Genomic DNA, 57,085 nt, shown 5'->3' with positions numbered 1-57,085 from the left:
GGCCTCACACACAGGCAAAGCCTATAAGCGCCTTGAGGATGCCCGGGCCAATACCCTGGACCTGTCGCCCAGCCCTGCGGAGGTCGCCTTGGAACTGGCCACTGGAGAGATGCTAAAACCCGTCAAGGTTCGGCCCGCCGAAGGAGCAGATGGCGAAGCAGGCTGGTATGATCTGTACGAAGGGCAGCTTCGGTATTGGGCCTGGCGTATCGCCCATGACGATGGCAAACCCATTACGGCTTTGATCCGATAGACTGTCTTCCCCGTTTGAAAAGCGACTGTCGATGATGTCCAACGCCCAACCGAAACGCGCCTTGATCACCGGTTTGACCGGCATGGTCGGATCCCATCTGGCCGATTACCTGCTTGCCCATACGGATTGGGAGGTCCATGGCCTGTGCCGTTGGCGTAGTCCACTGGACAACATTGGGCATCTTCTGGACCGGATGAATCGGGGGGACAGGGTCTTCCAGCACTTCGCCGACTTGCGGGATTTCCAGTCCATGCTCCATGCCGTCACGGCGGTTCGGCCGGACTATGTCTTCCATCTGGCCGCCCAAAGCTATCCCAAGACCTCCTTCACCTCGCCGGACGATACCTTGGATACCAACATCAATGGGACCTCCCGTTTGCTGGAGTCCTTGCGGATGGTGCCGGACCTGGATCCGGTCATCCATGTCTGCGCCTCGTCGGAAGTCTTCGGGCGGGTACCCCGGGAAAAGCTTCCCATCAATGAGGAATGCAGCTTCCACCCCGCCTCGCCCTATGCGATTTCCAAGGTGGGCACGGATCTGGTTGGCCGCTACCATGCCGAGGCCTATGGGCAAAAAGTGATGACCACCCGCATGTTTACCCATACCGGTCCCCGGCGGGGGGATGTCTTTGCCGAAAGCTCCTTCGCCAAGCAAATCGCCCTGATCGAAGCGGGAGCCATTGATCCCGTCATTAAGGTTGGCAATCTCGAGTCCTTGCGGACTTGGGCAGACGTGCGGGACGCTGTGCGAGCTTATTACATGCTGGTTACGGTCAATCCCCAACCGGGGGCCTATTACAACATTGGCGGCACCTTCCACTGCACCATTCGCGAGATGCTTGATCACCTGATATCCCGGTCCTCCGCCCGGGACCGGATTCGGGTGGAGGTGGACCCTGATCGGTTGCGGCCCATTGATGCGGATTTACAGGTTCCCGATACCACCAAGTTTACGACCCATACCAACTGGCGGCCGGAGATCTCCTTTGAAACGACCATGGGCGATCTGCTCGAATATTGGCGGGGGCGTGTGGGGCAAAGCGGCCAAGGGCTCGTGCGGTAGAAGGGGGAGAGTATGACCCAAGGCGCTTATCCTCGCTCGGTCCATAAGGGGGCTTCGGCGGAGGCCTTGAAGGGGATCGATGTGGTGATCCTGGCCGGGGGCTTGGGAACCCGAATCCAGCCGGTCTTGGGATCCCTTCCAAAGGTGCTCGCGCCCATCGCAGAGGGGACCTTCCTCGACATCCTGCTGGTCTGGTTGGGCAGCTTCGGCGCCCGGCGCGTCATCCCCTGCCTTGGGCATGGGGCCGATCAAGTGCTTGCTCATCTCGCCAGGCATGCTCCGGCGGGGATGGAGATCTGTCCCTCGGTGGAGCCGACCCCTCTCGGAACCGGAGGGGCTATTCGCCATGCCATGCCCCAGTTGGTTTCAGATCCGGTCCTGGTGATGAACGGAGATACGTTCCTTGATGCCGACCTTGGTGCCTTCGTCAATGGTCACCGAAGCCGGAAAGCGGCGTTGTCCCTTCTCTGTGCATCGGTTCCGTCCTTGGCGCGGTTTGGTGCGGTGGACTGCGACGACCAAGGCAATGTTCTTTCCTTCATGGAAAAGGACCCCGGCAGAACGGGGCCAGGGGTGATCAGCGCGGGGATCTATCTGTTCTCCCGCCTCGAGTTGGAAGCGTTGTCCCGGGTTGGAGGCCCCTCCTTGGAAGAGGATTTCTTGCGATTTCGTCCCCCGGGGCATATCCATGGAGAAATCTGTTCGGGACGCTTCATTGATATCGGTACACCTGATAGCCTGCGGGTCGCCAGTCGGATCATTTTGGGATCGGAGGGGGAGTGGACGGGAACTGAGGAGGCGAGCCAGGGGACGCCTTCCTGACTTTCTGAGGGTCGTCTGGGGGCCGGGTTTTTAGAGCATCAAGCGGAAAAGGGAGCACCGGTTTTCCGGTCCACTCGATGCTTAACCTGTTGAATCTAGATAAAATTACCAGCCTTAAATCGATTTCGATTTAGGGCGGTTTGATCTAAATGGCCGGAGTGGGGGTGCCGCCCCGTTTTGGTTAAGCGAAGCAGGCCCGTTAGGATCGCTGGATTGGCGGGCTGTCCACGGACTGCGGGCTGTTCAAGGAATGGAATCATTGGGGACGAGGGAAGAAGGGCCGGTCAAAACGCATTCCCAGTCGCTGATTCGCGGACTGATCGTCAAACTTGTCCTGGGCGCCATTGTGATCATTGGCGCCATCACCGGCCTGGGGTATGGGGTGGTCTATGATCGGGCGGAACGGGATGCCTTGGGGCGGCTGTCCGATTATGTGGTCGAAAGGGGGCGTTTCGAAAGCGCGGTATTCCAGCGGACAGAAGCGGCCATGCGTGTGTTTGCGCGCCATTTTCTGGAAAATTACCAGGACGAAACGGTTCTGCCGGATGCCAATTTCAAGGACTATTTCTTCCAAAGCGCAGACAAGGCCGTTCGGCTGAAGCCCGCCTATTTCAATGGGACCGTTGCTCCCGACGGGTTGCGAATCTCAGGAGTGTCCGCCTTTATTGGAAAAAATGTCCGCTACTTTCCCCAAGAATTCCGCCGCCGTGTCTTGTTGGCGGTGAAACTGGTGGGTCGTTATGGCCCGGCATGGGAAGATCTGAACCTGCATGCCAGCTTTCCAGAGAACGCGATTGTCGTTTACTGGCCGGAGGCGCCTTGGGGACTCGATGCCCCGGCTTCCCTGCGGATGAACGAGAACTCTGCGATCCGGGCCACTCTTCAATCGGAAAATCCTGAGCGGAAGCCCGTCTGGACAGCGTTGTATTACGATGGAACCGCCAAACGGTGGTCGATCACCTATCAATTACCCGTCGACTTGAACGGTCGCCATCTGATCAATCCCAGTGCTGACGTGCCCTTGACCGACCTGATGCGCCGGATTGTCGAAGACCACCTTCCCGGAACGAACAACTTCATCTTTTCCAAAACCGGGAATGTGGTGGCCAATCCCAGAACCATGGCCGAGGACATTTTCAAAAAGGGCGAGATTTCCGTCGATGAGGTGGAGGATCCGGTGCTCCAGAGAATTTACGCCGACATGGTCCAAGGGATGAAGAGCCCGCCTCAGTCCTTGGATGATGGAAGCGGTCGGAAGGTTTGGCTGGTGGATGCTCCCGAGCTGGATTCCTATTTGGCATTCACCGAACTGGCCGGTCCGGACTGGGTTTATGTGGTAACCTATCCCAAGGCCCTGCTGCGCCCCATCGCCCACCAAGCGGCGGGGGTTCTGGTGGCATTGGGGGCGGGAATCTTTGTCTTTGTGACCCTGGTGATTGTCCTTATTCTGAACCGTGACATTGCCCGACCAGTCAAGCTGTTAGAGGCTGCTGCAGAACAGGTGGGCGAGGGGGCTTATGACACCGTCGCCGAAGCCGACTATCCCCTTCCGGAATCCGTACCCAACGAAATTGGTTTGTTTGCCCGGGAATTCCGGTCCATGACCCGTCGGGTTCGAGACACCAACCGCAACCTGGAACGGATCGTTGCAGAACGGACCGCGGATTTGGAGGAGGCCAATCGCAAGCTCACCGAACTGAGTCTGGTGGATGGTTTGACCAAGGCACGGAACCGCCGGTCCTTCGACCTGGACCTTCAGGAGGCGTTCGAAGTTCACGAACGAGATGGGGAAGCTTTCGCCCTGGCTCTGTTTGACGTGGACCATTTCAAGAAATACAACGACACCCAAGGGCACCAAAAAGGCGACGAAGTCTTGAAGTCTATTGTCGCCATTCTGAAGAGGGCCTCCCGGGCGGGAGATCGGGTCTACCGCTACGGCGGCGAAGAGTTAGCCGTGATCTTCTCCAATACGGATCTTCCCGAAGCCCAGAGTGTTGCGAAGCGCCTGGTCGAGGCTATTGCTGCCGAGGGTATTCCCCATCCGGCCAGTTCCATCGGTCATGTGTCCGTTAGCGGAGGGCTCTCGGTGGCCGAGGGGGGGATCAGTTCGCCAAAGGACCTGATCCAACGGGCCGACGAGAAGCTGTATGAGGCCAAGCATTCCGGCCGGAATCGGTTGGTGGGATAGCGGAGTGTCGCTAGAGTGCTCCGAGTTTGCCTCACCGCACCTTGGAAGCAAAAGAGGCGGAAGGAGACAGCCCCTTCCGCCCGTTATTTTTATCCATTCGAACTTGGGCAGGCGCTCAGCCGCCAACCCACCAGTAGACCCAGACGAACAGAAAGATCCAAACCACGTCCACGAAGTGCCAGTACCATTCTGCGGCTTCGAACCCCGTGTGGCGTTCGGCTCCAAAGTTGCCCTTCATGGCGCGGAACAGCATCACCGCCAGGAAGCAGGCGCCGACAAAGACGTGGAAGCCGTGGAACCCGGTGGCGAGATAAAAAACGGACGGGAAGATGCCGTCGCTTAAGCCAAAGGTGGCCTCGCCATATTCGATCGCTTGAAGGGTCAGGAAGGTGAAGCCGAGCGCAACGGTGACAAACAGGCCGAAGATCAATTGTCCCTGGCGTCCGGCCATCATCCCCTTCTTCGCCCACATCAGCACGACGCCCGAGGTGATGAGGATCAACGTATTGATCGCGGGCAGCCCCCAGGCGTGCAAGGGTTCGATGCCCTCTGGTGGCCAGACGCCTTTGATGACCGGGTTGACCAGGAGGGCACTATCGAAAAAAGCCCAGAAGAAGGCGACAAAGAACATGACCTCGGAGGCGATGAACATCGCCATGCCCATGCGGAGGCCCTTGCGCACCATACTGGTGTGTGCCCGGTCATGAACGGATTCATGGATGACGTCTCGCCACCAGCCGAACATGGTGGTCAGGACGAGGAAGACCCCCAAGAGCATCAGCCAAGTGGCATCGTCATGCATGTAATGCACCGCGCCCACTGTTAGGGTGAAAGCAGCCAGTGCGCCCGTGGCAGGCCAGGGACTTGGGTCGATGATGTGAAATGGGTGTTTTCGCGCCGCGACGCCGCTCATGGTCCTACCCTCCCGTTCGTGAACTGTGTTCGTCTTGGCCCGCTGTCCCGGCCCTGGCCGCCTGCTTCTCCGGCTTGGGCAGTCCGGCCTCTTGCTCGGCTTCGCTGTCCTCGAAGAAGGTGTAACTCAGGGTCAGGGTGGTGACCTCGTTGGTGGTATCGTCCTCGGCAATGGCCGGGTCCACGTAGAAGGTCACGGGCATATCTATGGTCTCGCCCGGTTCCAGGCGCTGCTCTGTGAAGCAGAAGCACTGGATCTTGGAGAAATATTGGGCCGCCTTCGTGGGCGTGACGTTGAAGGTGGCGGTGCCAATGATCGGCCGATCGCCCTTGTTGGTGGTTCGGAAGGAGGCCAGGGCCTGCTCCCCCAGGGTCACATCGACGGATTTTTGGTTGGGCTTAAAGCGCCAGGGCAGCCCCTTGTCGATATCCGCGTTGAAGCGCACGGTCATGATCCGTCCGGCGGCGGGGCCCTCGTTGGCCGCGCCGGGGGCGGCGACATCCACGCCCGGGATGCCGCCATAGCCGGTGACCTGACAGAACAACCGGTAGAGGGGGACCGAGGCGAAGGCCGCGCCGACCATGACGACAATCATGGCCCCACACATCAGGCCGACGCGGGCATTACGACGGGCCAAGTCATCGGTTCGGGACATTGCACGTCTCCCAGGGGCTTCTTCCCAGGGACCATTTCCCTGGGATCGGGATGGGGCAGCGGTGGGCGGTTCGGCTTATTCCGCAGGCTGAGCCTTGGGGCCCGGGCCATGGTGATGGGGATCCGGCCCGATTACCGGGGGATCGTCGAAGCAGTGGACGGGTGGGGGGGAACTGACGGTCCATTCCAGGGTGGTGGCGCCCGGTCCCCAATAATTTGCCGCCACGCGTTTTCCCGACCGCAGGGTCACCCAGCAGACATACAGGAAGAACAAGGTGCCGAAGCCAGCGATGAAGGCACCAATCGAGGCGACCATGTTCCATCCGGCGAAGGCGTCCGGGTAGTCGGGGATCCGCCGGGGCATACCCGCCAATCCCAGGAAATGCATGGGGAAGAAGGCCAGGTTGACGCCGACGAAGGTGATCCAGAAATGGATTTTTCCCAGGGTCTCCGGGTACTGGCGACCGCTCATCTTGCCGATCCAGTAGTAAAACCCGCAGAAGATGGCGAAAACCGCGCCGAGGGACAGGACATAGTGGAAATGGGCAATGACGTAATAGGTGTCGTGGAGCACCACGTCGACGCCCGTATTGGCCAGAACCACACCCGTGACCCCGCCCACGGTAAAAAGGAAGATGAAGCCGATGGCCCAGAGCATGGGAGTCTTGAACTCAATGGACCCGCCCCACATGGTGGCGATCCAGGAAAAGACCTTGATGCCCGTGGGCACGCCAATGGCCATGGTCGCGGCCAGGAAGTAGGCCCGGGTGTCCACATCCATGCCCACGGTATACATGTGGTGTGCCCAGACGGCGAAGCCGATCAGGCCGATGGAGACCATGGCATAGGCCATGCCCAGGTATCCGAAGACCGGCTTGCGGGAAAAGGTCGCCACCACATGGCTGATGATCCCGAAGGCCGGTAGGATCATGATATAAACCTCGGGGTGACCAAAGAACCAGAACAGGTGCTGGAACAGGATGGGGTCACCACCGCCTGACGGGTCAAAGAAGGTTGTGCCGAAGTTCCGGTCGCAGAGCAACATGGTGATGGCACCGGCCAGCACAGGCACGGCCAGCAGCAACAGGAAGGCGGTTACGGTCATGGCCCAGACGAACAGCGGCATGCGATGGATCGTCATGCCCGGGGCGCGCATGTTGAAAACCGTGGTCAGGAAATTGATGGCACCGAGCAGGGAGGAGATGCCCGCCAGGTGCAGGGCGAAGATGGCATAATCCACGGCCTTGCCCGCATGGGCCGTACTTCCAGAGAGAGGGGGGTAGATCGTCCAGCCCGTTCCGGCGCCGCCATCGACGAAGCCTGCCAGCAGGACCAGGGTGAAGGCGGGGGGGAGCAGCCAGAAACTGATGTTGTTCATGCGCGGGAAGGCCATGTCCGGCGCACCGATCATCAGGGGCAGGAACCAGTTGCCGAATCCACCGATCAGGGCAGGCATGACGGTGAAGAAGATCATGATAATGCCGTGGGCGGTGACGAAGACGTTGTATTGCTGGTTGTCTCCCCCAAGGACTTGGAGACCCGGTTCGGCCAGTTCCAGTCGGATAATCATGCTCATGGCGCCGCCAATGAGTCCGGCGATGACGGCGAACACCAAGTACATGGTGCCGATGTCTTTGTGGTTGGTCGAAAAGACCCAACGGCGCCACCCCTTGAGGGCATGGTCGTCGTGGTGGGCATGGTCCTGGAGTGTCGCGGTGGACATGGTCCCGTCTCCCCTTTGATCCTAAATTCACCCTGTCGCGTTTCTTCTGGCGGCGATCTCTTCGCCCGCCTCCTATGCAGGCGATTGATCAGCGCGCAGCGAGGCGTTGCCCCTCGGTTTTGTTCTCATCTAAGCCCGGCGCCGGTTGGATGGGCTTATCTGCCAGGGTGATGGTCGGTGCATCCGGATTGCCGAGGTCCTCTGCGGTTGCGGTGACCCAGCCGTCGAAATCTTTCCGGGATACGGCCTTGATCTCGATGGGCATGAAGCCGTGGTTGACCCCGCAGAGTTCGGAACATTGGCCGTAGTAGAGTCCCTCTTCCTCAATGCGCACCCAGGTCTCGTTCAGGCGACCCGGGACCGCGTCGGTCTTCAGACCCAGCGCGGGCATGGCCCAGCTATGGATCACGTCGTCCGCAGTGATCAGCACACGAATATTGGTCTTGGTTGGGAGGACCACCTGGGAATCCGTCGTGAGAAGGCGGGGCTGCCCTTCCTCCAGGTCGTCTTTGTCGACCAGGAAAGCGTCAAAGGCGATCTCCTTCTGATCCGGATAATCATAGGACCAGTACCATTGATGTCCGGTGACCTTCAGGGTCATCTCCGCTTCCTGTACCCGGTCCATGAAATAGAGCAGCCGGAACGAGGGAACGGCGATGGCGGCCAGGATCAGGACCGGCACCAGGGTCCAGACCACTTCGATCTTGGTGTTATGGGTGACGGTAGAGGGCGTGGGGTTGGCCTTGGCATTAAAGCGGACAACCACATAGATCAACAGTCCCAGAACCAGAAGCACTACGGCGATCATGATGGCCGTAATGAAGCCATGGAGATCCTGTATTTGTTCGGCCACCGGAGATTGAGGTGGCTGCATGCCGATCTGCCAAGGCTCGGGTTGCGCTCCAAAAGCCTGGGCAGCGCCGAGGGTCAGGCAGCCGAGCCCCAAGGGCAGGGCTCGGGGAAGGATCCGAGACAGCACCGTTTCCGGCTTACCTCCGGGGCGTTGTTTCCACCCCGGATATCCATTCGAGAATTCCGTTTCCATGCACCCCCTCCCGATCTTTTGTGTCGTTCGTCGCTAGCGGGGAGCCGCAACCGCAGTATCCCGCGCATGCTTCGGCCATATGGCAAAGGGTCTCAAATCCTACAATGTTGGTCCAGTTATTTTTCTTTTTAGAATAAAGGGCTTAGTCGAATTGAGGTTTAGAAAGTCACTTAAATTGATGGGGTATTCTGCAACTGTTTGAATCCAAAAAAGAAACTTATGGTTTTGCAGCGCGGTAATTTTTTCAATCGATGTTGGACTCTGTCGCGAAGGCTTTTGCCTGGAGCCGGGTCACGGCGAGGAACGCTTTGACCGCAGCGCGACGGCGTTGATCCCGCAGGCAAACGACGCATTCGGTGAAGGGGGCATTTACCCCGTCCAGGGGCAGGGCCACGACCCGGGGATCACGGGAAACTTCGGCGCTGGAGACCAGTCCGACGCCGAGTCCCTGAGCCACGGCTTCATGGACGCCTTCGCGGGTGGCAACTTCGACCCAGTCCCCGGGCACGACTCCGGCGTCTTCGAGGACGCGTTCCGCCACGCGTCGGGTTTCCGACCCCGGTTCCCGCAGGACCAGAACCTGATCGGCGAAGGCGGTCATGGCGATGCCGGTGGCTTGCGCTTGGGCCCAGGGGTGTCCTGCGGGACAAAGGGCGACCATGGGGTCGGTGCGCAGCGGCAGGTAATGCAGGGCAGGATCCACTTGGGGATTGCACAGGACGGCGATGTCGATCCGATAGGCCAGAAGCTCTCGGGTCAGGCTGTCGGTGTTGTCGATGGATAGCGAGACAGAGACCCCAGGGTGCCGACGCCGGAAGGCCGCGACCAAAGGCAGGGCATGGTGGGGCGCATCGCCTCCCAGGCGGACGACGCCACCGGTCAGATTGCGCGATTCGTCAAGGATCTCCCTGGCTTCTTCCTCCACCGCGACAAGGCGTTGGGTGGTTGCAAACAAGCGGTGTCCCGTTTCGGTCAGGGTGACGGTTCGGCCCCGGCGGTGGAACAGTTGGACCTCGTAGGTTTGTTCCAGGTCGCGCACCTGACCGGAGATGGTGGGCTGGGTGACGTTCAGGCTTTCTGCGGCTTTTGTGAAGCCACCGGTTGTGGCCACCGCGTGGAAAGCTCGCAATTGGGTGGATAACATGCGGTTTCCCTATGGCAAGGATCTATCAAGTCAATTTGCGCGATAGAGCCGTTATCCGCCAGCCTGTCCTTGAGGTATGCCGATTGCGTGTGCCGTTCCTGGGCGTCCTGCTTTTGTTCGTATTTTTCCGTCCCTTGGATCTCAAGTCAGAGGAAAGAAGTCAGGTATATCTGTCCTGACTTTCAGACTCTGATGGCGCCCTTCCTGCAGTTTTTAAAAATAAAAAGGAGGCAATTCGGGAAACTGGTCTGGCGGCTGGGCAGGTGCCGGATAGCGCAAAGGCTGTCTCTCGCGATGCTGGGACCCTAAGATCCATCATTGCGACCTTTTTGGAAAATGTGCGCGGGTTGTAATCCCCGCGCAGGACCCCTCACTCATCCTCGTCTTCGAAGCCGCCGACCCGTTCGATGGCGCGGGTCAGCAGGTCGCGGACCTCGGTGGCCACATGGGTTAAGCCCAGATTGTCAATGGCCATCATGGAGGCGACAGGATCCACGGCGGAAATCTGGATGTCTCCATCGGTTCGCTGGCGAACCACCACGTTGCAGGGGAGCATGACTCCGACAAGTGGTTCCTCGTGGATGGCCCTTAGGGCGAACCCTGGATTGCAGGCTCCGAGGATCACATAGGGTGGCAGATCCGCGTCCAGCTTCGCCTTCACGGTTGTGGAGACATCGATGGTAGTCATGACGCCGAAACCATTGTCGGCCAGGGCCTCCGTTACGGCTGCTACGGCTTCGTCGAAACCGCCCGGTCCCCTGTAGATGGTGGACATGTGATAGGTCATGCGTGGATCCCCCCTATTGGCATGGTCTGAAGCCTTGACCATACAGCCTTGGCTTTTTGGTGCAATATTGGCTTTGCAGGGGGGCAGGATGTGGGCGTTTTGCTTGTTTTGGGGCCCGTTTCCGATGGGCGCTCAGGCGAGGTAATACCCAGGTGCGGTGAGTTTGCCTCACCGCACCTTGGAAGCGGCCAAGTGGCCGCCGCGCCTTATGGCGCGTAAAAGCCCGCCTGGCGTTTGAACGCAAGAAAAGCGGCCTGGGTTTCAACCCGCGCCGCTTGGTATTAGGGGCAAATAGTCGATGGGATGGGGAATCCAGCGATCTCCGGACCGGCCCCGCTTGATTTCGGAATACTCTAAGCGAAGAGGCGTTGTCCCCGGTCGGCGAGGTCGTGAAAACGGGCCGTCACGTGGTCGGCCAGGGCTTCGGCGGCGTCTCCGGCACCGCTCCGGATGGTCAGATAGATGTTGAACCGCCCCAGAGGCGGAAGGCCTTCTGCGGCTCCCAGGCGGATCAGAGGGGGCTCGACGGCGCTGGCGGGCAAGGGGGCGATGGCCAGGTCTGCCTCCACCGCTGCGGCCTGTCCCCGGCACATTTCGCTGGCATAGGCGACACGATGGGGGATGCCCACAGCGTCCAGCGCGGTGAGAGCCATGGACCGCCAAGCGCATCCAGGATCGGCCAAGGCCAAAGGCAGGGGGCGCTGGTGGATGGCCCGGCCCCCTTTCAAGCCGACCCAAACGAGGTCCTCCACATGGACCGGGGAGAGTGTGGAGGTTTTCATGGCCTCCATGCTGAAAACAATCACGTCCAACTCCCCTTCGGACTGGCGGCGGTAGAGTTCCCGACCGGTGTCGAGGCGGACGTCAACGCGCACATGGGGATGGGTGGCGGCGAACCGCCGCAGGATCGGCGGCAGGGCGAGAACCCCGGAGTCGTTCGGCGCCCCCAGGCGAACGACTCCCTCCAGATCAGGCTGGCGGAAGCGGGTCAGGGCTTCATCATTCACGGCCAGCAGGCGGCGGGCATAGCTGAGCAGGACCTCCCCATCTCCGGTGAGGCGAACCGAACGCGTCTCCCTGTCGAACAGGCACCGACCAAGCAGGGCTTCGAGCTTCTTGACCTGAAGACTGACCGCGGAGGGGGTGCGGTGGACCCGCTCCGCAGCGCGGGAAAAATTCCCCTCTTCACAAATGGCGACGAAGGTCTGGATCAAATCCATCTCCAGAAGGGAAGGGAGAGAGGAAAGGACGGCCATCGCGGTGGCTCCTTTGTATTTTAGAGGAAAGCTCAACAATGACACTATAGGTTCTCGTTAGACTCATCAATAGTGATGGGGCAGGGTGGGGCTTACACACCGATAAAGGAGGCCGTGAATGAGCGACGATCGGACAGGAAATCCCAAGCACCACCCGCATTCCAGGCTAAGAGGTCTGGAGGGGTTGGATGCCCATTTGTTGCGGGACTTGTGGGGGGTCACCCCGGACCAATTGGCTGTGGCGCGAGGATTGCCTACGCATTGCGATGGTGTCGGGGCATTGTTGCGCATGGGGCATCAGAAGCGGGCGCGCGTCAAATCCGACACTGGAAGGGACGTGGATGCGGCCAGAGTCCCGAACTCGCCCGCCTGACCAAGGTCTTGCCCGGTACACGATAAGGTCTGGCCTTTTTTGGGCGATTGCCCAAGCCCATTTGGGGGCAAATGCCCCCAAACCCCCCTTTTTTTTATGGCCTGGGATTTGGGGCGGGGCAAAGCTCCGTGATGGGAAAACATCCGGTGTCGTGTAGGGTGAAGGTCATGGACATGTTGAAGGGAATCACTGGAGATAATGGTGTTACTCGGGGGTAGGGGTGTCCTGGGGATTTCCCTTCCTGACCATGAAAAAACCCGCTTCGCAACGCGAAGCGGGTTTTGAAACTTGGTGGAGGGGATCGGACACAGTCCGAACCTGACACAAGCGGCCTACCGGCCGCCGGGCGAAGCCCGCCCCATCGGAGGCGGTCGCGAAGCGACCTGCCGCGAGATATGGAAAATGGTGGAGCCGAGGGGAATCGAACCCCTGACCTCGTCATTGCGAACGACGCGCTCTCCCAACTGAGCTACGGCCCCGGTAGGGCGCGGATATAGGCTGCGGCGGGGGGGACTGTCAAGGCGAAAGAACGCGGAGTTCCGGATTTTGATCGGCCGGTTGTCCGACCCGCGCCGTTCTTGCGTCAAACTCCTCCAGACCTTAAGTTCAAGGTGCGTTTCAACAATCGATCACACAGCCGGAAAGCCCCCCATGGATGTCATTTTGATTCCGCTGGTCCAGATTATCCTGATGGCCATCAATATCTATGTGTGGATGCTCATTGCCTCCGCCGTATTGAGTTGGCTGGTTGCCTTTAATGTGATCAATACCAGCAATAAGTTCGTTTATACGGTGGGCGACTTCCTCTATCGCGTTACCGAACCGGCCTTGCGGCCTATTCGTCGAATTCTGCCGGACCTGGGTGGAATCGACATATCTCCCATCGTCTTGATTTTGCTTCTTTATTTCATTCAAAACGTGCTCGCACAATTTATTATGCGTGGCGGATTCTAAAGGCTGTCCGGACCGTGGACCCCCTCACGGACAGGACCGACGGTCTGTGGCTGACCCTGCGGTTGACTCCCAAGGCCAGCCGCGATGCCCTGGTGGGGATAACGGCTGATGCAGATGGAAGCGCGGTGCTCAAGGCGTCGGTCACGGCGGTGCCGGAAAACGGCAAGGCCAATGCGGCCCTCGTCAAACTTCTCGCCAAAAGCTGGAAGTTGCCCAAGGGCACCTTGAGCGTTATCCAGGGGCAGACGGACCGACGCAAGGTTTTGCGGGTGGAGGGCGATCCCGGCGACCTACGGGCGCGGCTGGATCCGCTGATCGCCGCCCTTCCCCGGGTGTGACCCTTCCAAGTGCCAGAGCCCAGGCTTTTGATTGCCGGGGTCTCGCGGGGCCGATGGCTCGACCTGGTTTCGCCACGGTTGCTGTGGCGCTTCTTCTGGCGATTGCCGGAGGACTGTTCCTTCTCGCCCAACTGATGCCCGGCGCGCCCACCCAACTCAGGGACACCAAGGAAACCCACCGTCGCTTGGCACAGGTGGGCCGGGCTTTGGTTGCCCATGGCGCCCTGCAGGGGCGCCTGCCTTGCCCTGCCGAAGACAGCTCTGGTGTCGAAGGGAAGTGCGGCGGGGGTGAGGGGGAGGCCATCGGATTCGTGCCCTATGACGCGCTTGGCCTGCCCGCTGTCCAAGCCCGGGATGCTTGGGGGCGTATGGTGACCTATGCTGTGACGGTTTCCCTGACGGAGGCGGATGGCTGGGTGGTCGGTGCTTCTGGGGCGCTGATCCTGGAGGCGGGGGCCAAGGCGGGGACTCCCCAGGCTCCGTCCCGGCGGGAGGAGGGGCTGGCCTGGATCCTGGTCAGCCATGGGGCCAATGGGGCCGGAGCAACCTTGCCCTCTGGGGAAACCCTGGCCAATCCCGCTGGTGCTGGGGAAATCGAGAACCTGGGGCGGGCGCCGGACGGGGACCCTGCCGTGTTTCGAACTGCGCCCCACGTTCTGGATTCCACTATCGGTGCACTCTATGACGATCTGGTTCGAGGGGGATTGCCTCCGAAGGGGTGAAAGAGAGAAAGGACCCCATCACCCTTCGTCGCTTCGGGTCGTGTGGTCCCTTCTGTCAATACGGGTGCGGTGTCATGGAGCGGCTGCGGGTCAGGTGTTCAGCCCGTGTTTGAACTTCTCCCAGGTCCCCTTGGGGTTTCGGCTTGGCCTTGGGGTGGACTCGCCGGGGGCGGATCTCTGGGGGATGCGGCGAATATTTCGATCAGTTGATCTGAAAGGGGCATTCCCAACAGAATAGGACCTTATAGAAAAACGGCCAACCGGTCCGGGCTTTCCGATAGCAGGGCCCGGACCTCTCCCAAGGCCGCTTCCAGCCGCGTTTCCGAGGGGGCTCCCAAGCAGAGGCGCACCCCTTGGCAGGCATGGGCCTGATCCACGGCGAAGGCCTCTCCCGGGGTCACCATGACGCCCCGTTGTCGCAGGACGTGGGCGAAGTTGTCCCCGCGCCAGCCCTTGGGCAAACGCAGCCATAGGAAGGCGGCCTCTGGCGGGACGGGACTGGGTGTCAGGGGGCCGAGGACCTGGGTGGCGATGGCGCGTCGGGAGAGAACTGCGAGACGTTGGGCCTCGGTCAGGCGGGCCACCGTGCCGTCCTCAATCCATCGGGCGGCCACTGCGGCCAGGGGCGGCGGTGCCATCCAGCAGGACACCCGCAGGGCGGCCAGAACGGCCTCCCGTCGTCGGGGTGGGGGAACCACCATGCCGCAGCGCAGGCCGGGTAGACCGATTTTGGACAGGCTGGTCACATGGACCACTTGCTCTGGGGCCAGGGATTTCAGGGAGGGGAGGGGAAACGCGGGAAGGGGAGCATAGACCGCGTCCTCAATGATGGTCAGAGCCCGGGATTCCGCCAAGGCAATCACGGCCTGCCGCCGCTCGGCACTGAGGGTGGCTCCCGTGGGGTTGTGCAGGTCGGGGACGGTCAGAAGAATCTTGGCACCGGGTTCTCGCTTGAGGACTTCGGCCAGGGCATCGGGGATCAGACCGTTTTCATCCATCGGCACGCCCACCAGACGGAGACCCAATAACGCGGCCATGCCCTTGAAGGCCGGGGAGGTCAGTGCCTCGGTCAGCACGACGTCTCCGGGGCGGCCCAGCGCCATCAGGGCCGCGAGGACTCCATTCAGCGCACCCGTGGACAGCAGGACCGACCCGGTCTCGGCGGGGACGCCGTGATCCTGTAGCCATCTGGCCGCTTGGCTGCGGTGTTCGCGCGCGGCTGTGTCCGGTTGGTAGGCGAAAATGCCCGTTCCGGCCTCCACCAAGGCGCGCGCGGCGGCCGCAACTTCGGCGGGGCCCGCGACGGGGGCGGGATGGGTATTGGCCATGTCGACCGGCGCATCACCGCTGTCCTCGCCATCCGATTGCGGCGGCCAGGGCGCCAGTCCAGCCGAAGCGCTCTCCCCAAGCACAAAGGTTCCCCGGCCCACTTCGCCCCCCACCAGCCCCCTCTCCCGGGCCAGGGCATAGGCGCGGCTGACCGTGGCCAAGTTGACTTTCAGGCGCCAGGCCAGATCCCGTTGCGGTGGCAGGCGCGCCCCCGGTGGCAGCGCGCCCGATGTGATGTCTGCTTCCAAGGCTTCGGCGATGGCCCTGTGGAGGGGGCGGCGGCCCTCCTCCAGATCGGGCATCCACTGGGTCGTCTCCCGGAGGGGGGGCTCGGGTGTTTGGGGCTCCCGGAGGGAGATGAGAGTGGTCTGTGTCTGTGTGCTGGTGGCTTCCGGCATGGCCCCCCCCCCGGTGTTCGGTGAAATTGTTCTCGGAACAATGTATCGATTGCATGGAGACAATGCGAGGGTCATTTCAAGGGGGCACGTTATTCGCTCTTTCCTTCCACGCCTTTATGGAGCCCCCCTCATGCTCACCTGTCAAAGGGATCTGTTCGATCTTCCTCGGGATATGGCCTATCTCAACGCCGCTTTCATGGGGCCATTGCCTGCGTCTGTCGTGGCCGCAGGGCATGCCGGCGTTGCGGTCAAGGCCCGCCCCTGGGAGGTGAGCGTAGATGCCTTTTTTGATCCCGTTGAAAAGGCCCGATCCTTGTATGCGGGATTGACCGGTGCGGATGCCGAGGGAATCTCTGTTGTTCCTGCCGTGTCCTATGGCATGGCTGTGGCCGCAGCAAATCTACCCCTGGAGCGGGGACAACGGATTCTGGTGCTGGCGGAGCAGTTCCCCTCCAACCTCTACCCTTGGCGCAAGAAGGCCGCACGGGATGGGGGGGATTTGTTCACTGTCGCTCGCCGCGCCGATGGGGATTGGACCAAGGCGGTCTTGGAGCAATTGGATGATCGCGTGGGAATTGTCGCGCTCCCCCAGGCCCATTGGTCTGACGGTGGACTGTTGGATCTGGAACGGATCGGTGCCGTCTGCCGGTCCATGGGGGCCGCGTTGGTTATTGATGGGACCCAGTCTTTTGGCGCCCTCCCCTTTGACACGGCCAAGGTGGACCCGGATTTCGCTGTGGCCGCTACTTACAAGTGGATGTTGGGGCCCTATTCCATGGGGTTCCTCTACGTCGCTCCCCGCCATCGCAAGGGGCAGCCCCTGGAAGACGGATGGATCTGCCGAGAGGGGAGCCGGGATATGTCCCGTTTGGTGGATTATACCGATGCCATGGATGCAGGTGCGCGCCGCTTCGACGTGGGGGAGCGTTCCAACTTCGCTCTCATGCCCATGGTGATCTCTGCCATGGAGCAGATGTCCGCCTGGACCCCGATGGCCATTTCCGACTATGTGGAGAAGCTGACCGATCGGATCGTCGCCGAAACCTCGGTTTTGGGCTGCATGGCTCCCGGCAAAGGCATTCGCTCCCCCCACCTTCTGGGATTGAGCCTACCTGAAGGGGTTGCGGTGGGCCCTTTGGCGGCGCGCCTTGCCGAAGCTCGGGTGGTTTTGAGTGTGCGGGGCAGCCGTCTTCGGGTTTCGCCCCATGTTTACAATGATGATCAGGACGTCGACCGCTTGATTGAGGTTCTGTCTGACGCCTTGAAAGGGTGCTGAGGGAGGGCAGGGGTGACCGCGGCCTCTGGGCGGTGGTCACTTGGTCGCTTCAAAGGGGGGCCGCTTCAGAGGGGGCGCTTCCAAGGGGCTGTGAGGCGGACTCAGCACCCCTTGGTATTTGGGGGGTGTCGCTTTATTCAATCCCGGTTGGCCAGATAATTCCCTGGTGAAGTTTTTCATCAAATTACGCCAATACCCTATCTGGAGTGTGCCCCGGACGGGGTATTGGTTCAATTCCTGCTCAATTATACTCTTATATTAAGAAGTTACTTTATTCCGAGTAGTGCTATATGCGATGCCGTTTTATAAAGGTTTTTTCCGCCGTTATCTGTATTCATTATGTGAACTTTGGTGCATTTATTTTTAATTAATTTGTAATCGTTGAAGACGGAGTAACTATACGATAGGCCGTCTCCCTCTGTTATTGTGTAGCATTTTCCATGAGTCTTGATGAAATCGGCAACTTTCCATAATTTTAGTGCATTTAGAATTTGTTTGATGGATCTCGAAAGATAAGATCCTTGTCCAAAATTATTGGAATCGGATATAAATATAGCCTTTTTCCCCACTCTCAACATCTCAGAGACGGCTTTTCTTGGATTGTGAATGTGATGTAATGCTCCAAATTCACAGACTAAATCAAATGAGTTGTCAGAAAAATTCAATTGGGTTGCATCTCCAGGAATAAGTTCATCTTTGTCTATTCCTGAGCTGTGTCCTATTTCTCTGAGGGCTTTTACAGGCTCAATTGATAATATTTTCAGATTTGGCTTCTTCTTTTTTAAGTATAGGGCTGCCCTTCCCGTTCCTGCGCCTATGTCTAGGATGCTCTGGATTCCATAAAGCTCGATGGTGGCCTCTAGAAAGAGCAATGCAAAATGGTGGGCGTCGTTTTCTTTGATGTGCAGAGTGTTGTAGTCTGAAGCAGTTCTCTCATAATAATCTCTTTGAATTTCTGTATTTTTTTCTATCTTATCGCGCATTTTTTGACTCTCCTACATTCGATCGGTTTGTCATTTTTTACTTTTCAATCATTGTTTCTTTTTACTTGCGTTCATGTTGTTTTTGGAATATTCGTGTTCCTGTGTAAGTCTCCGTTAAGAGTTCAAGCCAAAGGGTTTTAATATATAGCTCTTATCTTGATAAGAATGTTGTTGATCGGCTCATTGAGGGGGGCTTTTCGTGTCACGGGTTTTGAGGGGCAAGTAAGCTTGTTGGGCTGCGCTATATTCTGCAAGGGGGTCTGTTCTTGAATGTGCACTTTTATAGTGTTTCGGGAGATGGTCAACGTGGATTGAAGCGCTTAGTATGCCGGGATGTGACAGGGGCGACGATGGGGCGCGACCCGTCCGGTTCGGTGATTCAAATGGGTTTGGGTGAAGCCGCAAAAAGCAGGGTAGGAGCCAGAGGATAGGTCTCTCTCAGGGGCGGACCCGAAAATCATGCCGTGAATTCAACCGGTTCCGTCATCCCCGTGAAAACGGGGATGACGAAGTAAAACACCGTATTATTTAACTTCGGAGCGGCACAGAGAAACGTGCATCCCTTAGCGCATGCGCTGGAATGACGACTGGACTGCTCCGAGATCAAGTGCGGCCGTTGTGTGATGTGCATCGCCCTCCTCCAGGGTGATTGTCCCGAAAGAGTGCGGTGGATGGCATCGCGGGGGCGTTTGTTTTCATCCTGTATCGGGCCGAGGGCGATTCAAAGGGTGTGGCTTGGGATGGTGCTGGAGCTTGGGCGCTCTATTTTGGGCGCTCTATATAGTGATGAGATTCCTTGAAGTCTTCTTTTTGTTGTGACGCGGGCGGAGTCTTTGGTAAAGTCGCCGCTCCCTTTTAATTGGTTCGAGAAAATGTTGGTACCGTTTACAGGAACGACCCGAATTCAGCGTCTTACAAGTGTTTTGGTGGCTCAGGTCAATGATCAAATGGTTCTCATGCATCCTGGTCGTGGCACCTATTACGGTCTCGATACTGTGGGAACCTCTGTATGGGAATGTCTCGACCAGGATATTCAACTTGCGGATCTCTACGCCCGGCTCGCCGAGGAATACGACGCGGATGTCGAAACAATCGAGCGGGATGTTCTTCCGCTCCTGGAACAGTTGATCGAGGAAGAGTTGATCGATGTCCGGAGGTGAACGCGTTCCGGGGGAATACACGCTTTATGGATGGCGGGTCCGCTCAGCTCTTCCCTTGCACGGGTTGGTTCCATGGACGGGTGATGATCGCTCTCCCGATGTGGAAATCGTCATCGGTTCCCTAGAGGATTCCGTTGATCCCCCCCAGTGTCACGGTCCCTTTTGGCACTTTTGGCCAAATGGGATTTGTCGACTGTCCGTCGAAGGGGTGGCGCGTTACGACGTCGTTCAAGGAAAACGGGTGGTGATTGAACCAGCGGAAGGGGCCGACGCCCATGATGTGCGGGTCTTCCTGCTGGGATCGGTGGTTGGTGTGCTGTGCCACCAGCGTGGACTGTTTGCTCTCCACGCCTCCGCGGTGCGTCTTGACGGGCGGGCAGTCATGATTTCAGGCGTCTCGGGGGCTGGCAAGTCGACCCTATCCGCAGCCTTGGGGCAACGGGGGCTTCCCATGGTGGCCGACGATGTGGTGGCGATTGATTGCCATGCGCCGGGTGGAGCCCAAGTCTTTCCAGCATTTCCAGTCCGCAAGTTGACACCGGATGCGATGGAAGAATTGGCGATTGACCCAAAGGGATTGGTGATTAATCGTCGTGGTCAGCCTAAGTACCTCGTTCCTGCTCTTGGCGGTTTTGACACGATGCCTCTCCCGCTACTTGCGGTCTATATTATCAGGCGAGTTAGAGGGCGGTTGCCGGCTGGAATCACGGGCTTGGAGCCCGCAGAGGCGGTGGCTCACCTGGACCAAAATATTTACCGTCGCGGCATTGGGCTCAAGGTCACATCACCGGGATCCCTCTTTTTTACGGCATCAGCCTTGGCGGGAACTGTTCCGGTTTACCTGCTTGGCGTCCGGGAAGAAGACGGTCTTTCCAGTCTCGGTTCCCTTGCCGAAACAGTTGAGAGCCATGCACGGACCGTGGCATCGAAATGAGTGGGTTTTACTGGATTGCATCCTATCCAAAATCTGGAAACACATGGATGCGTCTTTTCTTGCATAGCCTGTCCATTGGAGGGGGCGTCCTAGATTTCAAAAAACCTCTCGACTTCGTCTCGCATGGGGCCACGCGTCCCAAATTCGAGGCGGCGTTGGAGCTTGAAACTGGCGATCTCACCATTGACGAGATTGCCCGGGCACGTCCAAGGCACTATGAAATGGAAGCGGCCCAGGCTTCCACCCCTCTATTTCGCAAAGTGCATGATCGTTGGCAAAACACACCGGCCGGGGAACCTTTGTTCCCTCCTTCGGTGACATTGGGCGCGATCTATCTGGTTCGAGATCCCCGCGATGTGGCTGTGTCCTTCGCGGCACACAACAATTCTTCCCTGGATTGGGCGATTGCGGCGATGGCCAATTCGCGGCAGTTGATTGATCCGAATCGGCGCAGACAGACATTCCAATTACCCCAAATTTTGGGGAGTTGGGGAGGGCATGTGGAAAGCTGGCTCGACGCGCCTGGGCTCAGGCGTTTGGTTCTGCGCTATGAGGACCTTTGTACGGATGCCGAGGCGCGGTTCGCGGAGGCGACCCATTTTCTCGGCCTTGATGCCTCTCCGAGCGCCATCGCGGCGGCTACCGCAGCGGTGGGGTTTGCCGTGCTTCGCGATCAGGAAGAGACCGAGGGTTTCCTCGAGCGACCGGCTTTTTCGAAACGGTTCTTTCGTCGCGGTGTGGCGGGGGGATGGCGCGATACATTGAGCGCCGCTCAGGTTGCCCAAATCGAATCCGACCATGGTCCGGTCATGCACCGGTTGGGCTATCTGTGAGTCTTTGGGGGATCCTGGCTGGAACGAAGGGCAGGGGGCGACTGTTCTCTTGTGCCTCTGTCAAGCTTCCGATCGGGAAGGACCCCAGAATGGAACGATATAGGGAGTGTCTGTGATGAGCACGATTGCCGGATTGGTCCGTTTTACAGATCGGCCAGTGGATCGGAGCGACCTTGCGGGCGCTGCTCGGTATTTGGCCGACCCGGGTGTCGGTGAGGCAGTCTTTTGGTGCGAGGGGTCCGCAGGACTGGTGGCACGGCAACGCTTCAGCACGCCCGAAGACCGCTTTGAGCGGCAGCCTTGGGTCGGTGCCGGTGGTCGATTGGTCCTTGTCTTTGATGGGCGCCTGGATAACCGGGAGGAGATCATCGATGCGCTGGGCTTGTCGGTCGATCCAACGGATGTGCTTCCGGACGGTGCGCTTCTTTTGCGGTCATTCGAGCGGTGGGGGGAAAGTGCCCTGCCTCGCTTTCTCGGCCCCCTTTCGTTGGCCCTATGGGATGGCGCCGAGCGGCGCTTGCTGCTGGCTCGGGATCATCTCGGACGGCGCGCGCTCTATGTTCACCAGGGTCAGGGGTTTGTCGCCTTCGCCTCCACCCTTCAGGCCCTTTTGGCGATGCCCCAGGTGCCGCGGCGGTTGAACGAGGAAAGGCTGGGCGATTTCCTGGTGCTCAATTTCAAGGGAACCGAAGAGACCTTGTATGACGGTCTGTTGCGTGTTCCAGCCGCTACGGCGCTGGCTTTTGATCGCCAGGGTGTCGTCCGACGGAACCAATATTGGGCCTTCGATTTGACACGACGGATCCGGTTTCGGTCGGACGGCGAGTATGTGGAGGCGGCCCGGGAGCAATTGGATCGGGCGGTGGCGCGGCGGTTGCGGTCGGACGGACCCGTTTCTGCGACCATGAGCGGGGGACTGGATTCCTCGGCTGTCGCCACATCAGCGGCTCGACAAATGGCGCCCAACCGGTTGTTGACATTGACGGCAGTGCCGCCGCCCGGGTTTGCGCTGTCTGAAACGCCCCGCACGCAATATGTCGATGAGACACCCTACGTGCGTGCTATCGCAGCCATGCATCCCAACATGGATCTTCAGTTGATCTGGTCGGAGGGGACCCATGCGCTGGAGCGTGACCCCACCGCGTTGTTCGAAGCGGGGGGCTTGCCGATTTACGGTCCCACCAATTTTGGATGGTTCGCCCCCTTGACCGAGGCATCCCTGCAAGCCGGTTCGCGGGTTGTGCTTGGGGGGCAAGCGGGGAATGCTATGTGGAGTTGGAACGGACTGGAGCGTTTGGGCGAATTGTTTTCCCGTGGCCGTTGGATCCGCCTTTTGCGGGAACTGGACGCCGCCGGAAAGATCCATGGCGGGCGGAAACACCTTCTCCGCAGCCATGTGATTCATCCGATGATTCCCGCTTGGCTCGGTCGGATCTACCTGCAAATGAAAGCCGGACACCCGCAACGGTGGAATCGGTTCAGTGGCATCAATCCCCAATTTGCAGTTGATATTGGTCTCTATCAGCGCAATCTGCAGGCGGGTCAGGGACCCGCAATGAGGGATTTTCGTCCCCAGTCTTTGGTGCGTCTCGACCGCTTGGTTCATAACAATGGGAGTGATGGGCGTGCGGTTTTAAGGTCTCTGTTCGGTATCGAGGACCGGGATCCCCTGGCTGACCGGAATTTGGTGGAATTCTTTTTGGCGCTCCCCTCGGATCAATTCCTGCGCGATGGCGTGACGCGACGGTTGACTCGTCACGCTTTGGTCGACCGCCTTCCGAAGGAGGTAATTGAAAAGAATAGCTTTGGGCAACAGAATCCGGAGTGGTTTTCTCGGATGGCTGCAGATAAAATAAGAATGATGGATGATTTAAATAAAATTCGAAATTCGCCTCTTGCATCTCGCTGTATTGATGTGAGCCGTTTGTCGGGGATTCTTGAAAATTTTCATGAGGGGGGGTCTTGTTCGTTTTCTTCGATTCATTACTTGCTTCCAAGAGCTTTGCATGTTGGACTCTATTTGGTCTGGTTGGAAAAGAAGCTGGATTGAAGGGCTCTTCACGAAAGCGCAGGAGACGGAGGGACTGGGCTTTTGCATGGGGTATCATGGCAATCTCCTGGCTGGGCCGTGACGCCCACTTTTCGCCTGCGATCGGGCCATTGATGTCCCGTGAAATGGGCGTATTCTCGGAGGCCGTGCAGAAGGAGACCGTGAGCCATGCCGTCGAACAAGGCCACCGGTTTCAAGTCGTTGGAGACGGCGCCCCGCGTTTGAGGGGGGGGATGGAGCACTCTGGGGCGAAGGGCGCGGGGTCGGTTCTGCTAAAAAATTTCCGCCGCGCATGGAACCGACCTAGTTCTATTCCGCTCGGAGTGGTACTTTTCCCTTACTTATGAATATCTGAGACTGTTTTTGACGGTCCATATGGAGGGTCCCCATGGAAAATAAACTTGAAGAAGACGCGATCAAGACTGCCGCTGGTCGGAAACAGTGGTCCGCGCCAAAGCTGAGCAAGGTCGATATCGCAGAGGTGACTGAGAATTCGATTTCTGCGGGCACCGACGGAAAGGGTGGTGGTGAAACGGGAGCTACTGCGTCCTGAGGCCATTGAAGGGGCGGGACCGTCGGCGATCACGGCGGAACCCTGGACATCGAATGTGTGGTTCAAGCCTCCGACGGGATTTCAAGATCCTCTTCGGCGCGCGCGGCATAGGATTTTCGCGCAGATCGGATAATGTGATGATGGTCCGAGGCCCAGTTCACCAACGTCTGGATCGGATCCATCAAGGATTCACCCAGGGGCGTTAGGGCGTAGTCCACCCGGGGCGGTACCGTCGCGTGGACCGTCCGGGAGACGAACCCGTCCTCCTCCAGTCGCCTGAGGGTCTGGGCGAGCATGCGCCGGGAGACATCTGGTAGGGCGCGCTGAATTTCCATGAAGCGTCGCCCTTCCTCTGCCAAAGTCAGCAAAACCAGCGTGCTCCACTGGTCGCCGATGCGATCCAGGACGTCTCGAATGGGGCATTGGGGGGCGAAGTCGGCCTTGGTTCGGCGCATTTCTCATCTCCCATGGTTACTGTCAGGTAACGGAGGTACCGCAAAAACCCGTCTTGTGGCACGCGGCGGGGCGGCTCATCTTGATCTCACGTGGTTCCTTGAAGGAACTGAGTTTCTCGAATGTACCAAACTTCGAGATCGTGAGAAAGGACTGAAAGATGATCGTCGTCACCGCCGCTACCGGAAAGCTGGGTCAGGCCGTCGCCGCTGCAATGCTGGACAAGGGTGTGGACCCCGCGACCGTGTGTTTGACTGCCCGGGATCCGTCCAAATTGGCCGAGTGGTCGGCGAAGGGATTCGCCACCGCCCGCGCCGATTACGACGACCCGGCCTCCCTGGCCGAGGCCTTCGCGGGGGCCGACAGTCTGTTGCTCATTTCCAGCATGGGCACGAACGCGCAGCGCATTGCCCAGCACAAGGCAGCCATCGATGCCGCGAAGGCTGCTGGTCTGGGCAAGGTGGTCTACACCAGCTCCATCAACCCCAGCTCCGCCAGCGCCTTTACCTGGGCTGCCACCCATGAGGCGACCGAGGCGGACTTGAAGGCCTCTGGCTTGCCCTATGTGATCCTGCGGGATGCCATGTACCTGGCGAACATGGAGGGCGTTTTCGCCCAGGCCCTGGAAACGGGAACTCTGGCCTTCCCCGGTGCCTCGGGCAAGGTGGCCTATACCACCCATGGCGATGTGGCTGCGGCTGCTGTGGCGGCGCTCCTCAATCCGAAGGTGGTCAACCAGACCTATGAGATCACCGGTCCGGAGGCCTTGGACGGGGCTGGGCTGGCCTCCGCTCTAAGCGCCGCCACCGGAAAGCCCATCGCTTGGGCCGAAGCCCCCTATGAGGCCTTTGACGCCCTGTTCCGGGGCATGGGTCTGCCTGAATTCGTCGTCGAGGCCCTGTTGAGCATCTACAAGGCCTATGAAGCCGGGGAGTACGAAGACGTCAGTGACGCGGTTCCGACCCTTACCGGCCGCCCCGCCACTGCGGCGGTGGACGCGTTGAAGGTCCGGTTCGGATAGGCTTGGATCAAATGGTTAGAGCATCGAGTGGACCGGAAAACCGGTACCCACTTTTCCGCTCGATGCTCTAATACCAAGCGGCGCGGGTTTAAACCCACGCCGCTTTTCTTGTGTTCAAACGCCACGCGGGCTTTTACGCGCCATAAGGCGCGGTGGCCACTTGGCCGCTTCCAAGGTGCGGTGAGTCAAACTCATCGCACCTTGGTATTAGGCGTGTTTGGAAGGGAGGGCGCCCGGGATTGGCCTGGGCGCCCTTTTCATCGTCATTGACTGGTATGGTAGTATGGTGCAAAAAGAGTCCTACGATGTGATCCGCCGATGTCGGTTGTACTTGGCACGATCCGTAGGACACTCCGGCAATGGCCTCCTCCACAGCCGAATGGACAATCGATCGAGGGCTGCCTGTCGGTCCGCAGCTCTATCGGGTTTTGCGTGAGCGCATCATCCGCAATGATTTCCCTCCCGGCACGCGCCTTTCGGAGGCCGAGCTCGCCTTGGCCTTCTCCGTCAGTCGGCAGCCGGTGCGGGAGGCGTTCATCAAGCTCGCAGAAGAAAAGCTTCTCGAAATTCGCCCCCAAAGGGGGAGCTTTGTGCGGAGAATTTCCCGCGCCGCGGTCATGGACGCCCGGTTCATGCGCGAGGCGGTGGAAGCCGACGTCGCCAAACTGCTTGCCCAGTCCTCTGACAGGGCGCTGGTGGTCGAGCTGAGGCGGCAGCTCACCGAGCAGCGCGCGGTGGGGCAGGACAATCCCCTGCGATTCTGTCAATTGGATGAGCGCTTCCATCAAACCCTGATGGAGGCCTGCGGCAAGGCCCATGCTTGGCGGGTTCTCGAGACTCTGAAGGCTCAGATGGACCGTGTGCGCTTTCTCAGTTTCATGGTTTTTCCGATGGAAAAGCTGATCACACAGCATACGGCGCTCGTCGATGCCATCGAGGTTGGAGATCCTCTGGCCGCCGAGGCGGTTATTCGTGGTCACCTCCGGGAAATCCTTGAATATCTGCCAAAGATCGAACGGGAAATGCCCGAGTCCTTCGATGATGAAGACCGGTCAGAGGAGGAGGTGCCCCCCTGGAAGGGGAGACCTCTGCCGGGATGAGGGGGGCGGAAAACAGGGCTCCCTTCTGAGAACAAAAACGCCAGCCGTAAAGAGTGGCTCGAGTCACCACGGCACAGAACCAAAACTGGAGGAAACAGAGATGACATTTGCCCCTATCGCGAAGAGCATTGCCGCCGGAATGGCTGCGGTGATGATGATGACCGGATCGGCCCTGGCTGCCGATGTGACCTTGAAGCTGGGCCACCTCGCCAACGAGGAAAACATTTGGCACAAGGCCTCCCTCAAGTTCGCAGAGGAATTGAAGGCCCTGACCGATGGCCGCATCGAAGTGGAGGTCTATCCAAACGAATCCTTGGGCAAGGAGATGGACCTGATCAATGGCATGCAGCTTGGCACGGCCGATATGACAATCACGGGCGAGAGCCTGCAGAACTGGGCGCCGATGGCCTCCCTTCTGGCCGTTCCCTATGCCTACAAGTCCCTGGAACACATGGATGCCGTGGCGGGCGGGGAGATCGGTGACAAGATCAAGGCTCAGATCATCGAAAAGGCCCAGGTCCGGCCCATTGCCTATTTCGCCCGCGGACCCCGCGACCTGACGTCGAACCGTCCCATCAAGACTCTGGATGATCTTCAAGGGTTGAAGATGCGGGTGCCAAACGTTCCCCTGTTCGTCGATGTCTGGAAGGCGTTGGGGGCCAGCCCCACGCCGATGGCGTTCTCCGAGGTCTTCACCTCCCTGCAAAACGGCACGATCGATGCCCAGGAAAACCCCCTGGCTTTGATCAAGTCGGCGAACTTCAACGAAGTGCAGAAATACGTGAACAAGACCGAACATGTCCGCTCATGGATCTATCTGGTCATCTCCGAACTGACCTGGAACAAGCTGTCCGAGGCCGATCAGGCCGCCGTGATGGAGGCCGCCAAGCGGACCCAGGCCTATGAACGGGACCTGTTCCTCGCCGACGAGAAGCAACTGGTGTCGGAGCTGGAAGAAAAAGGCATGACCTTCGTTGATGTCGACAGGGCCGCGTTCGCCGCCAAGGCAAAGGACGCGGTTCTGGCCAACGTCAACGACGAAATCAAGCCGATCGTCGAGACGCTGTTCGCCAGCGAGTAAGTCTGCGCCACGATATCCAAGCCGACACAAGGACGGCGCGCCCCCTCAAGATGTGTGGGGGGCCGCCGGACGACTTGCCTCGTGTTGAAGTATGCCGTTTGGGGGGAAATCATGGTCCTGCGGACCGTTATCCGGGGTGTTCAGACCCTGTGCCAAGTTGCCATCGCCTTGTCTTTTTGCGTCATGATTGCCGCTGTGACCATCCAGGTTGTTGGCCGAAGTTTCGTCGGTGGCTCCCCGGTCTGGACCGAGGAGTTGACGCGCTTTGCCCTGCTGTTCCTCACCGCCTTTGGGGCGGGATTGGCTTTTCGCTCCGGTGACCTGGTCAATGTGGACCTGTTCAGTGAAGCCCTGCCGGGCCGCTTCCGCTGGCTGTCGAGGCTGATATCGGCCCTGGCGACGGCGGTTTTGTGCCTTGCCCTGATGAAACCCGCCTGGACCTTCACCTCCATCGGGGTCATGCAGACCTCGCCTGCGTTGGGGTGGCGCATGGACTTCATTCTGGTCAGCGTTTTTATCCTTCTGGGATCCCTGGCGTTTTTTTCCCTGGCGCGCGTGGTCGAAATGCTGACCGGCCAAGTGACCGGCACGTCCGGTCCGAATCGGGAGCAGTGAGATGGCCTTGGCTCTGTTGATTGGGGTCTTCGTGGCCGGTCTCGTCCTGGGGGTTCCCGTGGCCGTGACTTTAGGCCTGTCGTCCTTCGCCTATCTTCTGACGGCGGGGATTCCCCTCGTCGTCATACCGCAGAAGATGTATGCGGGTATCGACGTTTTCGTTTTGTTGTGTATTCCGGGCTTCATTCTTGCGGGCAATCTGATGAACGGCGGGGGGATTACCGAACGCATCATCCGCTTTGCCAATTCCGCAGTGGGCTGGGCACGGGGAGGACTCGGGCTGACGAATATCGCCGGATCCATGCTGTTCGGGGGGATCTCCGGCACGGCTGTTGCGGATTCCGCCTCCATTGGCGCGGTGATGATTCCGGGGATGACCAAGGTGGGCTATCCCGCCGGGTTTTCCGCTGCGGTAACGGCGGCCTCCTCCACGGTTGGCCCGATGATCCCGCCGAGCGTGCCGATGATCATTGTCGGGGCCCTGTCGGGTATTTCCGTGGGCCGCATGTTCCTGGCGGGCGCGGTGCCCGGAATCCTGATGGGCATCGCCATGATGATCACCTGTTACATCATTGCCGTGCGACGGGATTTTCCGCGCCAGGGGTGGCGTGGTTTCGGCGAATTGGCCAAATCCTTCCTTGGCGCGTTCTGGGCCCTGGCCATGACCGCCTTGATCATCGGAGGGCTTTTGAGCGGTTTGGCCACGCCCACGGAAACGGCCGTGGTGGCCTGCCTCTATGCCTTCGTTGTGGGGGTGTTCTTCTATCGGGAACTGCCCCTGCGACTCGTGCCCCGGATTTTGATCGATAGCGCCGTTTCCTCTGCGGCGATCCTGGTTTTGGTCGGATTTGCCAATGTGTTTGGCTGGATTCTCGTGTCGGAACGCATTCCCCAGATGATCGCGGGAGCCGTTCTGGATCTGACCGATAACAAATATCTGGTCATTCTGATCATCAATCTGCTGCTGTTTTTCGTTGGCATGTTCATGGAGACGATCGCGGCCCTGATCATCCTGTTCGTCCCGCTGTTATCCCTGGCCCAGGGCGTCGGGATTGATCCGCTGCATTTCGCCACCTTCGCGGTGCTTAATCTGATGCTTGGACTGACGACGCCGCCGGTCGGTGTCTGCCTGTTTGTTTGCGCCAATATCGCGAAACTGCCCTTGATGGAGGTGGTGCGGGCCATCCTGCCCTTCCTGCTGACCAACATCGTGGTTCTGCTGCTCGTGTCCTACATTCCGGCCATTTCCATGTGGCTGCCGTCCCTGCTTTTGGATTAGGAGGTTTTTGCCATGAAAACCCGGGTTTGTCGCTTGTATGACCAGAACGATATCCGTGTCGAGACCGAGACGGTTGCCGAACCCGCCCGCGGTGAAGTGCGAGTCGCTGTGGGGGCCGGAGGAATCTGCGGCTCGGATTTGCATTACTATCTGGATGGCGGGTTTGGTCCCATTCGCGTGCGGGAGCCCATTATTCTCGGCCATGAAGCAGCGGGAACGGTGGAAGCGGTCGGCCCCGGGGTGGAAGGGCTGTCTCCGGGCGATCGGGTGGCGATCAACCCCAGCCAGCCCTGCGGTCACTGTTCGTATTGCGCGGAAGGTCTGTTTATCCACTGCTTGAACATGCGCTTCCAGGGCTCCGCCATGCGGGTTCCCCATCAGCAGGGGTTGTTCCGAGATCTCATCGTTCTCAATTCGGACCAATGCCTGAAGGTGAGCGATCGGGTTTCACCCAGGGAGCTGGCCTGTTCCGAACCGCTCGCCGTTGGTATCCACGCGGTCAAGCGGGCGGGAGAGATCTCGGGGAAACGGGTTCTGGTCACCGGTGCGGGACCCATTGGCTCCCTTTGCGTCGCCGCTATCCGTCGGGCGGGGGCTGCGGATATCGTGGTAACGGACCTGCATGCGGCAACCTTAAATGCTGCGGCTCGGATGGGCGCAAATCGAACGATTAATATGGCCGAGGAGCCGGATGGTCTGGACGCCTATGCTGCCGACAAGGGAACCTTCGATGTGGTCTTCGAATGCTCTGCGTCGCCCGTTGCGATCAAAGGCGCCATGACGGCCCTCCGGCCCCGGGGCCGCTTCGTCCAACTGGGGGTGGCCGGTGATCTGGAGGTTCCCTTGAATGTCCTGGTCGGAAAGGAAATCACCGTGATCGGAACGCACCGGTTCCATGGGGAGTTCGCCGAGGCCGTTCGGGCGATCGAAAGCGGCATGATTGAGGTGAGGCCAGTTGTCACCCACTCCTTTCCCGTCGAGAACGCCAAGGAGGCCTTCGCCTACGCATCGGATCGGTCCCGGGCCGTCAAGGTTCAGCTCACGTTTGCGGAGGGGTGACGGGAGATGTCTAATCGTTCACTAAAATCGAACGAAATAACGAAATCGTTCCGTTAGACTTATTGATAAAAACCGCCATTCTCATGGGGACTTCATTGTTCCCATGGGGGCTGACATGTACACCGCGATTACCCAACCCTTCGCCTCGCTGGACAGGCATGCCGTCAGAGGCGTGATGCTTGTCGCGCTTTTTGCCTTTGCCGCCCAACAGATGGCCACGCTGTCTCCCATCCAGCGTCTGGGCATCAGTCCGCTGATCGTTGGCATAGTGATTGGCATCTTTTACGGCAATACCCTGCGCCACCACCTGCCCACCCAATGGGTGCCGGGGATTCTGTTTTCTTCGAAGCAGCTTCTGCGGATGGCCGTGGTGCTCTACGGTTTCCGGATCACCTTCCAGGATATTCTTCTGGTGGGGGGCGAGGGCATTACCCTCAGTGTTGTCATGCTGAGCAGCACATTTGTTCTTGGGGCGTGGTTGGGGATCAAGGTGTTCGGGTTGACGCCCCGATTGGCCCTGATGATTGCCGCCGGGTCCTCGGTCTGCGGGGCCGCAGCGGTTTTGGCGACCGAGCCGGTGGTGAGGGGACGCCCCCATGAAAGTGCCATCGCCGTGGGAACGGTGGTTATTTTCGGCACGCTGGCCATGTTCCTCTATCCCCTGGCCTACCGGTCGGGTCTGCTTGATCTCAACCTGGAGACCTATGGCTTATATGTGGGGTCCAGCCTGCACGAGGTGGCTCATGTGGTCGCTGCGGGCCGCGCCATCGCCGACGAGGCGGCCAATAACGCGGTGATCGTCAAGATGCTGCGGGTGATGATGCTGGTACCCCTGCTCACCATCCTGGGCTTGGCTCTGACCCGCTTTGGCTCCAAGGCTGTGGCTTCGGAGGAAGGGGAGGGCGTGGGAACGGCGAAGGGAAGTTTTCCCTGGTTTGCCCTGTGGTTCATCGTTTGCGCCGGGATCAATTCCCTGCACATCGTGCCCCCTGCGGCGGTGGAGGTCATCAACACCCTCGACCTGTTCATTCTGACGATGGCTATGTGTGCACTGGGCATGGAAACCAGCCTGACCAAGGCGCGCAAGGTGGGGGCCAAGCCCTTCGTGATGGCCTTGGTCCTTGCCCTTTGGCTCGCCATCGGTGGATATTGGATGACCCTTTTGGTCCATCATTTGTGGGCTTGAACGGCGCCGTTATCCTGTAAACTGAAGGAGTTCCCCTCCGTTGACGCTCGACCAATTGCGTGTTTTCGTCGCCGTCGCCGAGCTTCAACATGTCACCAAGGCGGCGGGGCGGCTGAACCTGACCCAGTCGGCGGTCAGCGCGGCGGTCAGCGCCTTGGAGAGCCGTTACGGGACGCCCCTGTTCCACCGTGTGGGCCGGGGCATCCAATTGACGGCAGAGGGAACGATCTTCCTGGACGAGGCGCGGGCTGTTTTGGACCGGGCGGAGGCGGCAGAACGGGTCCTGACCGAACTGTCCGGTCTGACCCGGGGATCCCTGAATGTGTGGGCCAGCCAGACCATCGCCGCGACTTGGCTCCCGCCTCTTCTCCACCTTTTCCACCAAACCTACCCGGGTATCCGGTTGGAGATCCGCCAGGGCAATACGGCAGACGTGATCGCCGCCGTTCTGTCGAGCGCGGCGGACTTGGGATTTGTGGAAGGCAGCGTATCCGATCCCCGATTGGTGGCGGAAAAAGTGGCCGAGGACGAGATGGTCCTGGTGACGGGGCGCCAGGGGGATCCCGATCCCGCAGATCTGTCGCGCTGGCGCTGGGTTTTGCGGGAGAAGGGCTCGGGAACCCGTGAAGTGATGGAGCGCGCCCTGGCCGAGGCCGGTCTGAGGCGGGAGAGTCTTGAGGTTATGCTGGAGTTGCCGTCCAACGAAGCGGTCTGTGCGGCGGTCGCGGCGGGCGCGGGGGCGACGGTGATTTCCCGGCTTGCGGCAGCGCCCCGGGTTGCGTTGGGAGAATTGGTGGTGGTTGGCGCGCCGCTGATCCGCCGGGATTTCCTGGCGATCCGTTCCGGAGATCGCCGCCGAGGCCGCGCGGAAGAGGCGCTGCTGGGGCTGGCGCGAGGGGAAGCCGTTTAGAGCATGTTGCGTGAAATGTGATTCACGCAACATGCTCTAGATCAAACCGCCTTAAATCGGAATCGATTTAAGGCGGGTAATTTGATCTAGATTCAACAGGTTGAGCATCGAGTGGATCGGAAAACCGGTTCCCACTTTTCCGCTCGATGCTCTAAAGAAAAAGGAAGGTCTGGAAGCCTGCTTCCAGCGGGGTTCGGGGTCGGCCCCGTCGGGCCGAAGGCCCGAAGAGCAGAGGGCGCGCTCCCACGAGAGGATACGCGCCCTTTTTTCGCGTGAGCCGCTGACTGAAATCAGGCCGAAGCCTTCTTCCTGACCGTAACGGGGATCTCCAGCCTGTCGACCATCTCCTTGGGGACGACCTGCCAGAAGTGGCCCACCAAGCGGTCCCAATCGAGAAGGATGTGTTCGGCGTACTTGGACTGGGTTTCGGACACATGCTCCTGGATCAAGGCCTTCAGATCCTCGGCATAGTGTTCGACCTCCAGGCGTTGCCAGATCACCGAGTCCGGGTTCACCCGCTGTTCGAAGGTGTCGTCGGGATCGTAGATATAGGCCATGCCGCCGGTCATGCCTGCGCCGAAGTTGGCACCGACTTCACCCAGGATCACGGCCGTTCCGTTGGTCATGTATTCGCAGCCGTTGGAGCCGCATCCCTCGATCACCACCTTGGCGCCGGAGTTGCGGACGGCGAAGCGTTCGCCCGCCTGACCGGCTGCGAACAGCTTGCCGCTGGTTGCTCCGTACAGGACCGTGTTGCCGATGATGGTGTTCTCGTTGGTCTTCAGCGGGCTGGAGACGGCGGGGCGGACAACGATGGTGCCACCGGACAGACCCTTGCCGACATAGTCATTGGAGTCGCCGAACACTTCCAGCTTCAGACCTTGGACCGCGAAGGCGCCCAGGGATTGGCCGCAGGAGCCGCGCAGACGCACGGTGATATGGCCGGGCTCCAGCCCGGTCATGCCGTATTTGGTGACGATCCGATGGGACAGCTTGGTGCCGATGGCCCGCAGGGTGTTGCGCACCGTATAGGTCAGCTGCATCTTCTCGCCATCCTCAAGCGCGGACTTGGCGTCGGCGATCATCTGGGCGTCCAGGGTCTCCGGAACTTCGTTCCGGCCTTCCATGGTGCAGATGTTCGCACCCACGCCGGTGTCCGGCTGAACCAGGATGGGGTTCAGGTCCAGGTCGTCCAGGTGTTCGGCGCCCCGGCTGACCTGATGCAACAGGTCGGTGCGACCGACCACCTCGTCCAGCGAGTGCATGCCCAGGGAGGCGAGGATTTCCTTCACCTCCTCGGCCATGAAGCTGAACAGGTTCACCACCTTTTCCGGTGTGCCGGTGAACTTGCCGCGCAGCGCATCGTCCTGGGTGCAGACCCCGACGGGGCAGGTGTTGGAATGGCACTGGCGGACCATGATGCAGCCCATGGCGACCAGACTGGTGGTGCCTACGCCGTATTCCTCAGCGCCCAGCATGGCGGCGATGACCACATCGCGACCGCACTTGATGCCGCCGTCGGTGCGCAGGGTTACCCGGTGACGCAGGCGGTTCAGGGTGAGGACCTGATGAACCTCGGCCAAACCCATTTCCCAGGGCAGACCGGCGAACTTGACCGAGGTCTGCGGGCTGGCGCCCGTGCCGCCGTTATGGCCGGAGATCAGGATGACGTCGGCGTTTGCTTTCGCGACGCCCGCAGCGATGGTGCCTATGCCCGAGCGGGACACCAGCTTCACGCAGACCTTGGCCCGGGGGTTGATCTGCTTCAGGTCGTAGATGAGCTGTGCCAGATCCTCAATGGAGTAGATGTCATGGTGCGGCGGCGGGCTGATCAGCATCACGCCCGGGGTGGAATGCCGCAGCTTGGCAATCATCTCGGTGACCTTGAAGCCGGGCAACTGCCCACCCTCGCCGGGCTTGGCACCCTGGGCCACCTTGATCTCGATTTCCCGGCATTGGTTCAGGTATTCGGCGGTGACGCCGAAACGGCCCGAAGCCACCTGCTTGATCGAGGAATTGGCGTTATCGCCATTGGCCGCAGGCTTGTACCGCTCGGGCACCTCACCGCCCTCACCGCTGTCGGATTTGGCGCCAATGCGGTTCATGGCAATGTTCAGCGTGCCATGGGCCTCCGGCGACAGGGCGCCGAGGGACATGGCTGGCGTGACGAAGCGCCGACGGATGGTGGTGATGCTTTCCACATCGTCGATGGGCAGGGCCTCGCCCGTGGGCTTGAAGTCCAGCAGGTCGCGGATGGTGATGGGTGGCAGCTTGCGCAGACCGGCGGTGTACTTCTTGAAGGTCTGGTAGCTGTCCGTCGCCACGGCTTGTTGCAGGGTGTGGATCAACTGCCCATCGAAATGGTGGGCTTCGCCGCCCTGCTTGCGCACCCGGTAGAAGCCACCAACGGGCAGCACAACCGCCGCAGAACCGAAGGCCTTGGCGTGCTGCTCGATCACCTTTTTCTGGATGCCCAGCAGTCCCAGGCCGGAGATGCGGCTGGGCATGGCCGGGAAGTATTCGGCAACCAGGGAGCGGGAGAGCCCCACGGCCTCGAAGTTGCAGCCCCCCCGGTAGCTGGAGATCACCGAGATGCCCATCTTGGACATGATCTTCAGCAGACCTTCGTTGATCGCTTTCTTGAAGCGGACCATGGCCTGTTCGAGGCTCATCCCTTCGGGGAAGAGGCCGCGACGCAAGCGGTCGGCGACGCTCTCCTGGGCCAGCCAGGGGTTCACTGTGGTGGCACCCACGCCGATCAGCACGGCGAAGTAATGGGTGTCCAAGACCTCAGCGCAGCGCACGTTCAGGGAAGTGAAGGTCCGCAGTTGTTCCCGGATCAGATGAGTGTGAACTGCGCCGGTGGCCAGGATCATGGGAATCGCGGCCCTTGTGGGGCCGATATCCCGGTCCGTCAGAATGACATGGGTGCAGCCTCCGCGAACGGCTTCCTCGGCTTCTCTCTGCACGCGTTTGATGGCGTCGCGCATGGCCGTGGGGCCGCCCTTCGGATCGAAGGTGCAATCCACCTCGGCTGCGGTTGCGCCCATGAAATCGCGCATGGCCTTGAATTCCGCCGTGGTCAGCACGGGGCTTTCAAGCTGCAGCAGGTCGCATTGGCTGGGGTCTTCGTCCAGGATATTCCCCAGGTTGCCCAGGCGGGTTTTCAGGCTCATCACCCGGGTTTCGCGCAGGGCGTCGATGGGCGGGTTGGTCACCTGGGAGAAGTTCTGGCGGAAGAAGTGGTTCAACGGACGATAGAGGGCAGACAGCACCGCCAGCGGCGCATCGTCGCCCATGGAGCCCACGGCTTCTTTGGCATCTTCCACCATGGGATGGAGGATCAGCTCCATGTCTTCCATGGTCTGGCCGCAGGCGAGTTGACGGCGCCGCAGCTCCTCGGTCTCCAGCAGGGAGGGCTCCGTGGAGTCGGAGATATGGCGTTCCAGTTCCTGGATACGGCTCACCCACTCGCCGTAGTTTTCCCGGCCCGACAGCGTGTCCTTGATGTCGCTATCGGTATAGAAACGGCCTTCCCTGAGGTCCACGGCGATCATCGCGCCGGGGCCAAGGCGGCCCTTCTGGACGATGTCGCTTTCTGCCACACGGACCATGCCCGCTTCGGAACCGACGATCAGCAGGCCGTCTGCGGTGATGGAGAAACGCATGGGCCGCAGACCGTTGCGGTCGAGACCGGCGACCACCCACCGACCATCGGTGGCGGCGATGGCTGCAGGACCGTCCCAGGGCTCCATGATGCAGTTGACGTAACTAATCAGGTCCTTGTGGTGATCCGGCATCAGCGCGTTTTGGGTCAGACTTTCCGGGATCACCATGGCCTTGACCATGGGAGCCGGACGACCGGCCCGGCAGAGCAGTTCGAAGACACTGTCCAGGGCGGCGGAATCGGAACTGCCCGGCTGAATCACCGGCTTCAGGTCCTCGATCTCGTCGGCGAACAGCGGCGCGGCCATGCGGGTTTCGTGGGCCTTCATCCAGTTCACGTTGCCCGTCAGCGTGTTGATCTCGCCGTTGTGGGCGAGCATGCGGAAGGGCTGGGCCAGACGCCAGGTCGGGAAGGTGTTCGTGGAATAGCGCTGGTGGTAAATGGCGAAACTGGAGACGAACAACTCGTCCAGCAGGTCCGGATAGAAGCTGGTCAACTGTTCGGCCAGGAACATGCCCTTATAGATGATCGACCGGCAGGAGAGCGAACAGAGGTAAAGCTCCGGCAACTGATTGAGCAGGGCCTGCTTTTCGATGCGGCGCCGGATGACAAAGAGATCCCGCTCGAATTTGTCGTCGTCCACCCCGCGGGTGTTGGCGATCATGATCTGTTCGATCTCGGGGCGGGTGGCGTTGGCCTTTTCGCCGATGATCGAGGTATCGACGGGAACCTGACGCCAGCCATAAATGGTGTAGCCGTGGTTCAGAATCTCGCTTTCCACGATGGTCCGGCAGTGTTCCTGAGCATTCAGGTCCGTTTTGGGCAGGAAGACCATACCCACGGCCAGACGGCCGGGCAGGGGCTCGTGGGCCGTGCGGCGGATGTGCTCCTTGAAGAATTCCTGGGGAATTTCCACGTGAATGCCCGCGCCGTCGCCCGTTTTGCCGTCGGCGTCCACGGCGCCCCGGTGGAACAGCACCTTCAGGGCGTCGACGCCGGCCTCGACCACGCTGCGGCGGGGTTTGCCGTCGATCGCGGCGACCAAGCCAACTCCGCAGGAGGCATGCTCATCTGCGGGGTTGTAGGCATGGGCGGCTTCCAACAGGGCGGCGTCGCGTTCCCAGCGGGCGACGAATTCGGCTCCGGTCTCGGGAGCAGAGCGGGAGGGGATCTTGTCGTGGTGCGTCATGTCGTAAACTCCTTTCGGTCGCCGGGGCTTCAGGACACTTGGGCCAGTTCGGCTGCCAGCTTGCTTGCCGGCTCGGCGGTCTGGGCGGAGGTTTCGGACTGGGACGCCTTGGCGTCCAGGTAGCGGAGGATGCCTTCGGCGGCGTCGCGGCCATCGCGGACCGCCCAAACAACCAGAGAGGCGCCCCGAACGATGTCACCGGCGGCAAAAACGCCGTCCATGTCACTCATTTTGGTCACGGGATCGACCTGGACGGTGCCCCAACGGGTGATGGGCAGCTTGGGCTCGCCGAACAGGGTGGGCAGGTCCTCGGGCTCGAAGCCCAGGGCGGCGATGACCAGATCAGCGGGTTCGGTGAACTCGGAGCCCTCGATCACCTGGGGCACCTGACGCCCCGTGGCGTCGGCAACACCCAGGCGCATGCGCACGGCCCGCACCGCCGTGGCCTTGTCGTCTCCCAGAACGGCTTCCGGCGCGCTCAGCCAGACGAAGTCCACGCCCTCTTCCATGGCGTTGGCCACTTCGCGTTGGGAGCCGGGCATATTGGCTTGGTTGCGGCGATACAGGCACTTCACGGAGGTCGCGCCCTGGCGGATGGCGGTGCGCAGGCAGTCCATGGCGGTGTCTCCACCGCCGACGACCACGACGTTTTTGCCCTTGGCGTTCAGGGTGCCGTCTTCATATTCGGGGACGGTATCGCCCAGGTCCACCTTGTTGGATGCGGTCAGGTAGTCGAGCGCCCGATGGACGCCGGGAAGGCCCGCACCGGGGACAGTCAGGCCCCGGGCCTTGTAGACGCCGGTGGCGATCAGAACCGCGTCATGCTTGGCACGCAGCTCGGCCAGGGTCGCATCGCGGCCCACCTCGAAATCGGTTTTGAGGGTCACACCGGCGTCGGCCAGCAGCTTGACCCGCCGCGCCACCACATCCTTTTCCAGCTTGAAGCCGGGGATGCCATAGACCAACAGGCCGCCGATGCGGTCGTAGCGGTCATAAAGGGTGACCTGGAAGCCCATGCCGCGCAGTTGCTCGGCGGCAGCCATACCACCGGGGCCACCGCCGATAATGCCGACGGTTTCGCTCCGCTCGGTCACGGGCTTGACGGGCTTGACCCAGCCGTTCTCCCAGGCCGTATCGGTGATGTGCTTCTCCACGCCACCGATCGATACGGAGCCATGGCGGGATTGCTCCAGCACGCAGGAGCCCTCGCAGAGGCGGTCCTGGGGGCAGATGCGACCGCAGATCTCGGGCATGTTGTTGGTCGCCGAGGAGACGGCATAGGCCTCCTCCAGGCGTCCGCTGGCGGTCAGCATCAGCCAGTCGGGGATATTGTTCTGCAGCGGGCAGTGGATCTGGCAAAAGGGAATGCCGCATTGCTCGCAACGGGAGGCTTGATCCCCGGCGCCATCCTCGGTGAAGCCGCCATAGATTTCCTGGAAATCGCCCTTGCGGTCCTCGGCGGCGCGTTTGGCGGGCATTTCCTTTTCCAGCCGCGTGAATTGCAGCATCTTGCGTGCCATGGGCGGGCTCTCCTCGTTGTCGGCGGTCTTCTGCGTGTTTGCGGAAGTCCCCTTGTGGTGTTCCGTCGCAGACGCGGCGGCGTGAACCCGAGGGTCCGCCATGCCTCGTCCCAATCGTTTAGGACCCCCACCGCCAAGTACCAGGGCCATTCACTTCCGGGGGGACGCGGCCAAGCCGGATCCCGCCGGTTTCGGCGGGGCGCGGGGCGACGTCCGCAGGGAGGGCGGCGGACAGGGAGCTTGTTCATACGGTCGAATTTGGCGGAAAACAAGCGAAAAAAAGCACATTGTACGCAAATGTTTACTAAATATGTCCTTTGTCCCCATTTCTACGGGTGACTTTACGGTGAGACTCCTTGGTTGGGGGATTAAATAGTAAGCAAATCTGTCCTAATGGACTGGCGGGGCGGAGATGCGGGGTTGTGTCTCGGTGTTCTTGTGTCATGCCATTGTAAACGATCATTTTTCCCGGGGCAGTCGTCCTTGATGGCGCGGAAATCTCACTGGTGCCGGGAGTCGCGCTGGTGGTATAACGTTGTCATCCTTATCGGCGTCGGGGTTTTCGCGGTGACCTTTCTGCATATAGTCGTTCTGGCGCTGGTCCAGGGCATAACGGAATTTCTCCCTATCAGTTCCTCTGGTCACCTCGTTCTGGTGCCTCTTCTGACGGAATGGCCCGATCAGGGCATGTCCATGGATGTCGCGGTGCATATGGGCACGCTGTTGGCCGTGCTGATCTATTTTTGGCGCGACGTCTGGCACATGCTGCGGGGCACGGGTCGGTTGCTGAAGAAAAAGCGAGACCCCGGCGCGGCGCTGACGGGCCGGGTTATCGTCGGAACTATTCCTGTGGTCATCGTCGGCTATCTGATGAGCCGCTACATGGACATGGATGCCCTGCGGACGTTGGAGGTCATTGGCTGGACGACCCTGGTCTATGGCATCCTGCTGTGGGTCGCCGATCGTATGAGTATGACGGTGAAGCGGGTCGAGCATATGGGGAATGTCGACGCCCTGATTATCGGTCTGATGCAGTGTTTGGCTTTGGTGCCGGGAACCAGCCGATCGGGGATCACCATGACTGCGGCGCGCATGCTGGGCTATGAACGCTCTGAAGCGGCGCGCTTCTCCATGCTCCTCTCCATGCCAACGATCGCCGCTGCGGGGGCCTTGATCACGAAGGACTTGATCGAGGCCGGGAACATCCGTTTGACCGAACAGGCCGCTATCGCTGCGGGGCTCTCCTTCGTCTCGGCCCTGGTGGCCATCTGGCTGATGATGGGCTGGCTGAAGCATTCCGGCTTCATGCCCTTTGTGATCTACCGAATTATTTTGGGCTGTTTCCTGCTCGCCCTTGCCTATGGCGGTCCGGCCTTCTGGCCGTTTTAAGCAAGAATCTCGGATGGCAGTCCAGGTCATGGATATCCGTGATTTGGTGGGAGGGGACGGTTTAATCTGAGGTGTTGGAGCGGAAACGGCTCCGATAGCTGGAGGGAGGCAATCCGAAGGCGGTTAGGAAATGTTTCCGGAAATTCGTGGCGGTCCCGAATCCGCTATCGGATGCAATGACCTTTATGGGACGTTTTGTTTCCTCCAATAAATCCCGTGCATAGTCCAGGCGGACCCTTTGGAGCCAGGCGCCTGGGGCCAGTCCGGTCGCGGCCCGGATGCGGCGATGAACGCTGCGGACGCTGATGCGGGCTTCACGGGCCATTCGGTCGATGGTCCATTGGTCGCCGGGGCAGGTCCGGATGGTATCCAGCAGCGCCGAAATCCCCTTGCCGGAGGACGGCGGGACTGGTCTTTCGACAAACTGTGATTGTCCGCCGTCGCGATGGGCGGGAATCACCAGCCGCCGGGCAACACTGTTGGCGGCCTTCGCACCAAAATCCTGGCGTACGACATGAAGGCACAAATCAAGCCCGGCCGCGCTTCCGGCGGAGGTCAGAAGGCCGGTGTCTTCGACATAGAGGGCCTGCTGTTCGACCTCGATCTCTGGGTAGGTGCTGGCGAACCACGCGAGGTGGTGCCAATGCGTCGTGGCTCGTTTTCCCCGAAGCAGGCCACTTTGCGCGAGCACGAAGGCGCCGCCACAAATGGACACAATCCGACATCCCCGGGTATGGGCCGCACGCAGGGCTTCAAGAAGGGGGGCGGGAGCCTTGGCTGTGGGGGCTTTCCAGCCAGGGATCAGGATTGTGTCGGCGTCGCGGAGCAGCTCCAGACCTCCGTCCGCGTGAACCTCGATGCCTCCGGTGCCTCGAAGCGGTCCTGGTTCGGCGGCGGCGGTCAGGCACCGATACCAATTTGACCCCATTTCCGGTCGCGTCAGTCCGAAAACCTCGAAGGCGCACCCGAATTCAAAAAGGAGGAGACCATCGTAGACAATGAGGACGACGAGCGGTTGGGAGGATTTTGGCATGATCCTTATGATAATGGCCATTTCTGCCACTCGCAATAGGGCGCTGTTCCCGAGTAGCTTTGATCCATTCGGTCGCCCCGCGTTTTTGCGGTGGCACTCTAAAGTCCATACAATGAGAGTGAAACGGCGCCAGCTTGACTCAAGCGGATCCAGTTTCACTCTAGGCTTTGAAGAGGACAAAGCGGTGAGATTGATTGGTATGCTCGATTCGCCCTACGTGCGCAGGGTGGCAATTTCGTTGCGAATTCAAGACATTGCATTTTCGCATGAGAGTTTGTCGGTTTTTTCCGACTTCGACGCCTTTGCGTCGATCAATCCGGTGGTGAAATCTCCCAGCTTTGTCACGGATGACGGAACCGTGCTGATGGATTCCAGCCTGATCCTTGAATTTGCCGAACGGCTTGGCGGCCTGTCATCTAGCCTTGTGCCAAAAGACCTGCGGGAGCACGCGCGGGCCCAACGGATCATTGGCCTCGCGCTCGCCGCCTGCGAGAAGACGGTTCAGATTGTCTATGAGCACAATTTTCGGCCATCTGAAAAACGGCACGGACCTTGGCTGGATCGGGTCCAAGGCCAGTTGCTTTCGGCTTATGGGTTGTTGGAGAAGGAGGTTTTGCGCGCGGATCCCTGGCTGTTCGCAGATCGCCTGCTTCAGGCGGATATCACCAGTGCCGTTGCCTTCCGATTCACCTGCGAGATGTTACCGCATATCCTGGATAGGCAGACCTATCCGGCGCTGTCCGGCCTTTCTCGGCGCGCCGAGGAGAGCGAGGCCTTTCGGGCTTATCCGTTCCGATAAACAAACGAAAGTGCGACTTTGTCTTTCAGATAAACCGCCCTTAATGGGCATGTTCGTGATCTGCCAACTCTTCCGGAGGGTGGCTATGGTCGTGGGGCTTCAAGTCATGATTGGCATGTTCGTGGTCGTGCTTGTGGGAGCTATCCGAACCATGGTCGTGCGGATGGCTGTGCTGGTGTCCATGGGGGTGTGCATGTCGATGAATGTGCTCATGCGCATGTGTCGTTCCATCGGCATGGCTGTGTTCATGCCGATGGACATGGGCATGACCGTGCTCGTGATTGTGTTTGTGCTCATGGTGTCCCATCGTGTTCTCCCCAGATATATGGCCCATTTCTGGGCCACTTCTCCTCGAATCTGTGGCCCAGAAATGGGCCACAGCGCACCAGGATACAAGAAGAGGCCTTCGAAGGATCGCGTTTAAACTTTTAACCCGCTTTGGACAGACTCCGGAAGGCTGTCTTGAACGCGTCCAGCTCCGCACTGCTTTCGAAATAGACATCCAGGGATTTTTTGCGCAGATCGTCTGACATGCCGACGACGCGCACGTCGAACGGCTCCTTGCAAAGGGACTCGCACAATTCCTCAATTCGGCTAATGGAATGGTTGGTGGTAATGCGGACACCGTGGTGGAAAGACATGGGCTTGAGCCTCCAACTCGAAAATTTGGAAAAGATCCATCTGTCTCGTTGATATTCGCTCTTCGTCGGGCGTCGTCAAGGGACTGTTGGGTGACTTGCTCGGCAGATCATCCCTTGATACCGCTAATCTATGTATTCTGTCGATTTATACCCCTTGGTGCGCTCGCTCCTTTCGCCACAGGGGCTTCAAAGTGAAGTCCATAAGGCCCTCGGCTGTGGCGGTTGGGTCATCGAGCAGGGGGGCGAGGCTCGCGGGGTCGGGAACGGATTTTGGCGGGGGAAAGGGCAGGTCTTTCGCCAGGTCGTAAATACCGATGACATGGTCCCGGGGCGTGCCGAGAAAGGGGCCGTAGGCGCAGAGTTTATCCATGAAATGGGGCCGGAGCACCGATGCGTAGCGCTCCGCTGTGGCCTGATTCAGGCTGCCTTCGATTTCGTAGTCGATGAGCTGGTGGTCGCACAGGGTACGTTGGGAATAGACCCGCCGAATACCGAACCGGGTGTGGTGGTCATGGGCCGGGGTGCCCATTTCCAATACGAAATGCCCGGCTACGGTCGCGTCAATATGGTCCTGATTGGCATGAAGGAAGGTCAGAGTCTCCTCCACCTCCTCCCGCGTTTCACTGGGAAAGCCGACGATGAGGAAGACGTGATTGCGGATCCCTGCCTTGGAGGCCATGGCCAGCGTGCGGGCAGAGCCCGCCGCATCATTGCCCTTGTCCATCATCTTCAGGACTCGTTCCGAACCCGATTCCATGCCCCAGTAGATGCAGAGGCACCCGGCCTTCCGCATCAGCGCCAGGATCTCCTCGTCGAAGTCGTTGGTGGGTTTGGCCAGCGCGTAGAAGCGGATATCCAGGCCTCGGGCGAGGATCTCCTCGCTGATCTTCTTGAAGCGCTTGGCCGAGATCATTTCGTCAACGAACGTGAAGTGGCGCACGCCGTTCTTGGCGTGGTGTTCCAATTCGTCGATCAATCGCTCGATGGATTGGGTCTTGTAGGAATTGGCGTAGGAGGCGAAGTGGTTGCAGAAGGTGCAGCGCCGCCAATAGCACCCTCGGGAGCTGAGCACCGGATAGACCGGCACCGGCGCCAGATAGGCAGCGTGGTCCAGGTCGGAGAAATCGGCGAAGGGCAGGTCCTCCTGCTTTACGGCGAAGGTGTTCGGGACCCGGCTGATGGTGTCGTCATCCTGGTGCAGGACGACGCCGGGCACCAGGGAGAGGTCGGCGCCGTCGCGTTTGGCCTCCAGGAAGGCCAGGAATGCGGCCTCGCCCTCGTTGAGGATGAGCGCATCGACGAAGGGCTCGGCGACGAACCCTTCCAGGTTGCTTTCCTTGAAGAACCCTCCCCCGAAGACGATGGTGAGGTCCGGTCGCAGGGCTTTCAAGACGCGGGCGCATTGGGTGGAAAAGGCCAGTTGGTCGGTGAAGGTGATGGAAAAGCCCACCACGGCAGGCCGGGCGGTCAGGATGTGCTTTGCGTAGGCGGCCACCCACCAGGGCACCGGACCTTGCCGATGGGAGGCTTTGGCCAATTGGCTTTTGAAGACCCGCTCGGTGAGGGAAAAGCCCAGGACCATGTCCGGTGAGATACGTTTGTAGGTTTCCAGGTCGGCATAGGCCGGGTCGTTGCGCTCCATCAGGGAGAAGGCCGCATCCATGGCTTCCCGTCCTTCGAAGTCAAAGGCGGTTTCGCCCCGACGCAGGGCGCCGACAACCCGTTGGAAATGGGCCGCGTTCAGGTCGGCCACCGTGCAGGAAAACGCCCCCATGGCCTCGACATAGCCCTTGATGGAGGCCACCCCCAGGGGGATGGCCGGTTGAACGCCGACGCCATTGACCAGAACGGCCCGCTTGGGGTCCAGGGGGGCTGTGGTGTCGTCATCCTCGCCTTCTGCCACAGAGGAACCCAGGGAAGGAAGATCGGTGGGGAACCAAAAATCCAGATGGTCGCCGGTAAACCCTGGGATCAGCTTGTCTGCCTGAGTCCGGATTTCGAGCGCTTCGGCCTCCCGGCCCAGGGCGTGGAGGCAGCAGATCACGCCTTCCCGAGCGCTGGCCAGGCGCGGGGCCAGGGCAGAGGCCTCTTGGTAGAGGGGGAGGGCTTCGGCATGGCGCCCTTGGGTGGTTAGAGCTTGTCCGGCGCGAACCAGGGCCTCGGGTGCTTTGGCTCCGGCCTTGGCGGCAAGGGTGCGCAAGGCGGTTACGGCTTCGTCTACGGCGCCCCGGCGGGTGAGCACGCCTGCAGCAAGACGCAGGCAGTCATAGTGACTGGGGAAGCGGGCCAGCAGGGTCCGGGCCTCCCGTTCGGCTTCCGCGATCCGCCCCAGGTCCAGCAGGCTGTCAAGCAGGACGGCGAGGCTGGGAGCGAAGTCCGGGCGGAGCGCCAAGGTGGCTCGGGCTGCGGGGATGGCCTCCTCCCACCGGCCCCCCTGGCGCAGGGCGGCGGCCCGCAGAACCAGGGCGTCCAGGGATTTGGGGTCGTTGGCCAGGGCCTTTTCCGCCTGGGTCACGGCGCCGTCCCAATCCCGGTCGCCCATCAGGGCCTGGGCCATGAACAGATGGGTGACGGCGCGCTCTGGCGGTGATTTGGGCTTCTTGCCCAGTTTTACGCCCGGATTCCGTCGCTGGACCAGGGTCCAGGCGGTGTCCTCCGCCGCCGACAGGCGATTGGCCTGAACGCATTGGGCGATATGGCGGGACAGGGCCGCGTCATCTGCCGTTTTGAGGTTCAGCGGCGCAGGCCGGGGAGCGTGGTGAAGGGCGACCTCGGGCACGTCGGACAGCAGTTTCACCGGCGCCCGGCCGCGGGCTGCGGTGGGGGAAAGGGGGCGGGCGGCAGATAGGGCGCTGCTCATGAACGGGCCTCGTCAGGAAGGGAGGGAGACGGGATCCAAAACCCCGCCTTGCCTGGGTTCAAGGTAAGCGGGAGAGCGACCGACAGCAAGACCGGGAGGCCTTGAGGATACCGCCAAAATGGGAAGGGCTTATCTGGCCCGCTGCAAGCGGGCGGCGGCCTGGAAGTCGGCTCGGACCATGGCCGGAGTCCGGACCAGGCACCATTGGCCCCTGGCTTGACGAGTCCGGCAGATCTTGCGGGCGGTGGCGCCATCGAGCCCGCCCACATAGGCTTTCCAACGGATCGCACCGCCCCCGGGTTGGGGCATGGTGAAGGCCATGCCCCCATATCGCCGGGTCCCTTCTTCCGCGATGGCGGCGGAGCGTCCCCGGTTGCGATTGATGCCCAGGTCCACGGCATAACCAGCAACGCCGCTGCCACAAATGGGGGTCCGGTTGGTATTGTCGGCGACGGGGGGATCCGGGCTGGTGGTGTCGGGGGCGATGCCGTCGAGGAAGCGGGTTTTTTCCGTCAGCTTTTCGGCGAACCCGTCATTCAAAAGCCTGACCATCCGATTGGTTCGGGTGGTTCCCGTGGGGTTCCCAAGGATGACGCCGACCATGCGGCGGTTCTGATGCGTGGCCGAGGCGACCAGATTGTACCCCGAGGCACAGGTGAAGCCCGTCTTCAGCCCATCGGCGCCGGGATAGCGGGTCAAGATGGCGTTGTGGCCCGATTGGGGTGTCCCCTTGAAGGTATAGTCGGTGAGGGAAAAGAACCGGTAGAACCCCGGGAACTTATCGAGCAGGGCGAGGGCCAGGACGGCCATGTCCCGGGCGGTGGTATATTGCTCCTCCAGCGGAGCGGGCAGGCCGGAGGCGGTGGCAAAGCGGGTTCGGCTCATGCCCAGGCGCTGGGCGGTTTCGGTCATCCGTTCGGCGAAGGCCTCTTCGGATCCGCCGATGTTCTCCGCAACCATGACCGCAACGTCATTCGCCGACCGCCCCAACAGGGCTTTGATGGCTTCCCTGACAGGCACCAATTCGCCGATCTTCAGGCCAATGCGGACGGGTGCGGCTGCCACGGCAGTTTCCGTAGCGATGAAATCGTCGGTCATGCGCAGGCGCCCCTGGGACAACTCCTCGAAAACGATATAGGCGGTCATCATCTTGGTCAGGGAGGCCGGAGGAACCCGACGGTTGGGGTGGGTGGCTTGGACCACTGCCCCCAAGGTGCCGTCGACGACGATGGAGGTCTCCAGCGCTTGAGCGGGATGAGCGCTCAAGGTCGGAAGCAGGGGAAGGGGAGCGATGAGGAGAAGGGCCGCGAAAAAGGGGCGTCGAAGGGTCACGACTGGGGCTTTCGGGCCAAGGGGTGGGCGGCCTTCACCAAGCGCGTCAACCGCTCGTCGAGCACGTGGGTATAGATCTGGGTGGTGGTGATATCGGCGTGACCCAGCAGCGCCTGGACACCGCGCAGGTCCGCCCCATGGGCCAGCATATGGCTGGCGAAGGAATGGCGCAGCACATGGGGGCTGACCACTTGTGGATCCAGTCCGGCCCGAAGGGCCATGTCCTTCAGCTCTTTAGCGAAGCCGTCTCGGGTTAAGTGACCTTCCAGTGCGGTGGAGGGGAAGAGAAAGCGCTCGGCCCGGCGCCGGGCCGACCCTTTGGCGGGCAAACTGTCGGCCCGGACAGCCAGCCAGTTGCGAATGGCGAGGCGGGCGGGTTCGCCCAGGGGAACCAGGCGTTCCTTGTCTCCCTTGCCCCGCACCAACAGCATCTCCGGATCCCGGGCGACGGCGCCAAAGGGAAGGGACACCAGTTCGGACACCCGAAGGCCCGTGGAATAGAGAATTTCGAGCAAGGCGGCCCCCCGGAGGCCCTTGTTTCCTTCCGGCGTTCGCGCGGCGGTGAGGAGGGCGGAGACCTCGGCTTCGGTCAGGACCTTGGGCAGGGGGCGACCCCGCCGGGGGGAGTCCAGCCCCAGGGTCGGATCATCGGGACGGCGACCTTCGGCCATGAGGAAGCCGTGGAATTGGCGCAAACAGGACAGGTGCCTTGCCTGGGTTCGCGGGGACAGGCCCGCAGCCCCTAGCGTGGCGATATAGGAGCGGACCATGTCTCTGGGGGCGGTTCGGCCATCGGCCCCCTTGGATCGCAGGAAGGCTCCGTAGTCCCGCAGGTCCCGGCCATAGGCCTCAATCGTCAGGCGCGCGGCTCCCCGCTCCACCAGCATCATTTCCAGGAAGGCTTCCGCATCCAACGCGAAACCCGGTGAGGGGCGTTCCGGGAGAGGGGGGGGGCCGTCTCTCCCCTCGCTTGCGACTGGGGCCTGTTCGGCGGGCGTCATGGGGGTTACTCCATCCGGATGGCGAGGGCTTCCAAGACCAGGGTGGCCGAGGCGTCGGCGAGGCCCACGGCATCCAGGGCGTGGGTGGCTTCGTCCAGGATGATCCAATTGGCCTGGGCCGGTCCGCCCGCAGCGCCCAGGGCCGTCAAGGCCAACAGCGCGGTCTCCGCCGTGGCCCGGCGCGAGGCGGCCAGGGACAGACGCTCCAGGGGAATACTTGGGCCGGGAGTAAAGGGTTGGGTCACAGTCTCGGTCAGGGGAATGGTGTCGGTGGTTACCCGGTGGTTTGCGACCCGGTCCATGGTCCAGAGGGCGCGGATCGCGGCCGGAGCCTCGGCGCTGTCCCGCTCGTGGGTTTGCAGGAGGCGCAACCAGGCGGCGCCGGACCGACCGTCCCCGGCACCGTAGAGGGCGCGGGCGAGGGCCGGGGCCTGGGGCAGGGCTGTGTCCAGGACCGGAATTTCCCGCAGCAGAGGCAGATAGACGCGCGCTTGGGTCAGATAGAGGGTCGGTGCCTTGGACCGGACGTATTCCAGGACTTTGGCCAGGGCCTCCATTCGCTGAGGGGGGGCGGCGGTGTCTCGGACTATCTGAAAGGCGAGCGCCCGGGACAGGGGGGTGTTGTCCGCCAGAACGGCGTCCAGGGGACGGGCCTTCTCTGCCCCTTCGAAGGGGGTGTCGCCATACATGTAGCGCAGGGCGTCCGGGGGCAGGGCGCCGTTGGCCTCGGCCCGTTCTCCCCCTTCCAGGCGTTGCGCGGGGTCTGCGGGACCGGAAAGGGCAACGGCCCGGTCAAGCCAGGGTTCGGCGTTTGCCAGGATGCCTTTCGGGAAGGGCTCTTTGGCAGCCCGATAGAGGGTGACGGTCAGGGCGTCCAGGGGCTTTGGCGGGGGGGGCTTGCCCTGGGACAGGCCGCCCAGCCGTTCGGCCAGAACCAGGAAAGCGCCATCGGCCTGGCCCAGTTCGCGCAGCATGTCCATGCCCAGGGATGCGGCGTCGGTTTGACCTGCCTCCACCTGACAGAAAACCTGGGCGCGGAGGAAGAGGGGGTTCGTGCCCTTCGCGTTTCCCGTCGCGGCGTCATCGCAGGCGCCCTCGAAGTGGCTGAGCAGGAATTGCGCTTCCATGCGGCGCGCCCGCAGCCCATCGGTGATGACGTCGTCAGGGACCCGGGCGAGCATGTCGGACAGGTCGTTCTGCAGACCCATTTTGAACAGGGCGTCGGCTCGGGCGGGCATCAGGGCGCCGTTCGTCTCCCCATTGGCACTCACAGGGGGGGTGGCGGTGGTCAGAAGGACGCGCCGGGCCAGGGCGGTCATGGCCCGGGACGGTGTTCCAATGGGCAGGGCCTGCACCAGGGCAAGGGCATCGGCCATGGACGTCCCCGCCCACATGTCCGTTCCCAGGCCCCCGGCTCGTCCATCGAGCAGGCCATAGCCATCGGCGTTCAGGATTCCCAGGCTTTGGGACACGATTCCTGAGTCACCCACCGTTGCGGGGCCGAAGCTGGGGGGCGAGGGGGCGGGGAGTGTGCCGCCGCTGGATGGGGGCAGGTCACCGAACAGGCGTATGGGCCCTTCCTGAGCCGCTGCGGGGGCGGTGCTCAAGGATCCCATGGCCAGCGAGACAACAAGGGCCAAAGGGAGAAGAGCTGCCCTATCGGAAACGGTCATTGGGGATCACCTTTTCCACGGTGTGGGTGGTCGGTGTGTTGTCCAGGCCCGCTACCATGACGCCCAGGCCGATGGCCGCGAGAACGATAAGGACGAGTAGCAGGCGCACGAGAATTCGCATGGGGACACTGATCCTGACTTGGTCTGATCTGGTTTTGGCGGACGGGGCATCTTGGTCGACACTCCCCTGACGTTCGGTCACGAAAATCGATCTGATAGGAGCAGAGTACAACAAATCAACGGAGCAATCCGGTCCAGACGGAGCAATCCGGCCCAGATTGAGTGGATTTTGCGCGTCCCTGCCGTTGCAGCGGAGTCTTTGCCCCTACCGAAACGCATTCAAACATTGTATTTAGTCTCGACCATGGCGAGACAAAGGCAGTGTACTGGCTCCCCCCCGGGCGATCAACGGCGCCCGTTGGCTTTCCTCACGGGTTCGACCCGGGGAAATCCGCGAGAGGGGACCGAAGGGGAAAAGAGACAATGATCCGGCGAGAGGATCGGGCCAACCATTCGGTGGCCCTGCCCCGGACCCTGGTTCTGGTGGGATTGATGGGGGCGGGAAAAACATCCGTCGGTCGCCGTCTGGCCCAGGAGTTGGGGGTGAATTTTGTGGACGCGGATACGGAGATCGAGGCTGCGGCCCAGCTTTCCGTGAATGAAATCTTCGCGACCTATGGGGAAGGGGAATTCCGCGCCCTGGAACGGCGGGTCATGGCCCGCCTGGTGTCCGGAGCCCCCCAGGTGGTCGCCGCAGGCGGTGGCGCCTTCATGGCGGAGGATACCCGCGCGCTGATCCGGCAGAGAGCCCTGTCCCTATGGCTGCGGGCTGACCTGGATTTGCTGCTGGCCCGCACCCGGGGCCGTCACCACCGCCCTCTGTTGAATACGCCTGATCCCCGGGCGGCGTTGGCGGCGCTGGCGGAGAAACGCTATCCGACCTATGCCACAGCAGATATGACCGTCGATACCGTCGACGAGGGGCCGGAGGTCACAGCGGCCCGTGCCCTGGAGGCCCTCGCCAGTCACATCGCCCACCATCCGGAGATCGCACCTTGCGCACCCTGACCGTTTCCCTTGCCGACCGGAGCTATCCCATCCATATCGGCGTGGGGCTGGTGGAGCGGGCCGGTGCCTTGATCGCACCCGTCCTGAAGCGGCCCCGGGTCTTCATCGTCACTGACGAGACCGTGGGAGGCCTGTATCTGGAGAGCCTTCTGAAAAGCCTGGACACGGCGGGTATCCGCCATGACCACGTGGTTCTGCCCGCAGGGGAGGGCACCAAGAGCTTTGCCCAGTTGGAGGCCCTGCTCGAGACCCTCTTGGCCGCTCGGGTGGAGCGATCCACCACCCTGGTGGCCCTTGGCGGAGGCGTGATCGGTGACTTGACCGGCTTCGCTGCGGCCATCCTGCTGCGGGGCGTTGATTTCGTGCAGATCCCTACGACCCTCTTGTCCCAAGTGGACAGCAGTGTGGGGGGAAAGACGGGAATCAATACCCGGCACGGCAAGAATCTGGTGGGGGCCTTCCACCAGCCCCGGCTCGTCCTGGCCGACACCACAGTGCTCGACAGTCTACCCCGGCGACAACTGTTGGCGGGCTACGCCGAAGTGGTGAAATATGGCGTGATCGATGATCCGGCCTTTTTCGGTTGGCTCGAAAAGCACGGCCCGGAGCTGTTGGACGGTGACGCCAAGGCGCGCATCCATGCCATTTCCACCGCTTGCGAGGCCAAGGCCCGGGTCGTGGCGGAGGACGAGCGGGAATCCGGCTGTCGCGCCCTGCTCAACCTGGGTCATACCTTCGGCCATGCCTTCGAAGCGGAGACGGGCTATGGTGCCAGTCTTCACAATGGGGAGGCCACCCTCCTCCATGGGGAGGCGGTGGCTATGGGGATGGTCCTTGCCCTCGACCTGTCCGTGATGATTGGCGTCTGCCCACCCGAAGATGCCGCCCGTCTGCGTGCCCACATGGAAGCCGTTGGCTTGATCGTCGATCCCCGGCAGCTGCCCGGTGCGCCTGATTGGGATGTGGAACGGCTGTTGGAGCACATGGGCCACGATAAGAAAGTGCTGGACGGCCGGGTGACCTATGTCCTGGCCAGGGGTATTGGTCAGGCCTACCTTTGCCGGGATACGGATCCCGGGCGTGTGCGTGCCGCGATGACCGAGGCGGTGACCGAGAGAACTCCGGCGCCATGACCGGTTTTGCTCCCCATCCGTCTCTTCGCCCTCCTCTCCCCTCCATCTAACCGAACGAACCCGCCACCATGACCGCCGCTCTGATCGCTATTTTCTTCCTGATCCTTCTCTCCGGCCTGTTTTCCGGGTCAGAGACGGCGCTCACCGCAGCCTCGCGACCGTTCATGCATGAATTGGAGCGGGATGGGAATCCGCGGGCTTCCGTGGTGAACCGGTTGTTGCGCAGTCGGGAGCGGTTGATCGGTACCATCCTTCTCGGCAACAATTTGGTGAACATCCTGGCGTCGTCCATCGCCACCAGCCTGTTTATCACCTGGTTCGGCGATACGGGGGTGGTCTATGCCACCCTGGCGATGACCGTGATTGTCCTGATCTTTGCGGAAATCCTGCCCAAGACCTATGCGCTGACCCACACCCATGCCGTAGCCCTGGCCGTTGCGCCGATCATGTCGGCTCTGACTTGGCTGTTCAATCCCATCACCTTTGTGATCCAGGCCGTCGTGCAGTTGGTGCTGCGGATCTTCCGTCAGGGATCCATGCGCGAGACCACGGCGGCGACGGCCTTGTCGGAACTGCGTGGCGCCATCGAGCTGCACACGGCGGATAGCCCCGACGAGACCGTGCGTCACGAGCGGGCCATGCTGCGCAGTATTCTCGACCTGGGGGACGTGGAGCTCTCGGACATCTTGGTGCACCGCTCCAATCTTGCCTCCATCGATGCGGACCTGAGCACCAGTGAGATTGTCGAGCAGGTTCTGAGCAGTCCCTATACCCGCATCCCCCTCTGGCGGGAGCGCAAGGACAATATCGTCGGTGTTCTCCACGCCAAGGCGCTGTTGCGCGCCGTTCAGGCCCATACGGGAAGCCTGGACAGCCTGGATGTGCGGGCCATCGCCGCAGACCCCTGGTTCGTGCCGGATACCACGACCTTGCTGGATCAACTCCAGGCCTTTCGCCAGCGGCGGGAGCATTTCTCTCTGGTGGTGGATGAATACGGCAGTCTGCAGGGCATCGTGACGCTGGAGGATATTCTGGAGGAGATCGTCGGCGATATCGCAGACGAGCATGACATCGCCGTTGCCGGGGTGCGCGCCCAGGGGGATGGCAGCTATCTGGTCAACGGAGAGGTCACCATCCGCGACCTGAACCGGGAGTTTGAATGGGACTTGCCCGACGAGGAGGCTGCGACCATCGCCGGTCTGGTGATCATGGAAAGTCGGACAATTCCCCAGGTCGGGCAGAGCTTCCGGTTCCACGGCTTCACCTTCGAGGTGGTGAAGCGGGTGCGCAACCGGGTCTCCCAGCTCAAGGTCGTTCCGGATCCGGATGGCGCCAGCGAGCAATGGCATGATCCAGAAATTTAGGCTGTCGTGACGAATACCCTCTTTTAGCCAGAGCATGATCGCGGCCCGTTTCACTCTGGTGATCTGGATTTCAGTGTATTTTGAAATTCATGCCGTGAATTCAAAGGTGTTCGTCATGCCCGTGAAAACGGGCATCCAGGGTTGATTTCTCTGGTATTGGCGCTTTGCGCGTCAGGATGCGTCAATCGCCGCCGCTGGTTCTTCCCACACTGGATTCCCGCGTACGCGGGAATGACGACGAAGTTAGTGAAATAATGAGAGTTATTTCAGGTCGGGCTCTAAACCAGGGCGAGTTTCTCGCCGGCCTCGATTAATACACGCCGATAGCTGTCGTAATTGATCCGCGCATCGTCCTTGGGCGCCACGATACACACCGTAGCGACACACCGCCGGGCGCTGTCCCGGACCGGCGCGGCGAAGCAATGGGTGAAGGTATCGACGATGCTGTCGAAGGAAAAAAAGCCGTTTGCGGAGGCCTCCCGGATCTCGTCAATAAAAGTCTTCGTATCCAGCCTTCGTCCGTCGGGCAGGGTGAAATCCTCCGGGGGGATGAGATCCAAAATCTCCGCATCGGACATCGGTCCCAGCAAGAGGCGTCCCGAGGCTGTCCAGGGGATGGGGGTCCGCTCGCCCACGTCGGCGCTGATACGGAAGGGACGACTGCCTTCGCGCATCAACGCCACCGTGTACTTGTTGCCGTCCAGCATGCAAAATTGGGAGGTTTCCTTGGTCTGGTCGGTGATCTCGTCGAGAACATCCTCCGCCCGCCGCGCCAGATCGAAATGATCCTGATAGGCGAGGCCGAGGAAATAGAGACGCCGCCCCAGATAGACGGCGCCCTCCTGGCCTGCGGCTTCAAGCATGCCGTGCTCGGTCAGGGTGGCGATCAGGTCATAGACGGTCGAGCGCGGAGCCCCCAGCGTCTGGGCGATTTCCGCCGGGCGCATGGGTTCCTTGACGGACCGCAGGAGGTCCAGGATGTCAAAGGCGCGGTCGATGCCCCGCGCCCTTTTCCGCTCGCTCTTTTCAATCACAGTCACGGTCGCGCCACCATTCCAACCTCGCCCAAGTTCCAGGCCCGGATCGCTGTTCGGCCCCCCCCTAAATCAGGGCTTGCGATAGGCGATACAATCCACTTCGACCTTGCAATCCACCACCATTCGCGACTGGACGCAAGCCCGGGCGGGGGGATGCTCGCCGAAGACGCTTTCAAATACGCCGTTGAAACTCCAGAAGTCCCGGGGATCGTCAAGCCAGACTCCCACGCGCATGATGTCCTCGACCCCGTAGCCCGCATCGGTGACGATCTTCAACATGTTCTCGATGGCGACCCGGGCTTGCTCGACGATCCCCTGGCCGACCACCTCGCCGTCACGCATGGGCGTCTGACCGGACACATAGAGCCAGCCATCGGCTTCCGTGGCCTTGGCGAAGGGAAGCGCCTTTTGGCCGTTGCCCTTGCTGTCTCCAACGCCGTGCCTCTTGATACTCATGGATCGGTCTCCTTTTTCCGATTCGATACAGCGCCGCCTGATGGCGACGGTCCTTCGGGCGTGCCGCGCGGACGCGGGCGCCATTTGACGCGCGAAAAGCGCTTCAACGTGTTGAAATCAGGTAAAATAGGTCGCTTTAGACCTAATGCGAATTGGCCAGGAATCCCTGAAGACGCTCGGTCTTGGGGGCACCGAAGATGGCCTCGGGCGGTCCCTCTTCGTGGATGCGCCCCTCGTGCATGAAAACGACCTTGCTCGAGACGTCCCGGGCGAAGCGCATCTCGTGGGTGACCAGAAGCATGGTCATGCCCTCGGCGGCCAGATCGCGGACCACCGACAGCACCTCGTTGACCAGTTCCGGATCCAGGGCGGAGGTCACCTCGTCGAACAGCATGAGCCGGGGAGCCATGGCGATGGCCCGGGCGATGGCCACGCGCTGCTGTTGTCCGCCCGACAACTGGCCGGGGTAGTGGTCCTTGCGGTCCAGCATGCCGACCCGGTCCAACCAGGTCTCGGCCAGGGCGTGGGCCTCGTCCTTCCCCATCCGCTTGGTCTTGATCAGGCCCAGCATGACGTTGCGCAGGGCGGTCATATGGGGAAACAGGTTGAACTGCTGGAAGGCCATGCCGGTCATGGCCCGTTGGCGGGCCACCTGCCGCTCGGGCAGGCGGCGCCGGACGCCGTTTTCCTCGCGATAGCCGATGGCCTCCCCGGCGATCTCGACGGTGCCCTGTTCGAACTCTTCGAGCAGGTTGACGCAGCGCAGAAGCGTGGTCTTGCCCGACCCGGAGGATCCGATCAGCGAGACCACGTCCCCCTTCTCCATGGACAGGTCGATCCCCTTGAGGACCTCCAGGGCGCCGAACCGCTTGTGCAAACCGGTAATTTTCAGAACGTTGCTCATGGGGACTCCATCAGGGCAGGGAAACGCGCCGTTCGACGCCGCGTCCCACCCGCTCGATCAAGAAGTTCAGAAGGAAGTAGACGAAGCCCGCGAAGAAATAGAATTCGAGGCTTAGATAGGTCCGGGAAATCACCTGCTGGGTGGCCAGCACGAATTCCACCACACCGATGACGGACAACAGGGTGGAGGCTTTGACGATCTCCGTGGCCGTGTTCACCCAGGTCGGCAGGATCTGGCGCAGGGCCTGGGGGATAAGGACCGACAGGAAGGTCTGCCCGAAGGTCAGGCCGATGGCCTTGGCTGCCTCGGTCTGTCCGCGCGGGATGGCGATCAGCGCCCCCCGGGTGATTTCTCCCACATGGGAGGAGCAGAACAGGGTCAGGGCGAAAACCCCGGCCTGGAAGGGCGTCAGATCCACTCCAACCACGGAGAGGATGTAGAAACAGGCCAGGATCAGCACGAAAACGGGGGTGCCGCGCAGGAAATCCGTATAAAGGCGGGCGATGAAGCGGACCAGCCCGTTGCCATAGGTCAGCGCCAGGCCGACCCCCAGACCGAGCCCCGTTCCCAGGACCACGGACAGGATGGAGATCAGAACCGTGCGCTCCAGCCCCTCCAGCAGGCTGTGCCGGGCGTTCCATAACTCGACGAGAAACTGGGAGATGTTCATGGCCTTGCCTCCTCAGCGCGGGATCGCGAGACGGCGTTCCAGGCGCCGCAACAGACCCGCGATCACGTAGCAGGTCAGGACGTAGATCAGCGAAACCACCATCCAGGTCTCGATGACCCGGAAGCTCTCGACATTGATCTTGCGGGCGTAGAAGGTCAGCTCCGGCACGGCAATGGTCGCCGCCAGGGAGGTGTCCTTGAACAGGGAAATGAAGTTGTTGGACAGGGAGGGCAGAACGTTGCGCAGCATCACCGGCACCACGATGGTGGCCTTGATTGTCAACTCCGTCAGTCCGATGGCCCGCCCGGCCTCCCATAGACCCCTGGGCACGGCGACCAATCCGGATCGGAAGACCTCCGTCAGATAGGCGCCGGCGTAGATCGAGAGGGTCAGGATGAAGGAGGGGATCTTGTCCAGGGCCACGCCCATCTGGGGCAAGGCGAAATAGGTAAACAGGATCAGGACCAGAATGGGCGTGTTGCGGATGGCCGAGACATAACCCGCCGCCAGCCAGCGTACCGCTCGGTAGTGGGAGAGCATGCCGAAGGCGCAGATAAGCCCGATGCCGCAGCCGATGGCGATGGAAACCAGGGCCAAGCCAAGCCCAAGGCCGAGACCTTGGGCGAGAAGGTCCCAATTCCGCCAGACGACGGCGAAGTTGAAATCGTAGTCCAAAGCTTATCCTCCGGTTCGGAAAGCCGCGATGGACGGGGTGTCCATCGCGGTCCCTGTCCTTACTTGTATTCCACCGGGAAGCCGATGGCGGGCGTCGGCAGCTCCGTACCAAACCAGGTCTTGAAGCTTTCGGCGTAGAAGGGGAACTCCACGCCGGTCATGCCCTCGTGCAGCACCGTGTTGACGAAGTTGAGCCAGCGCTGGTCGCCGGGCTTCACC

The 57,085-nt window shown here is 61.0% G+C and carries 53 protein-coding genes and 1 tRNA gene (2 of these 54 running past the window's edge); 27 read left to right on the top strand and 27 right to left on the bottom strand.

Translation table 11 applies throughout. The features are described from left to right. The 4 genes from ACLIRY_RS05395 to ACLIRY_RS05380 form a co-directional block, all read left to right on the top strand. Positions 1–253, top strand: the 3' end of a protein-coding gene (locus ACLIRY_RS05395; protein WP_413204336.1) for an aldo/keto reductase. 884 nt of this gene lie to the left of the window's left edge; only the last 253 of its 1,137 coding nucleotides appear in the window; the start codon falls outside the window, past its left edge; its stop codon occupies positions 251–253. A gap of 31 nt (positions 254–284) precedes the next feature. Continuing rightward, positions 285–1,316 carry a GDP-mannose 4,6-dehydratase gene (locus tag ACLIRY_RS05390; protein ID WP_413204335.1) on the top strand — a complete coding sequence of 344 codons (1,032 nt, stop codon included), beginning with the start codon at positions 285–287 and terminating at the stop codon, positions 1,314–1,316. 12 nt (positions 1,317–1,328) lie between these two features. Further along, on the top strand, positions 1,329–2,138 hold the full coding sequence (locus ACLIRY_RS05385) for a nucleotidyltransferase family protein (RefSeq protein WP_413204334.1): 810 nt from the start codon (positions 1,329–1,331) through the stop codon (positions 2,136–2,138). A gap of 259 nt (positions 2,139–2,397) precedes the next feature. Beyond that, the gene (locus ACLIRY_RS05380) at positions 2,398–4,326 is read left to right on the top strand and encodes a diguanylate cyclase (RefSeq protein WP_413204333.1); all 1,929 of its coding nucleotides are present in this window, start codon (positions 2,398–2,400) and stop codon (positions 4,324–4,326) included. Positions 4,327–4,441: 115 nt separating this feature from the next. Here the strand turns inward: ACLIRY_RS05380 and ACLIRY_RS05375 are convergent, their stop codons facing one another. The 7 genes from ACLIRY_RS05375 to ACLIRY_RS05345 form a co-directional block, all read right to left on the bottom strand. Continuing rightward, positions 4,442–5,239: a cytochrome c oxidase subunit 3 gene (locus ACLIRY_RS05375; protein WP_413204332.1), complete on the bottom strand. Its 798-nt coding sequence runs from the start codon at positions 5,237–5,239 to the stop codon at positions 4,442–4,444. Positions 5,240–5,243: 4 nt separating this feature from the next. Then, positions 5,244–5,894, bottom strand: coding sequence for a cytochrome c oxidase assembly protein (locus ACLIRY_RS05370; RefSeq protein WP_413204331.1), 651 nt, complete (start codon positions 5,892–5,894; stop codon positions 5,244–5,246). 75 nt (positions 5,895–5,969) lie between these two features. Continuing rightward, the gene (gene ctaD, locus ACLIRY_RS05365; protein WP_413204330.1) at positions 5,970–7,616 is read right to left on the bottom strand and encodes a cytochrome c oxidase subunit I; all 1,647 of its coding nucleotides are present in this window, start codon (positions 7,614–7,616) and stop codon (positions 5,970–5,972) included. 88 nt (positions 7,617–7,704) lie between these two features. After that, positions 7,705–8,661, bottom strand: a complete 957-nt coding sequence (coxB, locus tag ACLIRY_RS05360) for a cytochrome c oxidase subunit II (RefSeq protein ID WP_413204329.1) — start codon at positions 8,659–8,661, stop codon at positions 7,705–7,707. 244 nt (positions 8,662–8,905) lie between these two features. Further along, the gene (locus ACLIRY_RS05355) at positions 8,906–9,805 is read right to left on the bottom strand and encodes a LysR substrate-binding domain-containing protein (RefSeq protein WP_413204328.1); all 900 of its coding nucleotides are present in this window, start codon (positions 9,803–9,805) and stop codon (positions 8,906–8,908) included. 370 nt (positions 9,806–10,175) lie between these two features. Continuing rightward, entirely contained in the window at positions 10,176–10,592 is a 417-nt protein-coding gene (locus ACLIRY_RS05350; protein WP_413204327.1) for a DUF302 domain-containing protein, read from the bottom strand. A gap of 353 nt (positions 10,593–10,945) precedes the next feature. Beyond that, positions 10,946–11,848: a LysR family transcriptional regulator gene (locus tag ACLIRY_RS05345; protein ID WP_413204326.1), complete on the bottom strand. Its 903-nt coding sequence runs from the start codon at positions 11,846–11,848 to the stop codon at positions 10,946–10,948. A 118-nt stretch (positions 11,849–11,966) separates the two neighbouring features. On the opposite strand from ACLIRY_RS05345, the gene ACLIRY_RS05340 reads away from it, so the two are divergent. Then, positions 11,967–12,221 (top strand): hypothetical protein, encoded by a 255-nt coding sequence (locus ACLIRY_RS05340; RefSeq protein WP_413204325.1) that lies wholly within the window; start codon positions 11,967–11,969, stop codon positions 12,219–12,221. A 403-nt stretch (positions 12,222–12,624) separates the two neighbouring features. Here ACLIRY_RS05340 and ACLIRY_RS05335 read toward each other — a convergent pair. Further along, positions 12,625–12,700 (bottom strand) — tRNA-Ala (locus ACLIRY_RS05335). 172 nt (positions 12,701–12,872) lie between these two features. Between ACLIRY_RS05335 and ACLIRY_RS05330 the strand changes: the two genes are divergently transcribed. The 3 genes from ACLIRY_RS05330 to ACLIRY_RS05320 are packed head-to-tail and all read left to right on the top strand — an operon-like array spanning position 12,873 to position 14,235. Further along, the gene (locus tag ACLIRY_RS05330; RefSeq protein ID WP_413204324.1) at positions 12,873–13,175 is read left to right on the top strand and encodes a YggT family protein; all 303 of its coding nucleotides are present in this window, start codon (positions 12,873–12,875) and stop codon (positions 13,173–13,175) included. A gap of 14 nt (positions 13,176–13,189) precedes the next feature. Next, entirely contained in the window at positions 13,190–13,513 is a 324-nt protein-coding gene (locus ACLIRY_RS05325; protein WP_413204323.1) for a DUF167 family protein, read from the top strand. Between the two features lie 53 nt (positions 13,514–13,566). Continuing rightward, positions 13,567–14,235: a hypothetical protein gene (locus tag ACLIRY_RS05320; protein ID WP_413204322.1), complete on the top strand. Its 669-nt coding sequence runs from the start codon at positions 13,567–13,569 to the stop codon at positions 14,233–14,235. A 242-nt stretch (positions 14,236–14,477) separates the two neighbouring features. Here ACLIRY_RS05320 and ACLIRY_RS05315 read toward each other — a convergent pair whose 3' ends face one another. Beyond that, entirely contained in the window at positions 14,478–15,962 is a 1,485-nt protein-coding gene (locus tag ACLIRY_RS05315) for a PLP-dependent aminotransferase family protein (protein ID WP_413204321.1), read from the bottom strand. Between the two features lie 130 nt (positions 15,963–16,092). Here ACLIRY_RS05315 and ACLIRY_RS05310 point away from each other — a divergent pair, with 130 nt between their 5' ends. After that, on the top strand, positions 16,093–17,238 hold the full coding sequence (locus tag ACLIRY_RS05310) for an aminotransferase class V-fold PLP-dependent enzyme (RefSeq protein WP_413204320.1): 1,146 nt from the start codon (positions 16,093–16,095) through the stop codon (positions 17,236–17,238). A 266-nt stretch (positions 17,239–17,504) separates the two neighbouring features. Here the strand turns inward: ACLIRY_RS05310 and ACLIRY_RS05305 are convergent, their stop codons facing one another. After that, the gene (locus tag ACLIRY_RS05305; protein WP_413204319.1) at positions 17,505–18,221 is read right to left on the bottom strand and encodes a class I SAM-dependent methyltransferase; all 717 of its coding nucleotides are present in this window, start codon (positions 18,219–18,221) and stop codon (positions 17,505–17,507) included. Positions 18,222–19,177: 956 nt separating this feature from the next. On the opposite strand from ACLIRY_RS05305, the gene ACLIRY_RS05300 reads away from it, so the two are divergent. The 5 genes from ACLIRY_RS05300 (at position 19,178) to ACLIRY_RS05280 (ending at position 23,751) form a co-directional block, all read left to right on the top strand. Then, on the top strand, positions 19,178–19,381 hold the full coding sequence (locus ACLIRY_RS05300; protein ID WP_413204318.1) for a PqqD family protein: 204 nt from the start codon (positions 19,178–19,180) through the stop codon (positions 19,379–19,381). 244 nt (positions 19,382–19,625) lie between these two features. Then, positions 19,626–20,315, top strand: coding sequence for a hypothetical protein (locus tag ACLIRY_RS05295; RefSeq protein WP_413204793.1), 690 nt, complete (start codon positions 19,626–19,628; stop codon positions 20,313–20,315). Then, positions 20,312–21,148 (top strand): sulfotransferase domain-containing protein, encoded by an 837-nt coding sequence (locus ACLIRY_RS05290; RefSeq protein WP_413204317.1) that lies wholly within the window; start codon positions 20,312–20,314, stop codon positions 21,146–21,148. The genes ACLIRY_RS05295 and ACLIRY_RS05290 overlap by 4 nt, the downstream gene beginning before the upstream one ends. Positions 21,149–21,263: 115 nt before the next feature. Then, entirely contained in the window at positions 21,264–23,198 is a 1,935-nt protein-coding gene (locus ACLIRY_RS05285) for an asparagine synthase-related protein (RefSeq protein WP_413204316.1), read from the top strand. A 388-nt stretch (positions 23,199–23,586) separates the two neighbouring features. Next, positions 23,587–23,751 carry a hypothetical protein gene (locus ACLIRY_RS05280; protein WP_413204315.1) on the top strand — a complete coding sequence of 55 codons (165 nt, stop codon included), beginning with the start codon at positions 23,587–23,589 and terminating at the stop codon, positions 23,749–23,751. A 62-nt stretch (positions 23,752–23,813) separates the two neighbouring features. Here the strand turns inward: ACLIRY_RS05280 and ACLIRY_RS05275 are convergent, their stop codons facing one another. After that, positions 23,814–24,206, bottom strand: coding sequence for a winged helix-turn-helix transcriptional regulator (locus ACLIRY_RS05275; protein ID WP_413204314.1), 393 nt, complete (start codon positions 24,204–24,206; stop codon positions 23,814–23,816). Positions 24,207–24,364: 158 nt separating this feature from the next. Here ACLIRY_RS05275 and ACLIRY_RS05270 point away from each other — a divergent pair, with 158 nt between their 5' ends. From ACLIRY_RS05270 to ACLIRY_RS05235, 8 genes are all read left to right on the top strand, one after another. Next, positions 24,365–25,225, top strand: coding sequence for an NmrA family NAD(P)-binding protein (locus ACLIRY_RS05270; RefSeq protein WP_413204313.1), 861 nt, complete (start codon positions 24,365–24,367; stop codon positions 25,223–25,225). 359 nt (positions 25,226–25,584) lie between these two features. Beyond that, entirely contained in the window at positions 25,585–26,325 is a 741-nt protein-coding gene (locus ACLIRY_RS05265) for a GntR family transcriptional regulator (RefSeq protein WP_413204312.1), read from the top strand. A gap of 100 nt (positions 26,326–26,425) precedes the next feature. Then, entirely contained in the window at positions 26,426–27,406 is a 981-nt protein-coding gene (locus ACLIRY_RS05260) for a TRAP transporter substrate-binding protein (RefSeq protein ID WP_413204311.1), read from the top strand. A gap of 81 nt (positions 27,407–27,487) precedes the next feature. Beyond that, positions 27,488–28,021 carry a TRAP transporter small permease gene (locus ACLIRY_RS05255; RefSeq protein ID WP_413204310.1) on the top strand — a complete coding sequence of 178 codons (534 nt, stop codon included), beginning with the start codon at positions 27,488–27,490 and terminating at the stop codon, positions 28,019–28,021. 1 nt (position 28,022) lies between these two features. Continuing rightward, positions 28,023–29,300 carry a TRAP transporter large permease gene (locus tag ACLIRY_RS05250; protein ID WP_413204309.1) on the top strand — a complete coding sequence of 426 codons (1,278 nt, stop codon included), beginning with the start codon at positions 28,023–28,025 and terminating at the stop codon, positions 29,298–29,300. A 12-nt stretch (positions 29,301–29,312) separates the two neighbouring features. Then, complete coding sequence (locus ACLIRY_RS05245) at positions 29,313–30,359, top strand: L-idonate 5-dehydrogenase (RefSeq protein WP_413204308.1); 1,047 nt, start codon at positions 29,313–29,315, stop codon at positions 30,357–30,359. Positions 30,360–30,474: 115 nt separating this feature from the next. Further along, a complete protein-coding gene (locus ACLIRY_RS05240) occupies positions 30,475–31,545 on the top strand; it encodes a YeiH family protein (RefSeq protein ID WP_413204307.1) in 1,071 nt (356 codons plus the stop codon). Between the two features lie 40 nt (positions 31,546–31,585). After that, a complete protein-coding gene (locus ACLIRY_RS05235; protein ID WP_413204306.1) occupies positions 31,586–32,455 on the top strand; it encodes a LysR substrate-binding domain-containing protein in 870 nt (289 codons plus the stop codon). 290 nt (positions 32,456–32,745) lie between these two features. On the opposite strand, the gene gltB is transcribed toward ACLIRY_RS05235, so the two are convergent. After that, complete coding sequence (gene gltB / locus ACLIRY_RS05230; RefSeq protein WP_413204305.1) at positions 32,746–37,311, bottom strand: glutamate synthase large subunit; 4,566 nt, start codon at positions 37,309–37,311, stop codon at positions 32,746–32,748. A 29-nt stretch (positions 37,312–37,340) separates the two neighbouring features. Next, positions 37,341–38,831 carry an NAD(P)-dependent oxidoreductase gene (locus ACLIRY_RS05225; protein ID WP_413204776.1) on the bottom strand — a complete coding sequence of 497 codons (1,491 nt, stop codon included), beginning with the start codon at positions 38,829–38,831 and terminating at the stop codon, positions 37,341–37,343. Between the two features lie 567 nt (positions 38,832–39,398). Between ACLIRY_RS05225 and ACLIRY_RS05220 the strand changes: the two genes are divergently transcribed. Further along, on the top strand, positions 39,399–40,220 hold the full coding sequence (locus tag ACLIRY_RS05220; protein WP_413204775.1) for an undecaprenyl-diphosphate phosphatase: 822 nt from the start codon (positions 39,399–39,401) through the stop codon (positions 40,218–40,220). 61 nt (positions 40,221–40,281) lie between these two features. On the opposite strand, the gene ftrA is transcribed toward ACLIRY_RS05220, so the two are convergent. Further along, positions 40,282–41,253, bottom strand: a complete 972-nt coding sequence (gene ftrA, locus ACLIRY_RS05215) for a transcriptional regulator FtrA (RefSeq protein ID WP_413204304.1) — start codon at positions 41,251–41,253, stop codon at positions 40,282–40,284. Positions 41,254–41,266: 13 nt separating this feature from the next. Here ftrA and ACLIRY_RS05210 point away from each other — a divergent pair, with 13 nt between their 5' ends. After that, positions 41,267–42,052: a glutathione S-transferase N-terminal domain-containing protein gene (locus ACLIRY_RS05210; protein WP_413204303.1), complete on the top strand. Its 786-nt coding sequence runs from the start codon at positions 41,267–41,269 to the stop codon at positions 42,050–42,052. Between the two features lie 99 nt (positions 42,053–42,151). Here ACLIRY_RS05210 and ACLIRY_RS05205 read toward each other — a convergent pair whose 3' ends face one another. The 7 genes from ACLIRY_RS05205 to ACLIRY_RS05175 form a co-directional block, all read right to left on the bottom strand. Further along, complete coding sequence (locus ACLIRY_RS05205) at positions 42,152–42,349, bottom strand: hypothetical protein (protein ID WP_413204302.1); 198 nt, start codon at positions 42,347–42,349, stop codon at positions 42,152–42,154. 131 nt (positions 42,350–42,480) lie between these two features. Beyond that, the gene (locus ACLIRY_RS05200; RefSeq protein WP_413204301.1) at positions 42,481–42,693 is read right to left on the bottom strand and encodes a hypothetical protein; all 213 of its coding nucleotides are present in this window, start codon (positions 42,691–42,693) and stop codon (positions 42,481–42,483) included. A gap of 145 nt (positions 42,694–42,838) precedes the next feature. After that, positions 42,839–45,553 carry a radical SAM protein gene (locus ACLIRY_RS05195; RefSeq protein WP_413204300.1) on the bottom strand — a complete coding sequence of 905 codons (2,715 nt, stop codon included), beginning with the start codon at positions 45,551–45,553 and terminating at the stop codon, positions 42,839–42,841. 129 nt (positions 45,554–45,682) lie between these two features. After that, on the bottom strand, positions 45,683–46,885 hold the full coding sequence (locus ACLIRY_RS05190) for a D-alanyl-D-alanine carboxypeptidase family protein (RefSeq protein ID WP_413204299.1): 1,203 nt from the start codon (positions 46,883–46,885) through the stop codon (positions 45,683–45,685). Continuing rightward, on the bottom strand, positions 46,882–47,886 hold the full coding sequence (locus ACLIRY_RS05185; RefSeq protein WP_413204298.1) for a site-specific tyrosine recombinase XerD: 1,005 nt from the start codon (positions 47,884–47,886) through the stop codon (positions 46,882–46,884). Before ACLIRY_RS05185 ends, ACLIRY_RS05190 begins: the two co-directional genes overlap by 4 nt. Before the next feature lie 5 nt (positions 47,887–47,891). Then, positions 47,892–49,559 (bottom strand): hypothetical protein, encoded by a 1,668-nt coding sequence (locus ACLIRY_RS05180; protein ID WP_413204297.1) that lies wholly within the window; start codon positions 49,557–49,559, stop codon positions 47,892–47,894. Next, the gene (locus ACLIRY_RS05175) at positions 49,543–49,680 is read right to left on the bottom strand and encodes a hypothetical protein (protein WP_413204296.1); all 138 of its coding nucleotides are present in this window, start codon (positions 49,678–49,680) and stop codon (positions 49,543–49,545) included. The genes ACLIRY_RS05180 and ACLIRY_RS05175 overlap by 17 nt, the downstream gene beginning before the upstream one ends. A gap of 362 nt (positions 49,681–50,042) precedes the next feature. Between ACLIRY_RS05175 and ACLIRY_RS05170 the strand changes: the two genes are divergently transcribed. From ACLIRY_RS05170 to ACLIRY_RS05160, 3 genes are all read left to right on the top strand, one after another. Beyond that, positions 50,043–50,627 (top strand): shikimate kinase, encoded by a 585-nt coding sequence (locus ACLIRY_RS05170; protein ID WP_413204295.1) that lies wholly within the window; start codon positions 50,043–50,045, stop codon positions 50,625–50,627. After that, the gene (aroB, locus tag ACLIRY_RS05165; RefSeq protein ID WP_413204294.1) at positions 50,615–51,760 is read left to right on the top strand and encodes a 3-dehydroquinate synthase; all 1,146 of its coding nucleotides are present in this window, start codon (positions 50,615–50,617) and stop codon (positions 51,758–51,760) included. Before ACLIRY_RS05170 ends, aroB begins: the two co-directional genes overlap by 13 nt. Positions 51,761–51,828: 68 nt before the next feature. Next, positions 51,829–53,124 (top strand): HlyC/CorC family transporter, encoded by a 1,296-nt coding sequence (locus ACLIRY_RS05160; protein ID WP_413204293.1) that lies wholly within the window; start codon positions 51,829–51,831, stop codon positions 53,122–53,124. Between the two features lie 278 nt (positions 53,125–53,402). Here ACLIRY_RS05160 and ACLIRY_RS05155 read toward each other — a convergent pair whose 3' ends face one another. From ACLIRY_RS05155 to ACLIRY_RS05130, 6 genes are all read right to left on the bottom strand, one after another. Further along, entirely contained in the window at positions 53,403–54,164 is a 762-nt protein-coding gene (locus tag ACLIRY_RS05155; RefSeq protein ID WP_413204292.1) for an IclR family transcriptional regulator, read from the bottom strand. A gap of 66 nt (positions 54,165–54,230) precedes the next feature. Continuing rightward, entirely contained in the window at positions 54,231–54,617 is a 387-nt protein-coding gene (locus ACLIRY_RS05150) for a RidA family protein (protein WP_413204291.1), read from the bottom strand. Between the two features lie 142 nt (positions 54,618–54,759). After that, positions 54,760–55,521 (bottom strand): amino acid ABC transporter ATP-binding protein, encoded by a 762-nt coding sequence (locus tag ACLIRY_RS05145; protein ID WP_413204290.1) that lies wholly within the window; start codon positions 55,519–55,521, stop codon positions 54,760–54,762. A gap of 10 nt (positions 55,522–55,531) precedes the next feature. Then, on the bottom strand, positions 55,532–56,191 hold the full coding sequence (locus ACLIRY_RS05140; RefSeq protein WP_413204289.1) for an amino acid ABC transporter permease: 660 nt from the start codon (positions 56,189–56,191) through the stop codon (positions 55,532–55,534). Positions 56,192–56,203: 12 nt separating this feature from the next. Continuing rightward, complete coding sequence (locus tag ACLIRY_RS05135; protein ID WP_413204288.1) at positions 56,204–56,866, bottom strand: amino acid ABC transporter permease; 663 nt, start codon at positions 56,864–56,866, stop codon at positions 56,204–56,206. 59 nt (positions 56,867–56,925) lie between these two features. Further along, positions 56,926–57,085: the final stretch of a transporter substrate-binding domain-containing protein gene (locus tag ACLIRY_RS05130; RefSeq protein ID WP_413204287.1), read on the bottom strand. Its footprint extends 680 nt past the window's final position; the window shows 160 of its 840 coding nt (coding positions 681–840); the start codon falls outside the window, past its right edge; it ends in the stop codon at positions 56,926–56,928.

The organism is Rhodospirillum sp. A1_3_36 (genome assembly GCF_047263945.1).
GTDB lineage: Bacteria > Pseudomonadota > Alphaproteobacteria > Rhodospirillales > Rhodospirillaceae > Rhodospirillum.
This window is presented reverse-complemented; position numbering and strand designations above follow the sequence as displayed.

Coding starts and splice junctions, on each gene's coding strand:
- ACLIRY_RS05350 (WP_413204327.1), bottom strand. CDS start 10,592: ATGACCTATCACATGTCCACCATCTACAGGGGACCGGGCGGTTTCGAC.
- ctaD (WP_413204330.1), bottom strand. CDS start 7,616: ATGTCCACCGCGACACTCCAGGACCATGCCCACCACGACGACCATGCC.
- ACLIRY_RS05330 (WP_413204324.1), top strand. CDS start 12,873: ATGGATGTCATTTTGATTCCGCTGGTCCAGATTATCCTGATGGCCATC.
- ACLIRY_RS05195 (WP_413204300.1), bottom strand. CDS start 45,553: ATGAGCAGCGCCCTATCTGCCGCCCGCCCCCTTTCCCCCACCGCAGCC.
- ACLIRY_RS05250 (WP_413204309.1), top strand. CDS start 28,023: ATGGCCTTGGCTCTGTTGATTGGGGTCTTCGTGGCCGGTCTCGTCCTG.
- gltB (WP_413204305.1), bottom strand. CDS start 37,311: ATGACGCACCACGACAAGATCCCCTCCCGCTCTGCTCCCGAGACCGGA.
- ACLIRY_RS05345 (WP_413204326.1), bottom strand. CDS start 11,848: ATGGCCGTCCTTTCCTCTCTCCCTTCCCTTCTGGAGATGGATTTGATC.
- ACLIRY_RS05305 (WP_413204319.1), bottom strand. CDS start 18,221: ATGCGCGATAAGATAGAAAAAAATACAGAAATTCAAAGAGATTATTAT.
- ACLIRY_RS05180 (WP_413204297.1), bottom strand. CDS start 49,559: ATGACCGTTTCCGATAGGGCAGCTCTTCTCCCTTTGGCCCTTGTTGTC.
- ACLIRY_RS05280 (WP_413204315.1), top strand. CDS start 23,587: ATGGAAAATAAACTTGAAGAAGACGCGATCAAGACTGCCGCTGGTCGG.
- ACLIRY_RS05270 (WP_413204313.1), top strand. CDS start 24,365: ATGATCGTCGTCACCGCCGCTACCGGAAAGCTGGGTCAGGCCGTCGCC.
- ACLIRY_RS05210 (WP_413204303.1), top strand. CDS start 41,267: ATGGCCATTTCTGCCACTCGCAATAGGGCGCTGTTCCCGAGTAGCTTT.
- ACLIRY_RS05150 (WP_413204291.1), bottom strand. CDS start 54,617: ATGAGTATCAAGAGGCACGGCGTTGGAGACAGCAAGGGCAACGGCCAA.
- ACLIRY_RS05260 (WP_413204311.1), top strand. CDS start 26,426: ATGACATTTGCCCCTATCGCGAAGAGCATTGCCGCCGGAATGGCTGCG.
- ACLIRY_RS05265 (WP_413204312.1), top strand. CDS start 25,585: ATGGCCTCCTCCACAGCCGAATGGACAATCGATCGAGGGCTGCCTGTC.
- ACLIRY_RS05140 (WP_413204289.1), bottom strand. CDS start 56,191: ATGAACATCTCCCAGTTTCTCGTCGAGTTATGGAACGCCCGGCACAGC.
- ACLIRY_RS05375 (WP_413204332.1), bottom strand. CDS start 5,239: ATGAGCGGCGTCGCGGCGCGAAAACACCCATTTCACATCATCGACCCA.
- ACLIRY_RS05145 (WP_413204290.1), bottom strand. CDS start 55,521: ATGAGCAACGTTCTGAAAATTACCGGTTTGCACAAGCGGTTCGGCGCC.
- ACLIRY_RS05170 (WP_413204295.1), top strand. CDS start 50,043: ATGATCCGGCGAGAGGATCGGGCCAACCATTCGGTGGCCCTGCCCCGG.
- ACLIRY_RS05285 (WP_413204316.1), top strand. CDS start 21,264: ATGAGCACGATTGCCGGATTGGTCCGTTTTACAGATCGGCCAGTGGAT.
- coxB (WP_413204329.1), bottom strand. CDS start 8,661: ATGGAAACGGAATTCTCGAATGGATATCCGGGGTGGAAACAACGCCCC.
- ftrA (WP_413204304.1), bottom strand. CDS start 41,253: ATGCCAAAATCCTCCCAACCGCTCGTCGTCCTCATTGTCTACGATGGT.
- ACLIRY_RS05315 (WP_413204321.1), bottom strand. CDS start 15,962: ATGCCGGAAGCCACCAGCACACAGACACAGACCACTCTCATCTCCCTC.
- ACLIRY_RS05290 (WP_413204317.1), top strand. CDS start 20,312: ATGAGTGGGTTTTACTGGATTGCATCCTATCCAAAATCTGGAAACACA.
- ACLIRY_RS05205 (WP_413204302.1), bottom strand. CDS start 42,349: ATGAGCACAAACACAATCACGAGCACGGTCATGCCCATGTCCATCGGC.
- ACLIRY_RS05200 (WP_413204301.1), bottom strand. CDS start 42,693: ATGTCTTTCCACCACGGTGTCCGCATTACCACCAACCATTCCATTAGC.
- ACLIRY_RS05185 (WP_413204298.1), bottom strand. CDS start 47,886: ATGACGCCCGCCGAACAGGCCCCAGTCGCAAGCGAGGGGAGAGACGGC.
- ACLIRY_RS05160 (WP_413204293.1), top strand. CDS start 51,829: ATGACCGCCGCTCTGATCGCTATTTTCTTCCTGATCCTTCTCTCCGGC.
- ACLIRY_RS05245 (WP_413204308.1), top strand. CDS start 29,313: ATGAAAACCCGGGTTTGTCGCTTGTATGACCAGAACGATATCCGTGTC.
- ACLIRY_RS05320 (WP_413204322.1), top strand. CDS start 13,567: ATGGCTCGACCTGGTTTCGCCACGGTTGCTGTGGCGCTTCTTCTGGCG.
- ACLIRY_RS05300 (WP_413204318.1), top strand. CDS start 19,178: ATGCATCCTGGTCGTGGCACCTATTACGGTCTCGATACTGTGGGAACC.
- ACLIRY_RS05390 (WP_413204335.1), top strand. CDS start 285: ATGATGTCCAACGCCCAACCGAAACGCGCCTTGATCACCGGTTTGACC.
- ACLIRY_RS05225 (WP_413204776.1), bottom strand. CDS start 38,831: ATGGCACGCAAGATGCTGCAATTCACGCGGCTGGAAAAGGAAATGCCC.
- ACLIRY_RS05370 (WP_413204331.1), bottom strand. CDS start 5,894: ATGTCCCGAACCGATGACTTGGCCCGTCGTAATGCCCGCGTCGGCCTG.
- ACLIRY_RS05340 (WP_413204325.1), top strand. CDS start 11,967: ATGAGCGACGATCGGACAGGAAATCCCAAGCACCACCCGCATTCCAGG.
- ACLIRY_RS05385 (WP_413204334.1), top strand. CDS start 1,329: ATGACCCAAGGCGCTTATCCTCGCTCGGTCCATAAGGGGGCTTCGGCG.
- ACLIRY_RS05175 (WP_413204296.1), bottom strand. CDS start 49,680: ATGCGAATTCTCGTGCGCCTGCTACTCGTCCTTATCGTTCTCGCGGCC.
- ACLIRY_RS05240 (WP_413204307.1), top strand. CDS start 30,475: ATGTACACCGCGATTACCCAACCCTTCGCCTCGCTGGACAGGCATGCC.
- ACLIRY_RS05355 (WP_413204328.1), bottom strand. CDS start 9,805: ATGTTATCCACCCAATTGCGAGCTTTCCACGCGGTGGCCACAACCGGT.
- ACLIRY_RS05275 (WP_413204314.1), bottom strand. CDS start 24,206: ATGCGCCGAACCAAGGCCGACTTCGCCCCCCAATGCCCCATTCGAGAC.
- ACLIRY_RS05310 (WP_413204320.1), top strand. CDS start 16,093: ATGCTCACCTGTCAAAGGGATCTGTTCGATCTTCCTCGGGATATGGCC.